Below are 52,359 nucleotides of genomic sequence, written 5' to 3'. Positions count from 1 at the left end.
CGATGAACTGGTCTTCGGCGCCGACATCAAGGAAAGCGACATCCAGGCGGTGCGCAGCGGCAACGACATGGTGTTCCGCCACATCAACGGCCGGGACAGCGTGACGGTGAAAGACTGGTTCGCCAACCAGCTGTACTGGATCGAGCAGATCACCTTCGCCAGCGGCGTGAAGTGGACGGCCGACCAGCTGATGAAGCAGGGCGTGCCGCTGGTGGGCACCGAGCTGGGCGACACGCTGCGCGGCGGCGACGTCGACGACTGGATCCAGGGCAACGGCGGCAACGACTCGCTGTACGGCGGGGTCGGCAACGACCTGCTGGAAGGCGGCGCGGGCGACGACGGCCTGTACGGCGAAGACGGCAACGACACGCTGCGCGGCGGCATCGGCAACGACACGCTGAACGGCGGCAACGGCGCGGACCTGCTGGAAGGCGGCGACGGCGACGATGTCATCATCGGCGGCCGGATCGACGGCAACGACTGGCGGGAAGAGCGCGACACGCTGCGCGGCGGCGCCGGCAACGATGTGCTGACGGCGGCCTGGGCCGGCTGGAACAACGTGTTCGAAGGCGGCACCGGCAACGACACGCTGACCGGCAGCTACGGCCGCGACGTCTACCTGTTCAATCTGGGCGATGGTCAGGACGTGATCATCGACAAGGCCTACCGCGTCAGCGCGGAAGACTCGTACCGCGATGAACTGGTCTTCGGCGCCGACATCAAGGAAAGCGACATCCAGGCGGTGCGCAGCGGCAACGACATGGTGTTCCGCCACATCAACGGCCGGGACAGCGTGACGGTGAAAGACTGGTTCGCCAACCAGCTGTACTGGATCGAGCAGATCACCTTCGCCAGCGGCGTGAAGTGGACGGCCGACCAGCTGATGAAGCAGGGCGTGCCGCTGGTGGGCACCGAGCTGGGCGACACGCTGCGCGGCGGCGACGTCGACGACTGGATCCAGGGCAACGGCGGCAACGACTCGCTGTACGGCGGGGTCGGCAACGACCTGCTGGAAGGCGGCGCGGGCGACGACGGCTTGTTCGGCGAAGACGGCAATGACACCCTGCGCGGTGGCATCGGCAACGATACGCTGAATGGCGGTAACGGCAACGACACCTACCGTTTCGGCCGCGGCGACGGCGCGGATCTGGTGCAGGACTCCGGCGGGCAGGACGCGCTGGAGTTCGACCCGGGCGTCAACGCCGACCAGCTGTGGTTCCGCAAGCAGAACAACAGCCTGGAAGTCAGCGTGATCGGCGGCGGGGACAAGGTGGTGGTGGACAACTGGTTCGGCAATGCCGCCAACCAGCTGGAAACCATCCGCTCCGGCGACGGCAAGGCGCTGGCGGCTTCGCAGGTGCAGGCGCTGGTGACCGCGATGGCGGCGTTCAACCCGCCGGCGGCGGGCCAGATGACGTTGCCGGCCGATTACCAAGCGGCGTTGCAGCCGGTGATGGCGTCCAGCTGGAAGTAAGCGCGTAGTCTCCGCCGCGCCTTGCGCGCGGCTGGGCCGCAAAAAACGACAGCCCCGTCGGCTCAGGCCGCGGGGCTGTTTTCATCGAGGAGCGACGGCGCGCTATTCGCGATGATAAGGGTGGTTGTTGAGTATCGAGTAGGCGCGGTAGATCTGCTCGGCCAGCATCACCCGCACCATGCCGTGGGGCAATGTCATCGCCGACAATTGAAGCAGCACGTCGGCGCGCTGCTTCAGCTCTTGCGACAGGCCATCGGCGCCGCCGATGACGAACACCACGTCGTCGCCGCCGGCCATCCACTCCTTCAAGCCCTCGGCCAGCTTGACCGAGGTCCAGTTCTTGCCGCGCTCGTCCATCACCACCAGCCGCGCGCGCGGCTGGATGGCGGCGATCAGCCGCTCGTGCTCGGCGGCGATGCCCTTTTCGGCGGTGACGCCGCCGCCGCGCTTCTCCGGCTTGATCTCTTTCAGTTCCAGCGCGATGTCGCGGCCGAAGCGCTTGGCGTAATCGGTATAGGCCTCGTCGACCCAGCGCGGCATCTTGGTGCCGACGGCGAGTATGGTGATTTTCATCGGGAAGGGCTTGTGCGGAGGGGGAAAAACGAAAGGGCGGGAAGAGCCCGCCCTTGTCCGGTCAGCTTATACCGCCGACCACGGCTTGGCGGCGCCCAGCGCGAAGCTCGGCTTCTGGCCGCCCCACAGCGCCTCGATGTCGTAGTAGTCGCGCACGGCGGGCAGCATCACATGCACCACCACGTCGCCGGCGTCCACCAGCACCCATTCGCCGCTTTCGTGGCCTTCGCTGCCGACGATGTCCACGCCGGCTTCCTTCAGTTTCACCTGCACGCTGTTGGCCAGCGCCTTCACCTGGCGGTTGGAGTCGCCGGTGGCGACGATCATGCGTTGGAACAGCGAGGTGAGCTCGCTGGTATCCAGTTCGATGATGTCCTTGCCCTTGACGTCTTCCAGAGCCTCTACGGCCAGTTTGCTGATTTCTTGAATTTCCATGATTCCTTTTCCTGTGCCGGTACATAGCAGGCACAGGCGCCGGCAAGAGGTACCAAAAAGAGCGGGTAGGGCGGTGCCCTACCGGTATAGCCGCTGCCGGCGGATGTAAGCCAGCACGGCGGGATCGATCAGACCTTCCACCGGCTCGTCGGCGGCCAGCTGGGCCCTCAGGCGGGTGGCGGACAGATCGAGCGGCGGGAGGGCCAGGGGGCGGATTGTACCGGAAGCCGTTCGATTTGAAAAATCAGATACTTGGCGGGCCTGCCATTCCTGGCGGACTTCGGGTGGGAGGGTGGCTGGATCGAAGCCGGGCCGCATCGCGACGGCGAGGTTAGCGAGGCGGAACAGCTCGCGCCAATCCTTCCACGAGGACAGCGCCGCCAGCGAGTCGCCGCCGACCAGAAACCACAGCTGGGCGGCGGCGCCCAATTCGGCGCGCAGTTCGCGCAGGGTGTCCACGGTATAGGCCGGGCGGTGGCGGCGGATTTCGCGCTCGTCCACCGTCAGCCTGGCGTCGGCGGCGATGGCCAGTCTCACCATGTCCAGGCGTTGCGCGGCGCTGGCGCGCGGACCTTCCACCCGGTGGTAGGGCTGGCCGGCGGGGATCAGCCTGACTTCGTCGAGCGCCAGCTCGTCGGCGAAGGCGCGCGCCATGCGCAGGTGGGCGTGGTGGACGGGGTCGAAAGTGCCGCCGAACACGCCGACGCGGGCGTTCATGCCGCCGGCGCTTCCTCGTCGCCGTAGCCGTTGATCACCACTTCCAGCCGGCCGGTGGACGGGTGGATCACCATGCCGTGCACCGGAACGTCCTTGGGCATCAACGGGTGGTTGCGAATGGTCTGCACGGTGTGGCGCACGCTGTCTGACACGTTGTCGAAGCCCTTCAGCCAGCCGTCCAGATCGATGCCGGCCGCGCGCAGGGTGGCGATGGTGTCTTCCGACACGCCGCGCTCCATCGCGTGGTTCAGCACGCGCTGCGGATCGACGGCGCGCATGCCGCAGTCGCGGTGGGCGACCACGCAGATCTCGTCGGCGCGCAATTCGTACACCGCCATGATCAGGCTGCGCATCACCGAGCCCCAGGGATGAGTGATCAGCGCGCCGGCATTCTTGATCAGCTTGGCGTCGCCGTTCTTCAGGCCCATCGCCTTGGGCAGCAGCTCCACCATGCGGGCATCCATGCAGGCCAGGATGGCCAGGCCCTTGCCGGGAAACTTGTCGGTCTTGTATTGCTCGTATTCGCGGTTTTCCACGAAGGCGCGGTTGTGCTCGAGCAGGGTATTCAGTCGGTCCATGGATACGGTTTCCTGTGCGGATAGCGGGACGGATTCACCTGTGCGTCCGGCGGGCGCATAGGTGAATTCGCTCTGGAGGCTTTGCTCTATTCCGGGCGGCATGCTACCACCAGTCGGCGGAGTCGGGACAGAAATTCGCGGCTGAACCGGTCTATGCAGGTGGGGGCGAAGGCGGCGATTACAAGCGGAGTTGGTCCTTATGCTAATTATACAAGGTTTGACGAATCTCCTTGCCGCGCCGGACCGGCTTGCCTAGAATCGCGCCTCCTTTAGAGCCTGTTCACGATCTTTTTTCGAGCAGCGCAGCCCAAGCAGAAGACCAGATGCAAGGCGGAGGGTGCAAGCCTTGGTCATTCCAAGGCTCAACCCGACAACGCGGCAGATGATCTTCTGCTTGGGCTGCCCTCCGGGACTGTTTTCTACCGGTGCATGGCTTTGTCAAACGCCCCTGGCAGTGAATGACACTGCGGCGGGCCGTTTTTCGCGCCCTGCATCCGGCAGACAACAGTCGCTGCCGGAAAAAGATCGTGAACAGGCTCTTATTACTGCTTGCTTATTCTGGAGCGTTTCGTGAACGAAAAACTGGCCAACCCGGCCCCGCTGGGCCTGATGGGCTTCGGCATGACCACCATTCTTCTCAATATCCACAACGCCGGCTTTTATCCGATCAGCGCGATGATCCTGGCGATGGGACTGTGCTACGGCGGCCTGGCGCAGATCGTCGCAGGCATCATGGAGTTCGGCCGCGGCAACACCTTCGGCGTCACCGCCTTTCTGTCCTATGGCTTGTTCTGGCTGAGCCTGGTGCTGCTGATCGTGCTGCCCAAGACCGGCCTGGCCGACCCGACGCCGGAAGGCTATATGGGCTGGTACCTGTTGATGTGGGGCGTGTTCACGCTGTTCATGCTGGCGGGCACCGTCAATTACCCTCGGGTCAAGCAGTTCGTGTTCGCCTCGCTGACCGTGCTGTTCTTCCTGCTGGCCGCCCGTGACTTCACCGGCAGCAAGCTGATCGGCGTCATCGCCGGCTTCGAGGGCATCGTCTGCGGCGCCAGCGCCATCTATCTGGCGATGGCCACCGTGCTGAACGAGCAATACGGCCGCACCGTATGGCCGGTGGGCGCGCGCTGAACGCGATCCGCTCCCGCATTCCGACGCCCCGCGTGGGGCGTTTTTTATTGCCGGCCGAGAGTGGCTAACAAAACTCGGTTTGACGGCTGAGGCAAGGCGCGCCGACGCAGACAGCGCAAGCAGTACGGCAAGTCGGCGCAACGCAGCATCATAGCCGCTCTCAGTGGCGATGCCGGCCCAGCCACATCACCGCCAGCTGCACCAATATCGCCAGGCTCAGCGCCAGCAGAAAAGCGGCGGCCGGCCGCAGCGCATCCAGCGCGCCGGCCAGCGCCAGGCAGAAGGCGATGAAGGCGTAGAAGCCGCGCACCATGCCGCGCAGCAGGCGGATGGCGGCGGCGGGGCCGGCATTGGCGTGGGTGAAGACGCCCAGCACGCTGGCCAGCACCGGAAACACCGCCAGCACGCCGCTGAGCGCCGGCCCCAGCCGTTGCGACAGGCTGGTGATGATCAACACCAGCAGCGCGCCGGCCGCCATGCGCGGCGCCATGCCGGCTTCGCGGGAAAGGAGGTTCGCGGTGGCGGGCGGAGCGGGAAACAGGAAGCCGGCCAAGGGCAGGAAGGCCAGGCCCAGCAACGCCGCGTGCCACGGCGGCAGCGCCGCGGCCTGGCTGGCGGCGACGGCGAGCGCGTAGCCGGACACCCCCAGCGCCAGGCACTGCGGCCAGCGCCAGCGCAGGGTGGCCCAACTGTAGGCGATGCCGAACACCACGTTGGCGGCGGCGCCCAGCGCCGAGGCCAGCGCCGCCTGGCGGGCGAAGTCCGGCCCTTGCTCCAGCGTCAGGATCAGCAGGATGGAGCCGGTGATCACCGGAAAGCCAGCCAGCGCGCCGGCCACGCCCGGCCCCCATTTTCTGGCGGCGGCGCTGATCAGCCAGATCAGCGCCGGCACCAGCAGCAGTTTCAACAGCAGCATTTCAAGAGCCTGTTCCAAAGTCTTTCGGTGAGCCGCGCAGCCTTACCAGCGCGAGACGTGGTCCTCGGTGACGCCGGCCAGCGCGCGCACCGCGTGGCGCGCGCCGTCGGGGTCGATCAGTTCGCCGTCGAAGCGGCCTACCGGCTGCACGTAGCGGCTGGCGGCGATGATCAGATTCTTGTCTTCCCGCCGCGCGCCTTCCGGCGTGAAGACCAGGTCCACCATGCCGTCGTCGCTGCGGATGCGCCATGGCGCGAGCGGGTTTTCCGCCTGGTAGTCGAACGTCGCCGCGCCGACGCGCCACAGCCGCCCGTCCCGCCACACCGCGTTTTCCTCGCTGCCCATATAGCCTTGCTGCAGATTGAAGCCGACGCCGGCGCCGTGCGCGCTGGCCCAACGCCAGCGGGTTTCGCGGGCCAACAGGCCGTTGGAGTAGTCGAGCGAGGCGGTGGCGGCGGACAGATCGTAGCGCCCGGCCGCGCAGCGCGCCTCGCCGCGCGCCGGCAAGCCGCCGCTTTTGTGGGTGCTGTGGGCCAGGTAATTGGCCGGCGCCACCACCGCCAGCACCGGCGGCATCGCGGAGAGGTCGATTTCCGCGTCCAGGCTCAGTTCGCGGCTGGCCACGCTCAGGCGCAGTGCGTCGCCGGCGCGCGCGAAAGCGAAGCGCTTGCCGGGGAAGCGGAAACGGGCGTCGCCGAAGGCGCGGTCGGCGATGCTGACGCCGACGCCGGGCAGGCCGTTGGCGCTGGCGGCGGCCACCACTTTCCCCTGCTTGCGATCGAACAGGTAGGCGAACGCGGTGCCGTTCCAGCCCACGTCCACCACGGCGGCGGCGATCAGGAAATCGTCGTGGGCGAGGGCAGCGTACTGCCAGCGTTTGTGGTGCAGCTTGCGCGACAAGCGCTGCAGCGGCGTCAGCGCCAGCGCCTGCCAGCTCAGCTCGGGCACGATGCCCTGATAGACGCCGAAGGCGGCGCGGCCATCCGGAGCGGTGAGGCGGATCGGGGCGGAGGGCAGTGTGGGCATGGCGGGGCACCGGTAGGGGGATGCGATCGAGTCTAGCGGAATCCGATCGTCATGGCTGCGCGCTACAATTGTTTAACATTGCGCACAATTGCGCGCATGCCATTTCGCATCGTTCGCGGCTATCATAAGCCCTATGATGAAAAGCCGCCCGCTGTCCGCGTTGCAGAAACCGCCCCGTGCGGAAAGCCCGAATGAACCCCTCCATCATGGCGAGTGGGTGCAATTGCTCAACGTTGCGCGCGGCTTCGCCGATGCCGGCCTGATCCGCGCGCGGCTGCCATGAGCTTCGCGAAGAAACGCCTGCTGTGCGCGCTGCTGGCCTCGACTCTGGCCCAGCCGCTGACCGTCCGCGCCGATCTGCCCGATCTGGGCGAGATTTCCGACGCCTCGCTGTCATTGTCCGACGAGGCGCGCATCGGCCGCGACGCGCTGCGCGCGATGCGGGAAGCCGGAGACGTGGTGGACGACCCCGAAGTCAACGCCTATCTGAACGGCATCGGCGGCCGGCTGGCCGCGGCGGCCGCGGTGCCGGGCGTCCGCTTCACTTATTTTTGCGTCGCCGATCCCGGCATCAACGCTTTCGCCATGCCCGGCGGCTATGTCGGCATCAATATCGGCCTGATGCTGGCCTCCCAGAGCGAAGGCGAGCTGGCCGCCGTGCTCGGCCACGAAACCGCCCACGTCGCCCAGCGCCACATCGCGCGGATGCAGGCGGCCAACAGCGCCACCAGTCCCTTGCTGCTGCTGGGCACCATCGTCGCCGCCGCGCTGGCGGCCAAGGCCGGCAGCGGCGAGGGCGCGATGGGCGCGGTGTCGGCCGGCATGGGCCTGTCCATTTCCCGGCAGCTGGCGTTCTCGCGCGATTTCGAGCGCGAGGCGGACCGCGTCGGCATGCAATACATGGGCGCCGCCGGCTTCGACGTGCGCTACATGGCGTCGTTCTTCCAGCGGCTGGAGCAGGCCAGCCGCTACAGCGACAACACCGCCTACGCCTTTTTGCGCACCCACCCGGTGACACTGGAGCGGATCAGCGAGGCGCAGAACCGCGCGCTGGACTACCCGGTGCGGATGCGCGCCGACAGCGTCGACTACCTGCTGGTGCGCGAGAAGCTGCGCACGCTGACCATGTCGCCGGAAGAGGCGGTGGCCCATTACGACAGCGCGCTGCAGCGCGGCTTGTTCCTCAGCGAAGGCGCAAATTGGTATGGCCTGGCGCGCGCCAAGTTGCTGCAGCATGACCGCAAGGGCGCCAGCGAGGCCTTGGCCAAGGCCCGCGCCAAGCTGCCGGACAATCCGATGCTGTACGGGCTGGAGGTGGAGATCGCCCGCGACGGCCGCGACTGGGCCGCCGCCACCCGCGCCGCCAGCGAGGGCCTGTCGGTTTTCCCGCGCAGCGAGTCGCTGCAACTGGCCCTGCTGGACGCCGCGCTGGATGGCGGCGACCGCAAGGCGGCCCAGGGGCAGCTGCGCCAGTTGCTGGACAACCGGCGCGACGATCCGGCGCTGTATCGGCGCGAGGCCAAGCTGTACGCCGACAAGGACCCGCTGCGCTACCACGCCGCCTTGGGCAATGCGTTCTATTACGAACAACGCTACGGCGCGGCGCTGGAGCAGTACCAGCTGGCCGGCAAGGCCAAGGGCGACGACTTCTACTTGAGATCCATGCTGGAAGCCCGTCTGCGCGAGGTGGAGAAGCTGGCCAAGGAGGAGCGCAAGGCTGCGCGAAATTGAAACAATTGTTTCAGGATCGCGTTGTTTATCGCAAAAAAACAACATGATGCGGCGCAGCATCCGTTTTTTTCGCGACTTCCAGCTGTCTTAGCTGTCGACGGCTATTCCTTTGCGAATCCATCCAGTCGTACACTGGCGTGGTCGCACGATGCTCATTCGAAAATGAACATTTTTATTTGCGAAACTGTTCGTTTATAATCGCAAATCAAATCATTGGCTCGCTTCCGAGCCGATAGCATAAACGCGGGGCCGGCCGCTTCGAGACTCGGTCCCCGAAGTCACCCGCTGTGAGGACCAGAGATGGCTGCAACTTTCCCTGACGATATCGATCCGTTGGAAACCCAGGAGTGGACTGAAGCGCTGGAATCGGTGCTGGACAACGAAGGCGCAGAACGCGCGCACTTCCTGCTGGAGACCATGGTCGAGCGCACCCGCCGCCGCGGCGCCCACCTGCCGTTCGATGCCACCACCGCGTACCAGAACACCATCCCGGTTGGCAAAGAAGCCAAGTCCCCGGGCAACCACGAGATGGAGCATCGCATCCGCTCGATCAACCGCTGGAACGCGGCCGCCATGGTGCTGCGCGCCGGCAAGAAGGATCTGGAGCTGGGCGGCCACATCGCGTCCTTCCAGTCCTCCGCCACGTTGTACGACGTCGGTTTCAACCATTTCTGGCGCGCCCAGAATGAAAACCAGGACGGCGACCTGATCTACTTCCAGGGCCACATCGCCCCGGGCGTGTATTCCCGCGCCTTCATGGAAGGCCGCCTGACCGCCGACCAGATGGACAACTTCCGACAGGAAGTGGACGGCAAGGGCCTGTCCTCCTATCCGCACCCGTGGCTGATGAAGGACTTCTGGCAGTTCCCGACCGTCTCCATGGGCCTGGGCCCGCTGATGGCCATCTACCAAGCCCGCTTCCTGAAGTACCTGGAAAGCCGCGGTCTGGCCAAGACCATGGGCCGCAAGGTGTGGTGTTTCTGCGGCGACGGCGAGATGGACGAGCCGGAATCGCTGGGCGCGATCGCCATGGCCGCCCGCGAAGGCCTGGACAACCTGGTGTTCGTGATCAACTGCAACCTGCAGCGCCTGGACGGTCCGGTGCGCGGCAACGGCAAGATCATCCAGGAACTGGAAGGCGACTTCCGCGGTTCGGGCTGGAACGTGCTGAAAGTGATCTGGGGCTCCCGATGGGACCCGCTGCTGGCCATGGACACCAAGGGCCTGTTGAAGAAGCGCATGGACGAGTGCGTGGACGGCGACTACCAGACCTTCAAGTCCAAGGACGGCGGCTACGTGCGCGAACACTTCTTCGGCAAGTACCCGGAGCTGCGCGAAATGGTGGCCAACATGTCCGACGAAGAGATCTGGAATCTCAATCGCGGCGGCCATGACCCGCACAAGGTGTACGCTGCCTACCACGAGGCCACCCACAACGCCAACGGCCGTCCGACCGTGATCCTGGCCAAGACCATCAAGGGTTACGGCATGGGCGCGTCCGGCGAAGCCAAGAACATCGCCCACCAGGCCAAGAAGATGGACCTGGACAGCCTGCGTAATTTCCGCGACCGCTTCGGCATCCCGGTGTCCGACGAGGACCTGCCGAACGTGCCGTACTACCTGCCGGCCGAAGACAGCCCGGAAATGAAGTACATGCGCGAACGCCGCGCGGCGCTGGGCGGCTACCTGCCGGCCCGCAATCCGGTCAACCAGCCGCTGGCGGTGCCGGAACTGTCCGCCTTCGACGCGCAGCTGCAGTCGTCGGGCGACCGCGAGTTCTCCACCACGATGGCCTTCGTCCGCATGCTGGGCACCATCATGAAGGACAAGAACATCGGCAAGCGCGTGGTTCCGATCGTGCCGGACGAGTCCCGCACCTTCGGCATGGAAGGCATGTTCCGCCAATACGGCATCTGGTCCACCCAGGGTCAGAACTATGTGCCGCAGGACCATGACCAGCTGATGTTCTACAAGGAATCCAAGGACGGCCAGATCCTGCAGGAAGGCATCAACGAGCCGGGCGCGATGGCCGACTGGATCGCCGCGGCGACCAGCTACGCCAACAGCAGCCAGCCGATGATTCCGTTCTACATCTATTACTCGATGTTCGGCTTCCAGCGCATCGGCGACCTGGCCTGGGCCGCCGGCGACATGCGCGCCCGCGGCTTCCTGCTGGGCGGCACCGCCGGCCGCACCACGCTGAACGGCGAAGGCCTGCAGCACGAAGACGGCCACAGCCACATCCAGGCCGGCCTGATCCCGAACTGCATCAGCTACGACCCGACCTTCGCCTACGAGCTGGCCGTGATCGTGCAGGACGGCATGCGCCGCATGTACGCCGAGCAGGAAGACGTCTTCTACTACCTGACCCTGATGAACGAAAACTACGTTCACCCGGCGATGCCGGCAGGCGCGGAAGAGGGCATCCTGAAGGGCATGTACCTGCTGCAGGACGGCGGCGACGCCAAGGTCAAGGTGCAGCTGATGGGCTCCGGCACCATCCTGCGCGAAGTGATGGCCGCGGCCGATCTGCTGAAGGCCGATTTCGGCATCGGCGCCGACATCTGGAGCGTGACCTCCTTCAACCAGCTGCGCCGCGACGGCATGGAAGCCGAGCGCCACAACCTGCTGAACCCGACCGCCGAGGCCCGCTCCTCCTACGTCGAGCAGCAGCTGGCCGGCCGCAACGGCCCGGTGATCGCCGCGACCGACTACATCCGCAATTACGCCGATCAGATCCGCGCCTACGTGCCGGGCCGCTATGTCGTGCTGGGCACCGACGGCTTCGGCCGCTCGGACAGCCGCGCCAACCTGCGCTCCTTCTTCGAGGTGGATCGCTACCACGTGGCGCTGGCGGCCCTGTCCGCCCTGGCCCGCGACGGCAAGATCGAAGGCGCCAAGGTGGCCGAAGCCATCGCCAAGTACGGCATCAAGACTGACAAGCTGCCGAGCTGGAAGGTGTAACTCCTGAACGGAAGCCCCGGCCCAGGCCGGGAGCTTCCGTTTTGGCAAGGCAAGCGAATCTGTAGCGGATATCCGGCGGAACGCCCCGACAGGGGCTTCCGCCTTACGAATGGAAAGCTCATGAGCAATCTGATCGAACTGAAAGTGCCCGACATCGGCGGTCACAGCAACGTAGACATCATCGAAGTATTCATCGCCCCGGGCCAGACCGTGTCCGTGGACGACTCCCTGATCACCCTGGAAACCGACAAGGCCACCATGGAAGTGCCGGCCACCGCCGCCGGCAAGGTGGTGGAAGTGAAGATCAAGGTGGGCGACAAGGTCAGTATCGAAGTGCGTCAGGGCAGACGCCGTGACGACCCTGATCACGCTGGAAACCGACAAGGCCACCATGGAAGTGCCGGCCACCGCCGCCGGCAAGGTGGTGGAAGTGAAGATCAAGGTGGGCGACAAGGTCAGCGAAGGCGACCTGATCGTGGTGGTGGAAGGCGCTGTCGCCGCTTCCGCCCCGGCCGCCGCTGCGCCGGCTCCGGCAGCAGCCCCGGCCGCTCCGGCCCCGGTTGCGGCCGCGCCTGCCGCTGCTCCGGCCGTAGCGCCGGTAGCCGCCGCCGTGTCCGCCGCCATCGACGAAATCGCCTTCTCCAAGGCTCACGCCGGTCCGTCCGTGCGCCGTCTGGCGCGCGAGCTGGGCGTGGACCTGGGCAAGGTGAAGGGCAACGGCCGCAAGGGCCGCGTCACCGAAGACGACGTCAAGGCCTTCGTCAAGGGCGTGATGCAGAACCCGGCTATTCTGGCCCCGGCCGCCGCGCCGGCGGGCTCCGGCGCGGGTCTGGACCTGCTGCCGTGGCCGAAGGTGGACTTCGCCAAGTTCGGCCCGATCGAAACCAAGCCGCTGTCCCGCATCCAGAAGATTTCCGGCGCCAACCTGTCGCGCAACTGGGTGATGATCCCGCACGTCACGTTCAACGACGAGTGCGACATCACCGAGCTGGAAGACTTCCGCAAGACCGTGGGCAAGGAATGGGAAAAGTCCGGCCTGAAGATCAGCCCGCTGGCCTTCATCATCAAGGCCGCCGCCGAAGCGCTGAAGGCCTTCCCGACCTTCAACAGCTCGCTGGACGGCGACAACCTGGTGCTGAAGCAGTACTACCACATCGGCTTCGCCGCCGACACGCCTAACGGCTTGGTGGTGCCGGTGATCAAGGACGCGGACAAGAAGGGCCTGCGCCAGATCGCCCAGGAACTGACCGACCTGTCCAAGCTGGCCCGCGAAGGCAAGCTGAAGCCGACCGACATGCAAGGCGCGACCTTCACCATCTCGTCGCTGGGCGGCATCGGCGGCACCAGCTTCACGCCTATCGTCAACGCGCCGGAAGTGGCCATCCTCGGCGTCTGCAAGTCGCAGATCAAGCCGGTGTGGAACGGCAAGGAGTTCGCGCCGCGCCTGATGTGCCCGCTGTCCCTGTCCTTCGATCACCGCGTGATCGACGGCGCGGCCGCCGCGCGCTTCACCGTGCACTTGGGCAAGCTGCTGTCGGACGTGCGCCGTCTGATCCTGTAATGGTAGGGCGGAAGCCTCGGCTTGCCGGGGCGTTCCGCCTTCTCCTTGCCGCACGCAATACGGCGGAACCCCCCCGGTAAAGCAGGGGGCTTCCGCCCTACGGATGGAAAGCCATGAGCAATCTGATCGAATTGAAAGTCCCGGACATCGGCGGCCACAGCAACGTGGACGTGATCGAAGTGTTCGTCAAGCCGGGCGACGTGATTGAAAAAGAAGCCAGCCTGATCACGCTGGAAACCGATAAAGCCACCATGGAAGTGCCGGCCGAAGCCGCCGGCATCGTCAAGGAAGTGCGCGTCGCCGTGGGCGGCAAAGTCTCCGAAGGCGACGTGGTCGTCATCCTGGAAGCCGCCGGCGCAGCCGCCGCGGCTCCGGCTGAAGTGAAGCCGGTGGAAACCACCGGCGTCGCTTCCGCCACCACCCAGGCCGGCTTCGCGCCGCAAGCCGCCCCGGTCGCCGCCAGCCATAGCGGCGGCGCGGACGTGGAATGCGACGTGATGGTGCTGGGCGGCGGCCCCGGCGGTTACTCCGCCGCCTTCCGCGCGGCCGACCTGGGCCTGAAAGTGGTCATCGTCGAGCGTTACGCCACCCTGGGCGGCGTGTGCCTGAACGTGGGCTGCATCCCGTCCAAGGCGCTGCTGCACAACGCCGCGGTGATCGACGAAGTGAGCCACCTGGCCGCCAACGGCATCAAGTTCGGCAAGCCGGAAGTGGACATCGACATGCTGCGCGGCTACAAGGAAAAGGTCATCGCCAAGCTGACCGGCGGCCTGGGCGGCATGGCCAAGGCGCGCAAGGTGGAGATCGTGCGCGGCAACGGCCACTTCATCGACCCGCACCACATCGAAGTCTCGCTGACCACCGGCAAAGGCCGCGAAGAGTCCGGCGAGAAGAAGATCGTCAAGTTCAAGAACGCCATCATCGCCGCCGGTTCCCGCGTGGTGAAGCTGCCGTTCATCCCGAACGACCCGCGCGTGGTGGACTCCACCGGCGCGCTGGAGCTGAAGGGCGTGACCAAGCGCATGCTGATCATCGGCGGCGGCATCATCGGCCTGGAAATGGGCACCGTCTACTCCACGCTGGGCGCGCGCCTGGACGTGGTGGAAATGCTGGACGGCCTGATGCAGGGCGCCGACCGCGACCTGGTCAAGGTATGGCAGAAGTGGAACGCCCACCGCTTCGACAACATCATGCTGAACACCAAGACCGTGGCCGTGGAGCCGAAGGAAGACGGCGTGTGGGTGACTTTCGAGGGCGAGCAAGCCCCGAAAGAACCGCAACGCTACGACTTGGTGCTGTACGCCACCGGCCGCGCGCCGAACGGCAAGCTGATCGGCGCGGAAAACGCCGGCATCGCCGTGACCGACCGCGGCTTCATCCAGGTGGACAAGCAGCAGCGCACCAACGTGCCGCACATCTTCGCCATCGGCGACATCGTCGGCCAGCCGATGCTGGCGCACAAGGGCGTGCATGAAGGCCACGTGGCGGCGGAAAACTGCGCCGGCCAGAAGGCCTACTTCGACGCCCGCGTGATTCCGGGCGTGGCCTACACCGACCCGGAAGTGGCCTGGGTGGGCGTGACCGAAGACGAAGCCAAGAAGCAAGGCCTGAAGATCGAGAAGGGCGTGTTCCCGTGGGCCGCCTCCGGCCGCGCCATCGCCAACGGCCGCGACGAAGGCTTCACCAAGCTGATCTTCGACGCCGAGAGCCACCAGATCATCGGCGGCGGCATCGTGGGCCCGCACGCAGGCGACATGATCGGCGAGGTGTGCCTGGCGATCGAGATGGGTTGCGACGCGACCGACATCGGCAAGACCATCCACCCGCACCCGACGATGGGCGAGTCCATCGGCATGGCCGCGGAAGTGGCGCACGGCACCTGCACGGACCTGCCGCCGCAACGCAAGAAGTAAGGTTGGATCGGCGGTCATTTGGTCGCCATCAGACTAAGAAAGGGCAAGCCTTGGGGCTTGCCCTTTTTGTCTACAATAAATATCATGACAAATGCATTCGTGGGTGGCGCTGATTTAATGGGCAGTGCTGTTTTATCTATTGCTATGACTGATAAATTCCTACGAATTGGGTCAGTCATTTTTTATAAAAAATGACTGATTATATTTGATTGATGTTCCTTCTATATGTTTGGACTTTAATCAATTTTAATCTAAAAATATGCCTGCTTTCTGTATGCCTCATTTGAGGTATTAAAATGGTGGTAGGCTTTAATAAGCGTGATGAGCCATGAAGAAAATTATTTGGATGACAGTGTTGTCATTTTTTTTAGTTGGATGTGCTTCAACTCAGAAATTGACAGATATGGATAGGAAAGGGATTAAAACGGTACAGATAAACCCGGATATGCCCAAGGCTGCTCAGTTTTATTATATGGGGCCAGGTATGGCTATGGCAGGTGGCCTTCTTGGTCCAATAGGTGTTTTCCTTAGCGCGGATGATAATAAGTCGGAAGCTGTAAGAATTGCAACGGCGATCGATAAAAGCAAGTTGGATGTATACAAAATTATTTATGAGGAATTGTCCTCTGCACTTGAAAAGTCTGGAAAGTTGCCTTTGTCAAAGGAGTCTAGCCCTGATGCAACTAAGCTAAATATTTATGTTTTCCAGATGGGCTTTAGTATTCCTAATGGATTTAGCTCTAAGCTGGTCCCGCTTTTGGGCGTTAGAGCAAGCTTGGTGGATTCCTCTAATCGCATACTTTGGACCGATGTTGAAAGAACGATGACATTGGGGAATCCGTCAGATGGACATACTCTTGATGAGTTGCTTGGCGATCCAAATCTGTTGGAACAGGAAATGCGGCTTGCAGCCAAAGATGTTGCCGCTGGTTTAGTCAAAGACCTGTAATTTTTGATCCAACAGGAAAATGGAGTTGACTTGGCTATGCATAGATAAAAGCACATTGAGAGCCATGGCTTGATTTTGGGTGGCTCTGTGGCTTTGTGTCCATTCCACGGATGATTGATTTTTATGGCAGGGTTGTGAGCTGCGAGTAGGGTGCGTCACCCCGTAGGGGCGATACACCGGTTGTGGTATTGTGGTTTTGTGTTCGCTTCGCGGACGATGGATTTTGATGGCGGGGCTGCCCGCCGGGCAGGTCGGGGAACTGTCTCGCCAGCTCCCCGACACCCCTAGGCGACCCCAGCAGTGCGGAGAAACCCCGTCTCCAAAGCCATTCCCAAGGAGCCGCCGGAACTAGCGGGGCGCTAACGTCGCCCCGCGTCGAACAACCGGCGTCTTAAAACCGTGGAAATAGCTTCGGAGCCGGCTTGCGCTGATGGGGAGTCGTCGCGTGTCGGCTCGGTTTACACGTTGTAGGATGTGTTATCTATAAAAACGACACCGCCTACTTTGCTGTAATTGAGTACTCCAATGAAGCTATTGTGGAGAATACACATGATGGAAATTATTAAAGATATAGCAAATATTATATTTTGGGGAGTGGCTTCTATTATTGCCATTTTGTCTTATTTGCAAGCGCGTAAAACTATTTTTTCTCCGATTCGGACAGAGACATTCAAATTTCAATTAAAGGTATTTGAGGAAGTGTTATTGTATTTTCAGAATAAATCCGAAGCTGACTTTGTGGATTTGTTTGATAGTCGTCGGATTGTTGCATTGAATTCTTTGAAGATGGCCAACGCATATGCGATGAATTTTTTTGCTGAGGATTTTGAGTTGAATTGGGAGGGTAGTGCTAAGATTTTTGAGCCGCTAATTGGGTGTGTTGTTTCTAGTAAGTATGCAGAGCATTATTTTGATAGAATTGATGCGCCTATGTCATTAAGCAAGAACATTGTTGATAAGCGGAATGTGGAGAGCCCAGCTTTAATTCTTGCTAATTGGCAGAAGTATCGGCATGGCATGGTTGAGTATACGCGGGAGTATCAAGATCAGTTGCAAGAGTTGCAGCGTTTGTCTGCATCTCCTTTTTTGCCGGAAGAGTTAAGGGGTTATATTAATGATTTCCAGAAGATTGTTAGAAGTGATCTTCTCTTGGTGGGTGAAGTGTTAACTGAGTGTGCACGGAAAATGCCTGATAGCTTCAAGCTGGCAGAGGATTTAGAAGGCTTTAGCTCGGAATGGGTATGGAATGAATTTAATGCTGCTAGATGTGATTATGAGCCAGCATCCAAGAAAATAATTGATTACATGAATACTTATCTTAAGATAGAAAATCTGATGCGATAATTTTACTAAGGAAATTTTGTTGGAGTATGATGGTGTTTAAGTTATTCATTAAGACGTATTAATTTTCTTGATGTGGGGCAGATGTAGTAATGTCGATGCAAGGTGATAAACGGTTTTTAATTTTTTTAGCTTGATGTAGGGAGTATTGTCAGCGGGTTGATTCTCCTTCTCCTTCTCCTTCTCCTTCTCCTTCTCCTTCTCCTTCTCCTTCTCCTTCTCCTTCTCCTTCTCCTTCTCCTCCTGCATGCGCCGCTCCAGATCGCCCGGCCAGGTTTTAAGCCGCCGTCTGCTTGAGCGGCGCGACAGTAGGGCACCGCGAGTTCGGCGGTGCCTGGCCAGGCGGTTTTTGAGCGGAGTTTAGCGTGCTGCAGGGGCGCCTGGGGGCTGGCCGCGCAGCCCACTGACCCGCCTCCTGGCGGAGCACTACGATATGAAGAGCCACTTTGATCAAAGCAAACCCTGGCTATTAGGCTTAGTTCCGTTGTTCCAACTACTCCCCGCTGATAGAATTTCCCTCGGTGCTGAACACACCTGACACACTAGCGGTTGCCTCGCCCGACAGACGGGGTTTTTTGCGTCCATAGGTTTCTTAGTCGCGCCATAGTCTTGGTGCGTCCGCAGCTTATGGCCGGGTAGCGCGTCTGTCGAAAAATAGCCCGCAAGGGCTAAGGCAGCGGGCCGTCTAGTGTCGGTGTTCAAGTACCTGGCCGCCCCTCTGAACAGGGGGCTTCCGTTTGGATAAAACACTAGGAGCTTCACCATGGACGCTCGTTTTGTTGTATTCGTCTCTCTTCATCTATCCCTCCATCTCGACAATTCGACACTGCGTTTGAACACTGGGCATAGCTACAGCTCACATGAGGAGGCCCAGCCATGAACTACCACCTCGACCTCTCCGTAAACCTCCCCCTCCGCCTCGACTACGCCAAAAACTTCCCGCTGCGCGTCATCCGCCGCGAGGAGGGCTTCTGGTTCGTCGCCGCCGAAATCGCCGCTTCGATGAAACAGGAAGTGGAGGACCTGCTGCACACGCTGGAACAACCCGCCGGCCGCTTGCTGTTGCTGGCAGGCGAGGACGAGCCGGTGCTGTGCCTGTCCGAAGGCGAGCTGGACGAGGTGGTCAGAAGAATCAAGAAACCGGGCGCGCGGCGCTTGCGGCGCTGGTGGCAGGAGGAAACCCGGCCGGCTTTGCTGCATGAAGGCGGGCCGGCCACCACGGCGGAGAGCCTGCATCTGGCGCTGGCTTTGGCCGCCGAGGCGGCGCAGCAGGTGGGGCGGGCGGTGATGGAGGCGGTGCTGCGCGGCCCGGGGCCTTGGCAGCATTCGCGCTGGGTGGTGGCGCTGGATTACGAGCGCCACAACAAACAGCGCTGGCCGCATGGCAAGCTGATCGGCCTCTCCAGCTCCGTCGCCACGCTGGAGGGTTTGGCGGAGCTGATCGCCGAGCCGGGCCGGATGCCGGTCAACAATACCGACCTGGTCAAACTGGCCGCGGCCTGCCATTTGCGGCTGGCGGAACGGATGGGACGGATCGCCGGCTAATGGCTGTGGAACAGGCAATGTCGGCCCGCTTGGCGGGCCTTTGCTTTGCATGGTGGCGGCTGTTTGTTTGGTGGGGATTTGAGTCAAGCCCAGTCACACGCCTGCCGATCATCCGGAGCGGTCAAAGAGCTGTCTCTCCTGACAGCGTATCTGATGCCTCCTACAATGGCGTTGTTCTATCCCAAAAGGATCCACCGTGAGCACGATCAAAGTACTGGGTATTTGCGGCAGCCTGCGCCGCGCCTCCGCCAATATGGGTCTGCTGCGCCATGCAGCCAGCCGCCTTCCGGCTGGTATGGAACTGCAGATCGCCGATCTGTCCGAGGTGCCGTTTTACAATGCCGACCTGACCAGCAAACCGGCGGCGGTTGCGCGTCTGCTGGAGCAGATCGGCGAGGCCGACGCTTTGCTGCTGGCCTGCCCGGAATATAACTATTCCATGGCGCCGGCACTGAAAAACGCGCTGGATTGGGCGTCGCGCGAGCCGGAAAACAAGCTGCTGGCGGGCAAACCGGTCGCCATCATGGGGGCTGGCGGCGGCATGGGCACTTCTCGCGCGCAGTACCATCTTCGGCAAACCTGCGTGTTTCTCGACCTGCTTCCGCTGAACAAGCCTGAGGTCTTTGCCAACGCTTTTGCTGGTGGTTTTGATGGCGATGGCAATCTGACCGATGAGCGCCTGCAGGGCTTGGTGGCGCAACAGTTGGAAGCGCTGCGCGCTTGGACGTTGCGACTGAAGGTCTGACGCGCTGCGTTAAAACCAGTGAAATCGCCTTGCTGCGGGTATCCCGGCAAGGCGTTTTTTTATGCAGCACCGCGCAGCAAACTACACAATGAATGGTTAGCCGGCGCTAATCCGCCGCCTCCTGCCGCTGCCCCGGCACCGGCGGCTCCACGCTCACCACCCGGTCCCGCCCGCCGTTCTTGGCCAGGTACAGCGCCTTGTCCGCCCGCGCCAGCGTGCTGTGTATCCGCTCGCCTTCCAGCCACACGGTGACGCCGACCGAGAAGGTCTGGTTGTCCGGCAGGTTGCGGCGCAGCGAGTCGATGCGGATCACGGCCTGGGGCAGGTCGCAGTCCATCAGCGCCAGCACGAATTCCTCGCCGCCGAAGCGGGCGAACAGGTCCGATTGCCGCATCCGCGATTTGATCAGCACCGCTACCTCGCGCAGCAGCCTGTCGCCTTCGGGGTGGCCGTAGCTGTCGTTGAAATGCTTGAAATGATCCAGATCGAACAGCGCCACCGCGATGGGCTGGCGGTAGCGGCGGGCGGTGGCCAGCATCATTTCAATCTGGATGTCCCAGGTGCGGCGGTTGGGCAGCTGGGTCAGCTCGTCGGTGCCGGCCAGGGCTTCCAGCTTTTCCATCAGGCTGCGCATCTGCCCCAGCCATTTGTGCAGCAGCCTCACCAGCAGGATGGCCATCGCGCTGGCGACGATCCACATCACCAGCATGATCCAGCGTGCGACGATGCCGTAAGAGTTGGACTGCGCCACTTTTCTCATCAGGTCCAGCGTGATGGAGACGGCCAGCGCGTTGGTGTTCTGCGAGATGTGGTTGAAGATCTGGATTTCCTCGCCCATCACCAGGCTGGAGGCCTTGTCGCGCAAGGCGGGAGTGTGGGAGCGGTACATGGCGATGATGTCGCGGTCCCGCTCCATGAAGGCGTTGAAGTCTCGCTGCACGCTGTCCAGCAGGCTGCGTTGATCGGCGGCCAGCGGCATGTCGCGCAGGGACTGGATGTCGCGGCGGAAATTGTCGGCGGAGCGCAGGAATTCCGACCGGGAGATGGCGTTGTCGCGGCTGGCGCCGTCCACGTTGCGCACGATGTCGAAGGCGTAGCCGGTTTGCCAGCCGTTCAGGTCGGCGGCGTCGAACTTCACTTCCATCGCCGCCTGGGCGATCGAGATGTATTCGACGATTTCGGTTCTGCCCCGCTCCTGCAGCTTTTCGATATAGAAGGACAAGACCGGCAGCAAGCCCATGCACAGCAAGATGGGAGCGGCCACCACGATGGCCTTCAGCATGATGCCTTTGTCGCTTCTATCGAACATGGTCGCCTCGCCAGGATTCTGAGGGTTGATCGCAAGCGCGGCGAGCGGGAGCGACCCTGCTTCAAGATAGATGGTTTTTGTACGAACAAATACGTAGCCGCGGCGAAGCTGGTTTGTTTTAAGCGGAAATATCAATGGCATAATGCGGTTTTGGCCGAGGCTTCCGCTTTCATCCGCCGCCAGCCGCGGAGCGAGAGGCCGGCCGACAATGGCTACAGAAAGGCTTGCCGCATGCAGATCCGACAGATTCGACCCAGCGACTTCGCGTTCATCTCCTCGGTGATGGACGATTGGTGGGGCGGGCGTCAGGTGAGGCACCTGTTGCACCGCATGTTCTTCGATCATTTCGCCGATACCGGTTTCGCGGCGGTGGAGGGGGAGGAGATCGTCGGTTTCCTGGTGGGCTTCCAGTCCCAGTCGCGGCCGGAGGTCGGCTACATCCATTTTGTCGGCGTCGCGCCGGCGGCGCGCGGCAGGGAGCTGGGCCGCGGCCTGTACCGCCGCTTTTTCGCGGCGGCGCGCGAGCGGGGGTGTTCGGATGTGCAAGCCATCACCTCGCCCGGCAATGCCGCTTCCATCGCGTTTCACCGGCGGATGGGCTTCACGCTGCTGGAGGGCGATGGCGTGGAAGCGGGCGTGCCGGTCGCGCTCGATTACAGCGGCCCCGGCCAGCACCGCGTGCGTTTCCGCCTGCCGTTGGCGCAGGCTGTTCTCTAAGCGGCGGCGCCGCCCGGTTTCCGGCTGATCTTGCTTATCAATTCAAGGTTGAGCCTCCGGCAGCGGCAGCCGCTCAGCCGGCAGCCAGGCGAAGCGTCCGCCGTCGTCGCGCAGGCGGCCGATGCCGGGGAAGGGCGCGTGGGCGGCGGCGATCCAGTCGTGGCTGGCGGCGATGCGGGAGAAGGTCTGTCGCCGGGTGGCCACTGCCTGTCCGCTGTCGGTGTCGAAGCTGGCATAGATTTCTGGTTGGGACGATTGGGCGGCCAGGTTGTGGATCATGTCGCCCACCGCCCACAGCGTTTCGCCATGATTGCTGACTTTCACGCCGGTATGGCCGGCGGTGTGGCCGGGCAGCGGCACGGCGGTGATGCCGGGCGCGATCTCTGTCTGGCCATCAAGGGTATGCCAGCGTCCCGTCGCGCGGTAGGCCGCGTAGACGGTTTCCACGATGCCGTGCAGTTTGCGCTTGGCGGGGTCTGTCGACAGGGCCGTCTGCTGGCTGGTCCAGAGCGCCAAGTCGGCCGCGTGGCTGTAGATGGCGGCGTTGGGAAAGGCCGGCTGGCCGTCGGGGCGCAGCAGGCCGCCGATATGGTCGGCATGCAGGTGGGTGAGGATGATCTTGCTGACCTGTTCCGGCTGGTAGCCGGCTGCGCGCAGATTATCCAGCAGCGAGCCATCGCCTTCGCCGTAGAAGCGCCCGGCGCCGGCATCGATCAGCACCAGTTCCCGGCCGGTGTGGATCAGGAAGGCGTTGTCGGAAACCGGAAAAGAGGACAGGGGGCGGTCGCCGGCATCGAGCAGCGTCTGGACCTGGCCGGGGGCGGCGCCTAGCAGCACGGATGTCGGCAGTTGCAGGCTCTTGTCGAACAAGGTGGTGACGGTGAAGTCGCCCAGTTGCATCCGGAAGAAGCCGGGCGCCTGATTGCGCAGCTGGGGGGGCGCGGAGGAGGCGGGCAGTTCCGCCGCCTGGGCGAGAGAGAGGAATTGCAAGCCGGCGAACAGAGCGGCGGCAAGGCTTCGAATGGGGAGGGCGGGCAACGATGGTGGTTTCATGGCGATCGCTTCGATTCAGGTCGGTGTTAAAGAGTTAAATATGAATATTAAATGTTTTGATTGATAATAATATTATAATGGTATTTACGGGGCGGGCGGGAACGATATCAGGCTGGGCGTAGATGGGGAAAATATTCGCGGATGCGGCCTTTCTCCGATTTGATGCCTTGCGCATGCGCAAGGCCGGAGTGAACTTGAGCGGGGCGAACGGGGTCAGATATCCCTTGTTTGACAATCGTTTGCCGGTCGCCAGCCCCGCTGACTTCCGTTACCATGCGACATCCCCTTTTGAATCGAACCATGCCACGTTTTCCCATCCTACCGCCGCGCTTTCTCGCATGCCGCCCTGGCCGGCTGTTGGCGCTGGCCGCCTGCCTGGCGGTGGCGCAGGCGCAGGCCGGCATTGAATACAGCGTGGAAATCGACGCGCCGTCCGATCTGGCGCAATTGCTGCGCGACAACCTGGATCTGGTGGAAAACCAGAAGGACCCGGACGTCGACCAGAGCTGGCTGGAGGCGCTGGTGAAGAGCACGCCGGACGAGGCGAAGAAGCTGCTGGAGACCGAGGGCTATTTCGGCGCCCGCGTGGACGCGGCGCTGGAGGCCGGCAACCGGGTGCGGGTCAAGGTCAGCCCGGGCGAGCCGGTGCTGATCGACGACGTCACCATCCGGCTGGACGGCGACATCCGCCAACAGAGCGACTACCAGCAGCGGCTGGCCCAGGTGCTGGAAGCCTGGACGCTGCCGATGGGCGCGCCTTACCGCCAGGCGGACTGGGATGCCGGCAAGCGCGCGGTGCTGCGCCGGCTGCAGGCCGACCGCTTCCCCCGGGCGCGCATCGTGTCCAGCGAAGCCAGGATCGATCCCGCCACCCGCCGCGCCACGCTGGAAGTCAAGCTGGACAGCGGCCCGCTGATCGCGTTCGGCAAGATCACCGTCAACGGCATCAAGCGCTATCCGGAAAAAGTGGCGCTGGGCATGGCCGACTTCAATCCCGGCTCGCCGTACAGCCAGGACAAGGTGCTGGCCTATCAGTCGGCGCTGGAGCAGGACCCGCATTTTTCGTCGGTGATCGTCAGCGCCGATTTCGACCGCATCGCCGACAACCGGGTGCCGGTGACGGTGGACGTGGTGGAGATGCCGCGGCAGAAGGTGGAGCTCGGCCTCACCTATGACTCGGTCGAGGGGCCCGGCGTGCGGGTGGGTTACGACCATTACAATATCTTCCGCCGCGGCTATACCGGCTCGCTGTTGCTGGACTGGAAGCGCGATCAGCAGGCGGTCAGCTTCGGCCTGGGCTTTCCGCGCCAGTCCGACGGCTATTCCCACTCCATCACCAGCTCGTTCAAGTCGGAAACCGTGCAGGGCCTGAAGACCAATACCGTCGACGCCGGCGTGTGGCGCATCCGCAGCCGCGGCAATATCGAGGCGCGGATGGGGGTGGAGTTCCTGAAGGAAAGCGCCGAGGCCGGCGGCGAGCTGACCAGCGACACCCACGTCACCCAGCTGGTGTACGGCTGGACCCAGCGCGCGGTGGACGATCTGATGCGGCCGCGCAGCGGCTATCTGCTGGATGGCCGACTGTCAGGCTCGGTGGGCCAGTTCGGCTCCACCACCTCGATGGTGCGCGCTTATGGCCGCGCGGTCGGCTACTGGTCGCCGTTCCCCAAGTACGGCACGCTGGTTGTCCGGGCGGAGCTGGGCCAGGTGTGGGCGCGCGACGGCGCCCAGGTGCCGTCCACGCTGCTGTTCCGCGCCGGCGGCGCCAACAGCGTGCGCGGCTACGACTACCAGAGCCTGGGCCTGTCCGGCCCCAACGGCTCGGTGCTGGGCGGCCGCGTGGTGGCCACCGGCAGCCTCGAATACCAGATTCCGATCAAGCCGGACTGGTACCTGGCGCTGTTCACCGACGCCGGCAACGCCGCCGACAGCTGGAAGGGCTTCCAGCCCGAGCACGCCAACGGCGTGGGCGTGCGCTGGATGAGCCCGGTGGCGCCGCTGTCCTTCGACATCGCCAAGGCTGAGCGCGACGGCAAGATCCGTTGGAATCTCAGCCTGGGCCTGGCTTTCTGATCCCATGAGCGACAAGCAGACACCCCACACCGAGGCGCCGGAGCAGGCGCCCACCCCCCCGCGCCGGCCGCGCCGCTGGCGCGCCTTCTTCGGCGCGCTGGCGCTGATGTTCGCGCTGCTGCTGGCCCTGCTGGGCTGGATCAGCGCCAGCCCGGCCGGCTTCGCCTGGGCCTTGCAGGGCGCCAGCCGCCTCAGCGGCGGCGTGTTCAGCGTCGGCGCGGTGGACGGCGCGCTATGGCAGGGCTTCGCGCTGCGCGACATCCGCGTGCGCAGCGCCGGCGACGACGTGGACATCGAATCGCTGAAGCTGGACTGGCATCCGCTGGAGCTATGGCGCGGCCGGCTGGACATCGACCGGCTGGCGCTGGGCCACGTGCGCGTGCTGAGCCGGGCCAAGCCGGAAGAAAAACCGGCGCCGCCGCAGGCGCCGCAATCGCTGGCGCTGCCGCTTAAGGTCCGCGTCGGAGAGTTGTCGCTGGCCAGCCTGACGCTGGAGCCGGCCCACGTCAGCCTGTATCGCCTGCAGGCCGGCTACGACTACGACGGCGCCCGCCATCGCCTGAAATTGAAGCGGCTGGACACGCCGTGGGGCGGCGTCGACGCCGGCCTCGATCTGGCGGCCGCGTCGCCGTTCGCGCTGTCCGGCCAATTGGCCGCGCGCGGCGAGCTGGAGCAGGTGGCGGTAAAGGCCAAATTGGACCTGTCCGGCGATCTGCTCAAGCCGGCCTTCTCCGGCCAGATGGACGGCAAGGGCGTCAGCGTGGAGCTGTCCGGCGCGCTGCGGCCGTTCGACGCCAACCCGTTCAACCGGCTGGCGCGGCTGGACGCCCGCGTCGGCAACATCAATCCGCAATCGCTGCTGCCATCCTGGCCCAAGGGCCGGCTCAGTTTCGCGGTGTTCGCCGAACCGGACGCCGGCCAGCGGGTCAAGGGCGGCCTGACCCTGGTCAACACCGAGCCGGGCGCGTTGTCGGCGCACAAGTTGCCTCTGTCGCTGCTGGTGGGCGAATTCCGCGCCGACGAGAAGGCGCTGGAGCTGTACAACAGCCATGTCGAGGCGGCGGGGGGCCGGGTGGATCTGTCGGGCGAATTCAAGCCGGGCGCGATCAAGCTGGCGGCCGATCTGAGCAAGGTGGCGCTGCGCCAGCTGCATGAGGCCGCGCCGGATGAAACGATAGGCGGCCGCGTCACGGTGGAGGGCGCGCCGGCCGAGCTGCGCGTCGCCGCCCAGCTGAAAGGCGGCCAGTTGCGCGCCGACGCGCTGTTGGAGCTGGCGGGCGGCAAGCAGCCGGCCTTGTTGCTTAAGAAGCTGGAGCTGGGAACCGGCGGCGGCATGGTCAGCGTCAACGGCAAGCTGGGCTTGTCCGGCCGCCAGTTGTTCGAACTGAACGGCGCGCTAAGCCGCGCCGATCCGTCCAGGCTGCAGCCCAGCCTGCCCAAGGGCGATCTGAACGCTACGCTGAAGATGGCCGGCCAGCTGGCTGAGCCGATGGAGATGGGCGCCAAGCTGCAGTTCGCGCCCAGCAAGCTATCCGGCGCGCCGTTGTCCGGCAGCGCCAACGTGTTGCTGGACCCACGCCGTCTCAAGCAATTGCTGCTGGATATCCGTCTGGCGGACAATCGGCTGCAAGCCAATGGCAGCTATGGCGTGGCCGGCGACAAGCTGAAGCTGGCGATCAACGCGCCCAATCTGTCGCTGCTGGGGCCCGGCTTCGCCGGCACGATACAGGGGCAGGGCGAACTGGCCGGCGTGCCCAAGGCGCCGCTGCTCAACGCCAAGCTGCAGGCCGACCGGCTGAAGCTGCCGGGCGGGGTGGCGCTGCAATCGCTGCAGTTCTCCGGCAACGTCAAGGCCGACCAGGCCAGCCCCTTCCAGCTCAGCCTGGACGTGGCGGCGCTGCAGGCCGGCACGCTGCGCGCCGAGCAGCTGCATGCCCGCGCGTCCGGCACCCGCGCCCGCCACGGCCTGCAGTTGGACGGACGCTTCCGCGAAGGCGACTTGAACTACGGCTTGCAACTGGCGGCCAGCGGCGGCTTGACCGCGGCCGGCGGCTGGCAGGGCAGCGTGCAGAAGCTCGATCTGGCCGGCAAGCCCGGCCTCAGCCTGCTGGCGCCGGCCTCGCTCTTCATCGGCGGCGACGGCCAGGTGAAGCTGGGCGCGGCGCGGCTGGCCTTGCTGGGCGGCAATCTCAATCTGGCCGACTTCACCCGCCAGGCGAACGGCGCGCTCAGCAGCCACGGCAGCGCGCGCGGCATCAAGCTGGCCGAGCTGGGGCCGCTCTTGAAGCTGCCGGTGGAGCAAAACCTGCAGTTCGACGCCGACTGGGGGCTGGCGCCGTCCGGCCAGGGCCAGCTGGCGGTATGGCGCAGCGGCGGCGACGTGCAGCTGCCGCAAGGCAAGGGCCGGCCGGTGCCGCTGGGCCTGAAGACCGCGCGGGTGGACCTGGATCTGGACGGGCGCCGGCTGGCGTTCAAGCTCAACCTGGACAGCCGCTTCGCCCAGGCGCAAGGCCAGGGCAGCTTGCCGTGGAACGGCGGCCACATCGACGGACGCACGCCGGTGTCCGGCACTTTGCGGGCCAGCCTGCCGGCCTTGTCGACGCTGGCCGAGCTGTCCGGCCCCGGCCTGGAGCTGGCCGGGCAGTTGCAGGCCAGCCTGGATCTGAGCGGCCCGCTGGCCGCGCCGCAGGCCTTGGGCCAGATCCGCGGCGACCAGCTGAAATTCGCCGACCGCCGCACCGGCATCGCGCTGGCCGACGGCAATCTCTTGGCCCGCATCGACGGCCGCAAGCTGACCTTGCAACAGCTGCGCTTCGTCAGCGGCAAGGGCGAGGTCACCGCCAGCGGCACGCTGGACCTCAGCGACGATCTGCCCGACGCAAGGGTCAAGGTGGCGCTGCAGCGCTTCAGCGTGTTCGACCGCCCGGGCCGCCGGCTGGTGGTGTCCGGCCAGAGCGAGCTGGCCTTCGTCGGCGGCAAGCTGTCGCTGAGCGGCCGCATCCGCGCCGATCAGGGCCGCATCGGCCTGCCCAAGCTGGGCGCGCCGGACCTGGGCGGCGACGTGGTGGTGGTGGGCAGGCCGCCGGCGGAGCCGTCGGCCTTCGCCACCATGCCGCTGACGGTGGCGCTGGACCTGGATCTGGGCGACCGCTTCCGCTTCACCGGCCAGGGGCTGGACGTGGAGCTGTCCGGCATGGTGCATGTCAGCGCCAATCCGGGCGAGGCGCCGGCGGCCAAGGGCCAGGTCAAGGTGGTCAAGGGGCGCTACAAGGCTTATGGCCAAGATCTGGACATCACCTTCGGCGCCATCACCTTCAACGGTCCGCTGGACAATCCGCTGCTCAACGTCCAGGCCAAGCGCCGGCTGTCGCCGGTGGGCGCGGGCGTGGAGGTCAGCGGTTCGGTGGCCCTGCCCAAGGTGAGGCTGATCAGCGACGAGCCGATGGCGGAGAAGGACCGGCTGGCCTGGCTGGTGCTGGGCCGCCCCGCCAGCGGCGACCGCGACAACAACGACCTGGCCGCGTCGGCCGGCATGATGCTGGCGGGCTCGATCAACGACCGCATCGGCCTGTTCGACGATCTGGGCGTCTCCAGCCGCAAGGAAAAGACGCTGGCCAACGGCACGGTCAGCCCGGCCGAGCAGGTGGTGACCGTGGGCCGCCAGCTGACGCGCGAACTCTACCTGGGTTACGAGTACGGCATCAGCAGCGCCGACCAGGCGGTGAAGCTGGCCTACCAGCTGTCCAAGGGCTGGTCGGTGATTCTGCGCGCGGGCACGGCGATGTCGGCGGAATCGCGCTACACGCTGCGATTCGACTAGGCGCGCTTGGCGCCGCCATCGAAAGCCCGGCTCAACCGCCGGGCTTTTTTTCGCCTGCCGGCAAGATTGCTATATTTAAATAGCTATGTAAAAATAGGCAAATGAGCGAAATCAATTTTCTGCCTACCGCCGAAGCCAGCCTGCTGCGCCGGCAATTGATGTCCATGGTGCGCAGGCTGCGCCGCCAGGGCAGCCTGGATGTCCTGCCTTTCGGCTTGCTGACCATCCTGGGCGCGATAGACCGCGCCGGCGGCGACATCACGCCGACCGAGCTGGCGCGCCGCGAGAACCTGCGCTCGTCCAACCTGGCCAGCGCGCTGCGCGAGCTGGACGCTTCCGGCCTGATCCGCCGCACCCAGGACCCGGACGACGGCCGCCGGGTGCGCGTCGGGCTGTCCGAGGCCGGCGAGGCCGCGCTGCGGCGCAACCGCCAGCTGCGGGACGGCTGGCTGCAGCAAGCGCTGCAGGGGCTGAGCGCCGAGGAGCGCGGCATCCTGCTGCGGGCCGGCGAACTGCTGGAGCGGCTGGCCGCGTCCGAACCCACATTGAACAAGGAGCAAGCATGAAAACCGCGCTGCTGACGCTGGACTACATCATCGACATCATGCATCCGCAGGGCCGGGTGGCGCGCTGCGCCGGCCATGCCGCCGAGCGCGGCGTGATCGCCGAGGCCAACCGCGCGATCGCGCTGGCGCGCGCGCGGGACTGGCTGGTGATTCACGTCAAGGTGGGCTTCTCGCCGTCCTATGTCGAAATGCCGCAGGGCTCGGCCATTTTCAGCCGCGCGGCCGAATTGCAGGCGCTGAACCTGCAGGGCGAGGGCACCGCCTTCCATCCGGAGCTGGACGTGCGTCCGGAGGACGCGGTGGTCGCCAAGCACCGGGTCAGCCCCTTCTACGCCACCGGCCTGGAAGCGGTATTGCGCGCGCAGCGCATCGAGCGCTTGGTGGTGGCCGGCGTCAGCAGCACTTGGGCGGTGCAGGCCGCCGCGCGCGACGCGCACGACCGCGACTACCGCGTGCTGGTGTTGGAGCCCGCCTGCGCGGCGGCCTGCGAGGAAGAGCACCAGATGTCGATGCGGCAGCTGGCGGCGATCGCCGGCATCGTCACGCAGGAGCAGCTGGAGGCCTTGTGATCGCCGCGCTGGCCCGGCACTGCGACGGCTACCTGGCGTCGCGGACGGCGGCGCTGCTGCTGCCGGCGCTGGGCATGGCGCTGGCCGCCGGCGACGCGCGCTGGCTGAGCGGCGGCATGCTGGCGGTGTGCTGCCTGATCGCGATGGAGCGGGGGCGGCTGGGCGCGGCGGCTAGCCTGCTGCAGGCTTCGCTCGCCTTGGGCGGCGCTTTGCTCCTGGCCTGGCTATGGCGCTGGCCCGCGTGGTTCGCGCTGGCCTGCGGGCTGGCCGCCGAGCTGGGATGCCGGCTGGGCCGCCGCCGCGCCGCCTGGCGCTCGGTCGCCAATTTCACTTTCATTCCGGCGCTGTACCTGGGTTATGAGATGGCGGAGCGGGGCGCGCCCGCGTCGGCCGAGTTGCCCTGGCTGGCCGGCGGCGCGCTGGCGGCCTGGACGCTGCATTTGTTGGCCGGCCGTCTGGACGGCGCGGAGAGCAAGCGGGGAGAATCGCCCGCGTTCGGGCTGGCTTTTGTCTGCGTCGGCCTGCTGGCCTGGTGGGCGGCGGCCAGCCGTTTGCCCTGCGGCCAGTGGCTGGTGTGGTCGGCCGCCAGCGTCTGCGTCGGCGGCTGGACCGCGGTGCGGAGCAAGAGCTGGCAGCGCGTCAGCGCCGCCCTGATCGGCGTGCCTTGCGGCGTGGCGCTGGGACTGGCCTTGAGCGACAGTGCGGCGCAGGCCTGGGCGCTGGCCGCGGCGGGCATGCTCAGCCTGACGCTGTTCCGCGCCTACCGCCCCGCCTTCGCCGCCCGCAGCGCATTGGCCGCCACGCACCTGACGCTGGTTGGCGGCCTGGGCCTGGCGCGCTTGCTGGATGTCGGCGCGGCCGCGGCGCTGGTGCTGCTGGTATTGGCTGTCGGCGGCTGGCTGGCATCGCCGCGCTGAGCCGGCGCGCTTAGGCCGGCTGCATCGGGCGCGGTTGTTGCTGTTCCAGCCGGCGCGTCATCATTTCCTCGGCCAGCGGGCTGCCCAGCAGATAGCCCTGCATCGCTTCGCAACCCAGCGTCTGCAGGAAGCGCTGCTGGTTTTCGTTTTCCACGCCTTCGGCCAGCGTTTCCATGCTCAGCGCGCGGGCCAGATTGACGATAGCGCTGACGATGGCGGCGTTTTCCTCGTCGCCGGGCAGGTCGCTGATGAAGGAGCGGTCTATCTTCACCACGTCCGGCGCGAAGCGCTTCAGGTAGGCGAGGCTGGAGTAGCCGGTGCCGAAGTCGTCTATCGCCAGCCGCACGCCCATCGCCTTGATCACCGCCAGCTGGCGCGAGGCCAGGTCGGCGTCGGCCATCAGGGTGCTCTCGGTGACTTCCAGCTCCAGGCAATGGCCGGGCAGCGCGTGCCGCTGCAGCGCCTCGCGCACGTCGTCGATGAAGTCGTGCCGCATCAGCTGGTGGGCGGACACGTTGACCGCCACCCGCATCGGCGCCAGTCCGGCATGCAGCCACTGGCTGGCCTGGCGGCAGGCCTGGTCCAGCACCCAGCGCCCCAGCGGCACGATCAGGCCGGTGTCCTCGGCCACCGGAATGAAGCGGCCGGGCATGATCAGGCCCTCGTCCGGATCGCGCCAGCGCAGCAGCGCCTCGCAGCCCAGCAGCCGTTGTCCGGCCATGTCGTATTGCGGCTGGTAGACCAGGTACAGTTCCTCGTGCTCCATCGCCCGCCGCAGCCGGTTTTCCATCAGCAGCCGCTCGGCCACCTGGGTGTTCATCTCGCGGGTGTAGAAGCGGAAAGTGTTCCGGCCGTGGGCCTTGGCGTGGTACATCGCCAGGTCGGCGTTCATCAGCAGGGTCTGGATGTCGCTGCCGTCGTCCGGCATCAGGCTGATGCCTATGCTGCAGCCGACCACCAGCGAATGCTCGCCGATCTGGAACGGCTGCTGGATGGTGCGCAGGATGCGCTCGGCGATCTGCGCCGCCTCACCGGGCTGGTTGATGGACGGCAGGATCAGCACGAACTCGTCGCCGCCGGTGCGGCCGACGGTGTCCAGACCGCGCACCGCGCCGGCTAGCCGCCGCGCCACCTCCTTCAGCAGCTCGTCGCCGGCGCAGTGACCCAGCGTGTCGTTGATGTTCTTGAAGTGGTCGAGGTCGACGAACAGCACCGCCAGCTGATTGTGCTGCAGCTCGGCCTGGCGTATCGCCTGGTGCAGCCGGTCGTTGACCAGCACGCGGTTGGGCAGGTCGGTCAGCGCGTCGTATTCGGCCATGTGCTGAACCCGCGCTTCCTGTTCCTTGCGCTCGGAGATGTCGGTGAACAGCGCGACGAAGTGGCTGATCTCGCCCTGCGCGTCCAGAAGCACGCTGATGTTGACCCAGCAGGGGAAGTGCTCGCCGCTCTTGCGCCGGTTCCAGATCTCGCCGGACCACTGGCCGCGCTGCTGCAGCGTCTGCCACATCTGCTGGAAGAAGGCCGGCTCATGGCGGTCGGAGAACAGCATCGAGGCCTTGAGGCCGCGGACCTCGGCCTCGCCGTAGCCGGTGATGTGGCCGAAGGCGCGGTTGACGGTAAGGATGCGGTTGTCCGGATCGGAGATCAGGATGGCCTCGTTGCTGGATTCGAACACCTGGGCCGCCAGCCTGAGCTGGCGTTCGGCCTGGCGGCGGCCGCTGATGTCGCGCGCGGTGGCGCATAGATAGACGTCGCCCTGGTAGTTGAGCTGGTTGACGGTGACTTCCAGGCAGCGCTCGGACTCGCCCGCGCCCTCCATCGTTTCGAAGGTCAGCGGGTAGCCGCCGCCGGGGTGGCGGAACAGCGCGTCCGCCAGTTGCGGCGCTTGCCGCAGGGCCTGGTTGCAGTACACCACTTCGCCGCGGCTGTTGCGCAGCGCCACCAGCTCGGTGGCGTTGTCGATCATGAAATGGCTGAGCTTCAACTCCCGCGCCTGTTCCTTCAGCGACAAATGGCTCTGCGCCAGGTCCTGCTGGTAGCGCCGCACCAGCGCGCCGACCCAGCGCACGAAGTACCAGCACAGCAGGCTGGCGAACAGCATCGCCACCAGGGTCATGCCCAGTGTGGCGAGGATGCGTTCGGCCAGCCGGCCCTTCAGCCGCTGGGCGGCGCGCAGGCTGTCGTCGCGTATCGTCTGCACTTTGACGCTGGTGACCAGGGTCCAGTCCCAGCCCGGCAGCTGCCGGACATAGGCCAGATAGCGCTCGGCGGCCAGGCCGGCGTCGTCCTGCTGGCTGTATTCGACGAAGCCGCCATGCTTGCCCAGCTGCACCAGCTGTTCGACGCGGGCGCGCTCGGCGGCCGGCAGCTGGAGGTAGGGTTTGCCGACCAAGGCCGGCCGGGTCGGGTACAAGCGGACGATGCCGGCGCCGTCTATGATCATCAGCTCGCCGCCGGACTGGCCGGCGCGCATCCGCGCCAGCGTGTCCAGGCCCTGCTGCTGCAACGCGGCCTCGACATTGCTGATGTATTCGCCGCTGCCGATCAGCCAGTTGTAGCGGGGAAAGCGGCGGGCGTAGGTGATTTTGTCGTCCATGCGGCCGGCGCCGGGCAGATACCAGCGGTAGGCGGAGAAGCCGCGGCCGGCGGCGTTGTCCACCGAGTCCAGCAGGCCTTGCATGATGCGGCGGCCGTGGTCGTCGCGGCTGTCCAGCAGCGAGCGGCCCTCGCGCCCGGGCGCGGTGGGCAGCAGCACGCAGCGGCCGTTCAGGGTGTCGATGAAGAAATAGCCGCGGCCGTCGAAGTAGCGCAGCGGCCGCAACGCCTCGACGATCAGCTGCTGCACCTGCCGCGGGCTCTGGCGGGCATGCTCGCGGCGCCAGATCGCGTCGGCCAGGCTCCAGGCCAAGTCCACCTGCTCGCGCAACTGGTGGCGCATGGTGTCGTTGGTGCGCTCCCGCAGCGCCGACAGCAGCAGCGCGGCGTGGTCGGCGTAGGCTTGCAGGCCGTCGCGCGCGCGCGCGGTCGCTTCCTGTTCGATGTTTTGCCGCCCGGATTGGAAATCGCGCCAGCTCATCATCAGGAAATAGCTGGCCAGGGTCAGCGCCAGCGCGAACACGATGGCCAGGGTGCCGGACAGCTGCAGGCGCGACAGCCGGGCGGGATTCCATTCCATCACGATCTCTGGACTTCGAAAAGGGATGGTCAGTATACGGGATTATCCTGAATGTCATGAAAAATTGTCCGGCGGCGATATTCAATTTCCGTTAAAATCGCGCTCGGGAGTTGGCCAGGCAATCGCCGCGTTCGAAAGGACGGGGAGGAAAGTCCGGGCTCCATAGAGCAGGATGCCGGTTAACGACCGGGCGCCGCGAGGCGACGGAAAGTGGAACAGAGAGCTGAACCGCCGATGGCTTTGGCAACAGAGCACAGGCAAGGGTGAAAAGGTGTACCGGGAGGCGCAAGCCGGCCCGGACGGGCGGGGCAACCCGCTTGCGGTAAGAGCGCACCGCGGACGTGGCGACACGGACGGCAGGCTAAACCCCATCCGGAGCAAGACCAAATAGGGGGGCGCTAACGTGGCTCGCGTTGTCCCCGGGTAGGTTGCTTGAGCCTGTCGGCAACGGCAGGCCTAGAGGAATGATTGTCCAACGACAGAACCCGGCTTATCGGCCGACTCCCACCTCATCCCTTTCGGCCGCGATTATCCGCGGCTATCGAATCTGCTTAAAAAATAAGCAAAAATTTTTCCCGTCCGGCGAAAATCGCTATACAATACCGACCCTTCCCAGCCATTACCCGTAATTTATTCGTCATGCAGATAGGACCGTACCAACTGAAAAACCGGCTGATCGTGGCGCCGATGGCCGGGGTGACGGACAGGCCTTTCCGCATGCTGTGCAAACGGCTGGGGGCGGGGATGGCCGTTTCCGAGATGATCACCGCCAACAAGGCCTTGTGGACCACGCCCAAGACGCTGCGCCGCGCCAACCATGAAGGCGAGGTCGAGCCGATCGTGGTGCAGATCGCCGGCGGCGAGCCGCGGATGCTGGCCGACGCGGCCCGGCTGAATGTGGAGCACGGCGCGCAGATCATCGACATCAATATGGGCTGCCCGGCGAAGAAAGTGTGCAATGTGGCGGCCGGTTCGGCGCTGCTGCGCGATCTGGACAACGTCGGCCGCATCCTGGAGGCGGTGGTGAAGGCGGTGGACGTGCCGGTGACGCTGAAGACCCGCACCGGCTGGAGCCGGGAGGTGAAGACGGCGCTGGCGGTGGCGAAGATGGCCGAGGATGCCGGCATCGCCGCGCTGGCGCTGCATGGCCGCACCCGCGAGGACATGTACCGCGGCGACGCCGAGTACGACACGATACGCGCGGTCAAGCAGGCGGTATCCATCCCGGTGGTGGCCAACGGCGACATCGACTCGCCGGAGAAGGCCCGCCAGGTGCTGGACTACACCGGCGCCGACGCGATCATGATCGGCCGCGCGGCGCAGGGACGGCCGTGGATCTTCCGCGAGATCCAGCATTACCTGGAGACCGGCGAGACGCTGCCGCCGCCGACGGTGGGCGAGATCCGCGCGCTGATGCTGGAGCATCTGGACGAGCTTTACGGTTTTTACGGCGAGTACTCGGGCTGCCGCATCGCCCGCAAGCACATCGCCTGGTACATCAAGGGCCTGGCCGGCGGCAACGCCTTCCGCCAGCAGATGTACAAGCTGGAGAGCACCGACGAGCAGCGGCTGGCGGTGGGTGAGTATTTCTCCAGGCTGGGCGACGCCGGCGATCGTCTAAGCTATGTAGTCGAGGATGAGGACAAGTTGGACCGCGACGGCGACGCCGTGGCGGAGGGAGAGGCATGCGGCGCTTGACGCCGCGGCCTGGTGGGGACCCGACTTCTGGATACCAATAACAAGATGCAAAACAACGATCACATATCGCAGTCGGTGCGGCTGGCGATGGAGCAGTACTTTCGCGACCTGGACGGCGAGGCGCCGTCGGCCATCTACGACATGGTGCTCGCCTGTGTCGAGAAGCCGCTGCTGGAGGTGGTGCTGATACACACCCAGGGCAACCAGACGCGAGCGGCGGAGTTGCTGGGATTGAACCGCAACACGCTGCGCAAGAAGATGAAGTCGTATGATTTGATTTGAAGATAACCGGCCACACCGTAACAGGGTGGCCGGTTTTTTTTGCCCCTTCCGCGCGGCGGGAGGGCGGGGATTCGATGGGCAGGCTGCCGATCATGAGAAGTTGAATCGCGCCGACGCGCGGCGTCGGCGGCCTGGGCCGGTTTTTTATTGTGTTCATCCATAGCCAAAGCGGTAGAGAAACATGACCAAGATCGAACGAGCGCTGATCAGCGTGTCCGACAAGAGCGGCGTGCTGGAATTCGCCAGGGAGCTGTCCGCCCTGGGCGTGCACATCCTGTCCACCGGCGGCACCGCCAAGTTGCTGCAGGATGCCGGCCTGCCGGTGACCGAGGTGTCGGACTACACCGGCTTTCCGGAAATGCTGGACGGCCGCGTCAAGACGCTGCATCCCAAGGTGCACGGCGGCATCCTGGGCCGCCGCGATCTGCCCGAGCACGTGTCCACCATGGCCGAGCACGGCATCGGCAACATCGACCTGGTGTGCGTCAACCTCTACCCGTTCGAAGCTACCATCGCCGATCCGGACTGTTCGCTGGAAGACGCGATCGAGAACATCGACATCGGCGGCCCGACCATGGTGCGCTCGGCCGCCAAGAACTGGGCCCATGTCGCCATCGTCACCGACAGCAGCGATTACCCGGCGCTGGCGGCCGAACTGAAGGCCAACGGCGGCCGGCTTGCCAAGGCCACCCGCTTCGAGCTGGCCAAGAAGGCCTTCACCCACACCGCGGCCTACGACGGTGCCATCTCCAACTACCTGACCAGCCTGGCCGACGGCGTGGTGGCGGGCAAGCCGGAGCGCGTCGCCTTCCCGAATCGTCTGAACGCCCAGTTCATCAAGGTGCAGGACATGCGCTACGGCGAGAACCCGCACCAGGCCGCCGCCTTCTACCGCGACCTGGACCCGGCGGCCGGCAGCATCGCCCACTACCAGCAGCTGCAGGGCAAGGAACTGTCGTACAACAACATCGCCGACGCCGACGCGGCCTGGGAGGCGGTGAAGACCTTCGACGACACCGCCTGCGTCATCGTCAAGCACGCCAACCCGTGCGGCGTGGCGGTCGGCCCGGACACGCTGTCCGCCTACAAGCTGGCTTTCGCCACCGACACCACCAGCGCTTTTGGCGGCATCATCGCCTTCAACCGCCCGGTGGACGCGGCGACGGTGGAGGCCGTGACCGGCCAGTTCCTGGAAGTGCTGATCGCGCCGTCCTTCACCGAGGAGGCCAAGGCCATCATCGCCGCCAAGAAGAACGTGCGCGTGCTGGAGATTCCGCTGCAGGCCGGCGCCAACCGCTTCGAGCTGAAGCGCGTCGGCGGCGGCGTGCTGGTGCAGACGCCCGACATCCGTAACGTGGGCCTGGACGAATTGCGCGTGGCCAGCAAGCGCCAGCCGACGCCGAAGGAAATGTCGGACCTGCTGTTCGCCTGGCGCGTGGCCAAGTTCGTCAAGTCCAACGCCATCGTGTTCTGCAAGGATGGCCAGACCGCCGGCATCGGCGCCGGCCAGATGAGCCGCGTCGACTCCACCCGCATCGCCGCGCGCAAGGCGCAGGACGCCGGCTTGAGCCTGGCCGGCGCGGTGGCGGCGTCTGACGCCTTCTTCCCGTTCCGCGACGGCATCGACGTCATCGCCGAGCAGGGCATCAAGGCCATCATCCAGCCGGGCGGCTCGATGCGCGACGAGGAAGTTTTCGCCGCCGCCGACGAGCACGGCATCGCGCTGGTGCTGACCGGCGTGCGCCATTTCCGCCACTGACAACAGCCGGCAAGCCGCCGTGTCCCGACGGAAACGGCGGTAATGAAACCGACTTGGCGCTATGCTATTCAGGTAGGCGCCAACAGGCGGCGGCGAAGAGCCGCCGCCGCACACAATAGGATGAAAACCCGATGAAAGTTCTCGTGATCGGCTCCGGCGGCCGCGAGCACGCGCTGGCCTGGCGCATTGGCAAGTCCAAGCGCGTGTCCAAGGTCTTCGTCGCGCCGGGCAACGCCGGCACCGCGCAGGACGCGAATCTGACCAATATTCCGGCTAACGGGGTGGCCGAGTGGCTGGCCTTCGCCAAGGAAGAAAAGGTCGACTTGACCGTGGTCGGCCCCGAAGCGCCGTTGGCCGCCGGCGTGGTGGACGCCTTCCGCAACGAGGGGCTGAAGGTGTTCGGCCCGACGCAGTACTGCGCGCAGCTGGAAAGCTCCAAGGACTTCGCCAAGGCCTTCATGCAGAGCCACGGCATTCCCACCGCCGGCTACCAGACCTTCACCGACGCCGCCGCGGCGCATGGCTACGTAGATGGCAAGGGCGCGCCCATCGTGATCAAGGCCGACGGCCTGGCCGCCGGCAAGGGCGTGGTGGTGGCGATGACGCTGGACGAGGCGCACGCGGCCATCGACGACATGCTGCTGGGCAACAAGATGGGCGATGCCGGCAGCCGCGTGGTGATTGAGGATTTCCTCGTCGGCGAGGAGGCCAGCTTCATCGTGATGGTGGACGGCGAGCACGTGCTGCCGATGGCCACCAGCCAGGACCACAAGCGGCTGCTGGACAATGACCAGGGGCCGAACACCGGCGGCATGGGCGCTTACAGCCCGGCGCCGGTGGTGACGCCGGAGGTGCACAACCGGGTGATGCGCGAAATCATCCAGCCGGTGGTGCAGGGCATGAAGAAGGACGGCCATCCGTATACCGGCTTCCTGTACGCCGGGCTGATGATAGACGACGAGGGCCACCCCAGGGTGATCGAGTTCAATTGCCGCTTCGGCGACCCGGAAACCCAGCCCATCATGGCGCGCCTGAAGACCGATTTCACCGTGCTGCTGGATGCCGGCGTCAACGGCAGGCTGGACAAGGTGGAAGCCGAGTGGGACCGCCGCGTCGCCTTGGGCGTGGTGCTGGCCGCCGCCGGCTATCCTGACGCGCCGCGCAAGGGCGACGCCATCCACGGCATTCCCGCCGAGAGCGAGGACGGCATCGTGTTCCATGCCGGCACCGCGTTCGACGAGCAGCATCAGCTGCGCGCCAGCGGCGGCCGCGTGCTGTGCGCGGTGGGCTTGGGCGACAGCGTCAAGATGGCGCAGGGCAGGGCCTACCAGCTGGCCGACGCCATCGAGTTCGCTGGCAAGCAGTACCGCCGCGACATCGGCGCGCGGGCGATCGGACGCAAGCACTGAGCTTTACTTTCTGGAATAAGAAAACAGCGCCTTCCGGCGCTGTTTTCTTATGGCGAGTGTACAGGCTCAGAAATCATAGCGGGCGTTGAATGTCAGCACGTGGTTCACGTTTTCCTTGTGCTTGTGGTGACCCAGCTTGGAATCGCCGTAACCGACCTCGAACGACAGTTTCTTGTAGCCTACCGATACGAAGGGCAGGGCGGCGAAACCGTTGTGATCGGAGCCGTTCAGATAACCGCCGTATAGGCCCACTCCCATTTTGAAATCGCCAGCGACGTTGAAGTCCTTGCGCCATCCGGCGGCGGCGTAATAGGCGGTTTTCTTGGAAGAGTCGCGGTAAACGGCGCCGCGAATAATGGGGCGGCCCCATGGATATTCCTGTAGCGACCATTCCGCGCCCAGACCGGGATTGAACTGCTCGAAGTCGCAGTTGTGCTTGCGGCTATTGCAGCCGTAGTGCTTGGAGGCGAAAGGCACCAGCAGCGACACGTCGGCCAATGCAGGAAGCGCGGGGAGCAACAGGGCGGCGAACAACGCGGAACGGACGGACATATGGATACTCCATTATTGTGGCTTATGATGTTGGACAGTAATCATATCCACTATTTATGTAAATAATTGGCATGTAATTTTAATTTTACATACATTTTTGGATTTAGGCGCTGGCATTGCTTGTTGCTGACGGCAAGCGTTGCGGCAAAAGCTTGCGAAGCCTGCGTGTTTTCCGTCGTTGTATTTAAACAGGCCATAGATTGCCCAGCCACTCCCACAGCGTGGCCAACTCGACGGTTTCGTCTGCCTCCGCAAGAAGCAGAGTCGCGAGAGATAACAAGAGGGAAGCAAGCGCAGGTCTGAGCGGACGCGGGCTTGGCTGGCAAGGCAGCCAGTGCGATTCGCCGAAGAAGGCGCCGTTGAGCTGGGTGTGTTTGATCAGGTAGGAGCGCAGCTTGCCGTACAGCTCCCGCTGCGGGGGCTGGTTCTCGCGCCAGAAACGGTCCAGCACGCCTTGGAAGGTCAGCCCTTCCATGTCGTACAGAGCACGTCCAGTGACGACTAGAGGCTTGCCGTGGTGCAGCGCCGACAAGCCGACAGTACTGTTGATTGTGACTACGCCCAGGCTCTGTTTCAACAAGGAAGGCAGATGCGTATCGTGAAGATAGTGCACCCTGTCTGCGATGCCTGCCTTCTGCGACAACCGTCGGATGATTTGCCGGTAATTGCGGTGGCCGCGATCCATCGGATGGTGTTTCAGCACCAGATGCCGGCCCGCAGGCGCCCAGCGAGCGAAGGATGAGATGACTTCATCGATGAAGTCGGCTACGTCTTCGTAATGGCTGTGATGCAAAACCTGGCTGTCGTTGAAGACTTGCAGCGCGACCAAGTAATAGCCTTGACCCACGCTCATGCCGGATAGCACGCGTCGAGCGGTGGCGCGCTCGCTGAGCTTGTACCATTGCTTGCGCCAGCCGGAACGCAACCACCGCGCGCACTCGCGGAACGGCGAGAAATCCTTGTGGTGGCGGTAATGAGGATAGCGCCGCCGCCATAGCCAGCCGGCGGCGTAATAACTGATGGCGGTGCAAGCCATCCGTCGGAACGATGGTCGGGTGGGGCGGGGGGGGCGAGGCGTGCTGGACTCATGCGCCAGGATGGCTGCGGGGTCGTTGGCCAGTGTTGAGTGAGCGTTTACGCCGCCGGATTCCAGAGTCACGTAGTCCGGGCGCAGGTAGCCTTCTTCGAAGGCATAGAACGCCAGGCGCTGGTTTCGGCAAAGCTCGGCGGCGATGCGATGGTAGCGGCGGCAGTCGCCGAAGCAGATCACGCCGTCGATCCGCTCGCTCCGCAGAAACAAGGCTAGCCAGGGCGCGAAATCCTCCAGCCGCCCGTTGTAATCGGTGCTTGGCAGGCACCGATGGTAGAGCCTGTCGCCGCCATTGAAGTTAATCTTGTGAACGGCGACGCCGTTGTCGCGAAGCCAATTGGCCAGAATGTTGAAAAATGGCCCCATCGGTCCCTGCAACAGCAGCAGCCGGCGGTGTTTGAGCAAAGGTTGGGCGGCAAGCATGATTCTTTTAAGGTTCGATGTTCAGCGCAGGGTGCGCAGCAAGCCGCGCGCTTTGCGCCACTGACGGGCCGGCCAGTGGGTTGCCGCACAGTTTGCATGGCCGCCGGCCTTTTGCCGACGCAAATATTCCACAACCGCCTCGACGCGGGCGAAGCCATCGCTGCCGGGAAGCGCGTAGCGGGGATAGGCGATCAAGGCGCCATAGACCAATTCGTCCAATGCCAGCCGGTGCCGGCGTTGCGGCATCGGCTGGCGATCGATGGTCAGACCCCAGCCGGCGTAGAACGGCATGCCGTAGCAGTACACCGTCTTGCCCTGAAGCAGGGCTTCGAAGCCCGCCTGGGAGGTCATGGTGTGGATCTCATCCGCCACAGCAAGACAATCGGCGATATCCGCTTCCGCGGCGACCTGGTCGGCCAATGCCGTCAGTTCGCTGACCGGGACCTCGCCCCGGCGGTTTCCGGACATGACGTCGGGATGGGGCTTGTAGACCAGCCAGGCATCCGGGCGCTGGCGGCGAGCCTCGCGCAGCAGCGCGAGATTGCCGCGGATTTCTGGCGATGCTTCGAGGATTGAAGCGTCGTCTTCCACCTGTCCCGGCACCAGCACTACGGTTTTGCCCGCGGCTTCCGCGGGAAGCTGGAAACTGCCCCCCACGTTGTATTTGCTGAGCTTCAACTCGACCAACTGCTGCCTGAGACGCGCCGAGCGCGAGATTTGCCAATCATCAAGCTGCAGCGTGTTGAGCAAGCGCTCCAGGTCGGAACCGGAATGCGGCGAGTAGTACAGACCGCCGCGGTCCACCACCAGCGACATCGGGGGCATCAGGTTGGAGCCGAGACCTACCGAGCGCAGGAAGCCATCCTCCATTCTGAGCAAAGGCAGGCCGCGCTGCACCGCCCATTCGGCGATATCCGGCCGCATGCCCCAAACCACCAGCTTGCTGTCCGGCGGCAAGGCGGCGGGCAGCTTGTCTAGTCTGGAAATGAAACGCAGGCGGTTGTCCGGCGTCTTGAGAAAAGGCCAGACAGCTGCCCGCTTCCACAAGCTCATGCCCACGCACCAGAGCGTCCCGCTGGTCTGCTCCCGTAGTTCCCGGTTCTGTCGAATCCATTCCGCAACGTCAAAGAAGGTGCCTGGCTGGCCGGTCTCCGGATGAATGTAACGGGCGTATTGCAGATAGGCTGCGTGGAACAGCTCTTCCAGCGTGCAGCGCCGTTGGCGCCGCTCGCTCAGCTTGGGCATGTCGGGATGGCGGTCGTCGGTCAATCCCCAGCCGGCATACCAGGGCATGCCGAAGCACACTACCTCGCAGCCGGCGATCAGCGCTTCGAAACCCATGTGAGAGGTGGCGGTATAGACGATGTCCACCTGGGACAACAGCGACTGCGGGCAGATGTCTTCAGCCAGCAGGCGCGCGTCCTCAGGAGCTTGCGGCAGGTAGCCGCGCTTCTTACCTGCCACTACATCGGGGTGGGTTTTGATCCAGATTTCGGCATCAGGGTGTTCGCGGCAGGCTGATTCCAGCATGGAGCTGAACGTATGCATGTCTGTGCCACCACGCTTTACGGAAACATCTCCCTCCGTCTGGTCCAGTACCAGAATGCGCATCTTGCCGTTTCTGGGAGGCAGGCTCTGTGCAGGAGCGTGGTTGTATTTGGAAAGTCTGTCGCCTCGCATCCGTGCCAGGCCCCGAACCGCTTCATCCCGTTCTTGTCGGGAGAATGGCTGATTGGCGATCAGCCATTCCAGCCGAGATGGTTGGTTGGCGTCGTAATACATTCCCAGATCGTCCACCACGAGGGAGAGTGGAGCGGCGTTGGAGACTCCGAGCCCAAGCGAGCGTAGGAATCCATCCTCCAGTCGCAGGATGGGGAGTCGCCGACGGGCGGCGAGGCGCTCGCCATTGCGCGCGCTGGGTCGATGGCCCCAGACGGCGACTGCCGAGAAAGCATGTTGGGCAAACCTGGGACGGCATAGGACCGCATCGCATCCCAGCATGCTGCTCAATGAAGGAATCCGGGCGATTCCGGGAGAGGTTAGGGCGATCAAATCAATGCCTGCGTCGTCGTTTTTTGTCGGCAGCCGGCCCCGTAGACGGCATTGTCCGCGGGGCTCCGGTGCGCTTGCTCAGCGCTTGCTGGTTTGCAGGCTGCCTATGACAGGTTTTCTATTGAAATCGCGATAGAAGAAGCGCAACGGTCGTACGAAAATATTGCGTGAATCGTTGAAGAACGAGTATGGATCACGCTTGAACTTCAGGTATTTCCGTAGTGCGATCGGAATGTCTTCGTAGCGCGGCTTGGCTGAAGCCAAGGGTTGCGGAGCTGCGATGGCGGCGGGGGGGGCCGGGCGTTGCGTGGAGGCGGAAACCGGGGGCGCCGGATGAGGCCGGGCGCCGTACAGGGCCAGAGCGGCGGACTTCCATTGGGACTTGCCCAGCACGTAGTTGCGCTCTGCGTTGGTCAGCGCAGCCACTTTATCTTGGTCGACGTGATATAGCAGAACGGCGTCTCCGCCGCCAAAACCGTTTTCCACGCCCAAGCCGGTGAAGAGGCGAGCGTCCTTGGCAGAGGGGTGCTCTGCCAGATGCAGGAAGAGCTTTTCGCCGAATTCGCGGCCGATTTGCACTTCCGAGCAGAATCGGCCCAGGCTGCCGACGAAGTCGTCTATGAAGGCTTGAACGCCAGCATGCACTTGGCGCATGAAGTGCAACCTCACGTCATTTTGCTCTTCTTCGACCCATTCGATGATGTTGGTGCCGTTTTCGTCGACCAAATGCGCCCGAACCGAGTTTTCTTCCGACGACAGCAACGTCTCGAACAGGAATACATGGTCGTTGAGCTTGTGGTAGTCGGCGGACCGTTGCTCGTCGAAGCTAGCTAGCCAACCCTCGAAAGTAACGCCGTCGAACCACTGCCGCGCCGCTTCGTGGGTCAGCATGTAGTAACCTGCGACCTTGCTGTCCAGCATTTTGTTGATATAGCGCTGGATCGAGCCGGAATAACCGATGTCGACCATGCAAACGCGGTCGGCTTCTGCCGGTATGTTTTTACTGCCGAGATAGGACAGCGCGCCTTCCCGCTCGCGACGGGCCCGTTCGAGTATGGGCTCTTGCAGGTCATGGATCAACGAGCCCAGCATGGCGAGATCGTGCTGGTGAGTCACCTCGTCTTTGAGACGCAGCGCATGCCGTTTCAGCACCATCGGCGGCACCGCGTCGGCTTCGAGACCGAAACGATGCAGCAGCAGATCTCCCAGCTTGCGATTGGCGAAGGACAGATGCAGCAGCTCAATCAGGTCGTCCGTGTTGTAGCACGAAGCGAGAGCGGCGGAGCGCCGCGAAAAATACAAGTAGTCGGATGGCGGCAGGTCCGCATAGTCCGGGGCTTGGCGCAGCCGGTCGTAGATCAGTCGCAGCATGTAGCCGTCGCGGGCCATGAAGCAGACGCGTTTGAAGCCGCGTGCCCGGACGCGATGGGCCAGCCATTGGACGAAGGCGGTCAGCATCGGCGCACCGGCCATGTAGCCGAACGCGTATAGCGATCCGCCGAACAGATTGTCGCGATGGGCATGCTGCAAGTGGCTGCCGAAGCGGTTGGCGATCAGGCCCATCACCACCGAGTCGCTGGTCCAGCGGCGAGCCAGATTGCGGGCGAATGGCGCAGCCAGGGCGCTTTTCCTCAGACATTCGGCGTGGCGCGGGATCCAATGCACGCGCAGGTTGTGTTCGCGGGCTTTTTCTACATCCGCGCGCGGGTTGTCGCCGACGTGGAGCATCGCGTGCCAGTCAGGACTTTGTTCGATGCCATGCTGCTCTTTCAACTCGGCCAGGTAGTGGGGAAAGATCGTCCCATCGTGTTTGCGCAGGTCCAGCTCTGCAGATACGTAAAGATGACTGAAGCCTCGGATGCCGACCCGTTCCAGCAGACGTTCGATCGCAGGCTGTTCCAGGTAAATATCGGTGATGATGCTGACTACCTTGCCCATCCGGCGGGCCCAGACGAATTGCTGGTAAATGGGTTCCCGGCGAGTCAGCACCTCGGTTTCCGCCTCAAATTCGATGGTGGCGATTTGCTCGCATATCTCGTGAGAGTAGCCAGTCAGATTGGCGAATTCTCGGTAGATATGGGTAATCGTCACCTCTTTCCAGTTACGCTTCTTGCGGGCTTCCTCTTCCGCGCGACGGCGCCAGCGGGCGTAGTGCAGGCTGGCGTTGCCGGTGATCCGGCGGACTCTGCCCTCGATCATCTGGAACAAGTCGTGCGGCTCCATGAACGGACGCTGCACCAGGGTATCAAACAGGTCGAAGCTGACTGCCTTGGCCTGGGTGATCTTGACCAATAGTTCGTTCGGCTGGCTGTCTACCTGTCGAGCGTCCAGCAATTTCTGCAACCTGTCGATCCGGGACCACTTGCTGAACAGTTCAAGCAACTGCTCGGTGTCGTAGCGGCGAGGCCATTCCAGTGGATTCTGATCGCCGCCGCGTTGCCCCATCAGCAGCAAGGCGGCGAAGTGGGCGACCGCATTGGCGCTGGATGACATGCTTTCGTCAAGGAATACGTTGTAACGCGTCAGCATCCACCACATCGCCGAATCGATTTCCGGAGAAGGGTCTATCTCCGACCGGACAAGCGCTTCGGTTTCGGCCAGCGTGCCGGAAGCCACTAGGTTGATATGGCTGTGGCCAAGGGCGATGACCGGCACACCCATGATTGCTGCTTGGAAGGCCAAGCCGGAAGATACGGTGGCTATCGCGTTAACATGCAGCAGCCACCACTGCGACAGCATCGGTACTTGCTCCAGCTCCTGGATGTAAACGAAGTTGGGGTGGCTGTCTTGCAGCGCGGCGATCGCCGCCTGATCGAGTACGGGCTGGTGGTCTGGATGCTGGGTCACGATCAGGCCGAAGTCCTGTGGCAGCGTGGTCAAAATCTCTTCCACCATGTGGTGGTGATTGTCCCAGGCCGCGCAGCCGGTAAAGCTGTCATGGCCGTCCAGTTGCAACGGCAATAGCACCAGTTTGGAGAAGCTGGTCTGCAATTCTCCTACCATGCGGTACACCGGGTCGGTTGCCGCCAGCGCTGCGACCATGCTTGCTCTCACCGCCTGCAGAGCGCGGCGCTCATCATCGCTGATGCGATGGGTTCGAATTGCGTCGACGTGGCGAGCCAGAACGGATTCCTGGTAGATGCCATTGGAATCGTAGGAGCACAGTGCCGGGAACGGCATCCGCGTCAGCGCACCCCAAGATTCGTTGATGACGACCGCGGAGGGGAAAAGCTCATGCAGCCACGGGGCATGTGTTTCGTAAGCGATGACCAGGTCGGGCTGGAAGTTTCCAACTGCCTTTAGCACGGTTTGACGGATTGCAGCCTGGCGAGCGGCTCCTTCCGGCATCGCCCGGATTTTTTCGACCCGTGTAATGGTTTGAACGGGTACTTGCAGCACATCCGGCTCCGCTTGGCTCAGGCTCTGGGAGTCAGTCAGTACCATGATGGAGACTGAGCTGTTGCCCGACAGCGACCGGAAAAGAGGTTCTATATGCCAGCGCAGTGTCGGCGCACGCGAACCGGGAGGCATGGTGAATGGGTCCAGCCAATAGAGAATATTCATTTTTTTGAAGCTCCAATAAGGTTTTTAAATTACAGATCCAGTATGACTTTTGCGGCCACTGCTATCTGGTAGAGGATTTGGGATATGCCGCGAACGACTTCGATGTTCTTGCTTTCTATCTTGGGCAGCACGACGACTTCGTCGCCGGGGTTCAGCCGGTTGCGTATCGAGGCGGCTTGCGCCTCGCCGTTTTGCTTGAGCACGATCAGACGGGCGTGGTCGGCTCCCTGGCTAAAGCCGCCGACCCGCTCGATGTAGTCGTTGACGCGATAGCCTTGCTGCCAGCTGACTGCATTGGGGAATAGCACTTCGCCGTGGACCATGACCAGGCTGGTTTTTTCCGGGATGACGATGCGGTCGCCGTCTTCCAGCAGAGTGGTTTGCAGGCTTTTCTCATCCAGAACCACCTGCCCGCGCGGCTCGATCTTGCTCGCCTTGGCCACGAAGCGTTCTATCAATTCCGCCTCACGTGTCCGCAACTCAGCCTCTTCCTTGGTGGATGATCGGGCGGACAGCGCGGCTTCCTGCAGTTTTTGCAGTGAGAGGTCGAGCATGGTCTTCTGACGTTCCGCTACCGTTTTGCGGAACAGTTGAATGGCGTCGGTTCGCGACATGCTGTTGCCGCGGATCTGCTTGAGCACGTCAGCCATGGTGGCGCCGTAGGGCAGCACGATGGCATGCTCGCCTGAGTGCGCGCCTTCCACTCGGACCTGGATGGTGCCGGCGTAACGATCGGCGGTGACGGTGAGCTGGTCGCCGTCGTTCAATTGCACATCGCTGGCTTGCGCCAGCGGGTAGTATTCGCTGGTTTTTTCGCTGCCTTGGCGGCGGGCAATGCTGACATGGGTGGCGCCGGGTTTGGGGCGGGCCATCGCCAGCGCGTCGCTGACGCTGATGCGGGACTGGCCGAATTCGAAGTCGTAGGCGTTGTACACCTCGCCCGAGATGGCGAACGTGTGCTGGCGCGGCCCGACCACGATCACGTCGCCGTCGGAGAACTGCGCCAGATCCAGCCGGCCCTTCAGCAGAAAGTCGTACAGGCTGAGGCGTTTTCGCACGTGGTCGCCGCGGCGGATCGATATGTCCACGTAGCTACCGCGGTCCGGGTCGACGCCGCCGGCCTTGTCCAGATAGCTGAGCACGCTGTCGGCGGCGATGCCGCCATAGAGGCCGGGTTGCTTGACGAAGCCGGTGACGAACACCTTGACCGGCTGCGCGACGTCCAGCGCCGCGTAGACATTGACGTTGGCCTTGTACACCCTGCGAACATGGTTGCCGACCAGTTGGTTCAATTCGCCGTTGCGCGCGCCGGCCACTGTCACCGGGCCGACATTGGGCACGAATATATTGCCCTGGGGATCCACCATCAGTTGGCCGTCGAACATGAAGGCGCCCCATAGGCGCAGCGAGACTCGGTCGCCGATGCTGATCTGGTAATCGGGGTTGAAGCCGCTGCCGGCGCTGTGGCGGAAGGCGCCGCCGAACAGCTGGGAGCCAAACATCCTGCCGGGAGCCTGCACCGGTACCTGAGGTTCGGCCGCCGCCGCGGGCGGAGGCATTTCCGCGGCGGGCTTGCTCGATTTCATTACGGCCGCTGGGGCAGGATCGGCAGGGCCGCCGCCCAGGCCGGCGTGGGCGGCCGGCATGGCCAGCGCCATGCTTGAGGCGAACATCAAGGCGATTGAGGTCGGGCGCATATCAAATCTTGTGGTCTTCAATGATGGAGAGGGCAAGGCGAGCGATGCCGTACAGCAGCGAGGCGGTCAGCAGCAGCGAGGCCAGCGTGTAGAGGCGGCGGGGGTATTCCGCCAGTTCCGGCAATTGTGGCGAACTGATCACCGCCAGGCTTTTCTGTTTGTGCGCGGCCGCCACCTTGGCTTTTTCCAGGGCGGTCAGCGCCAATCGATAAAGGTCGGTGCGGAACTCCACCCAGGCGCGCATTTCCTGGAACTGGGATGCCTTGCGGTTGAGCTTGCCGTCGTCCGGCGAGGCGAGCTTGGCTTTCTCGTGGGCGATCTGGGTTTTCAGCGCGTCCAGCGCGTTGCGGGCGGACGCCACTTGAGGGGAGTCGCTTTGCAAGTAGCTTTGCAGATTGCGCAGCTCCGCCTCCATTTGCGCCTGCTTGCCCTCCAGCTCGGCGACCAGTTGGCCGGCGGCCTGGGCCTGGGCGTGTGGATCGATCAAGCCGTTGCGGTTCTGGTAGGCCAACAGCTTTTCGCGGGCTTGGCTGAGCTCGGTGTAGGCGTTGTTGACTTCGCGCTGGGCGAAGGCCATGTCCTCGCGGCTGATCTTGTGCGACAGCTCGTTGATGAAGCGCTCGCTCTCGGCCAGGATGGCGCGGTTCAGCTTCTGGGCGAATTCGGGCGTGAAGCCCTGGCTGCGGATGACCAGCAGCGAGGTCTTGTCGTCGAACTGGACCTCCACGCGGTTGCGGTAATAGTCCAGGACATCCTCGCGGACGGCGCCGGCGGGCAGTCGGTAGAACCAGTCCCAGCCTGCCGGCTGGCCGAAAGCTTGTTTCAGATTCAGGGCCTGGTCCAGCCGGGCCAGCATGTCGGGCGAGTGGATGTATTGCTGCAGCAGCATCGCGTCTTCGCGCAGCGTCGATGCGCTGCCGCCTAGCAGCGCGCCCAGATCCAGGCTGCCAGCCTTGTCGTCCGCGCCGCGTTTGACCACGACCTTGGATTCGCTGACGTAGCGGTCCTGGGACAGCGTCGCGAAATACAGGCTGGTCAGCAGCAGGGGCAGCGCAATCAGCAGGACGGCCAGTTTGTCGCGCTGGAAAAGGCGCAGCCACGGCAAGGCCGATACTGCGGACATGGCGGCCGAGCCATCGGCCTGGCGTTTTTCAAACCACTTGAACATCTTCATCTTTCCGGTAAGCCGCGATGGCTTCGTCTATCTGGGGGAAGTAGCGGACGCCATGGCGACCCAACAGCAGGGCCGAGTCGCAGAAGCGTTTGATCTCGGCCAAGTTGTGGGAAACCATCAGAAACTGGCTGCGCTCCCGCTTTTGCTCGATCATCCGGGCGCTTTTCTCCTTGAAGCTGGCGTCGCCGACGGCGGTGACTTCATCGATCAGGTAGTAGTCGAAATCGAAGGCCATCGACAAACCGAAACCCAGCCGCGACCGCATGCCGGAGGAGTAGGTCTTGATCGGCATGTCGAAATGCTTGCCCAGCTGGGCAAAGCTTTCGACGAAGGCGACTTTCTCTGCCAATTCGTGCCTGGCGGCGTACAGGCGGGCCACGAACTTGACGTTCTCGCGGCCGGTCATGCTGCCCTGGAAGCCGCTGGCCAGGCCCACCGGCCAGGAGATGCGTCCGGTGGAGCGGACCTGGCCGCAATCGGGCCGGTCCATGCCCCCCAGGATATGGAGCAGCGTCGATTTGCCGGCGCCGTTGCGGCCGATCAAGCCGACGCTGACGCCGGATGGAATGTCCAGGTTCAGGTCGCGGAATACGAAGTGCCGGCCTGCCGGCGTGCGGTAGGACTTGCTGAGATTGCGGATCTGTATCATGAGCGCAGGATTGCGGGTTCGCGGGCTTTGTAGAGCAAGAGGCCGAAGAAAAGCATGAGCAGCGCGCACAGCCAGAGATAGACGAGGCTGACGCCATATAGCGGATACGCGGGGAAAACCGCGTGGCGCATCAGCTCGAAGGCATGCAGCAGCGGGTTCCAGTCCACCAGCCAGCGGTACTCTGCCGGGATGATGTGCAGGGAGAACATCACGCCGCTGGCGAAGTACAAGGGTTTGATCAGGATGGGCAGAATCTTGTCCGCCGCCTTGAACACATGGCCCAGCACCATGAAGGCGAAGCCTATGCCCTGCGACAACAACGCCAGCGCCAGCCAAACCGAGAGCAGCGCGGGCAGATTGTGCAAGCTCATCGGCTCGTCCAGCAGCCACAAGCCTGCCAGCAGGATGGAGAAGCAGGCGGCCTGGATCAGGCATTCCAGCAGGCTGCGCGCCAGCACCGCGTCCACCGGATGGACGGGACGGTAGCTGAACAAACCGCGGTTGGCCTCTATCGCGTTCAGGGAGCGGAGGGAGATATTGGAGAACAGCGAATACGGCACGATGCCGCACAGCAGGAAAACCGGGAAGGAAATATCCGGCATCGTGCGATGCAGCAGATAGCCGATGATCGCCAGCATCACCATCATGTGGGCCACCGGCTCCAGCAAGGCCCACAGGTAGCCCAGCCGGTATTCGCCGAATCGGGTTTTGAGTTCTCTCAGGAACAGCGCATGCACTGAATTGCGCATCACGTTCCAGCCGCCGCGCGCCGTCACAGGTCGAAATACTTGATGATGCCGGCCGGGCGATTGTGTTGGTCCACCGCGATCAGGGAGGTGATCTTGCGTTTGAGCATCAGCTCTTCCGCATCGGCGAACATCGCATCGCAGGAGATGGTGAGCGGCGAGGGGGTCATCAACTGTCGGGCGCTCAGCGAGTGGGGCGCGTCGCTGCGCTCCATGCCGCGGCGCAGGTCGCCGTCGGTGATGATGCCCAGCAGGCTGCCATCGGCGTCCAGCACCACGGTCAGGCCCAGGCAGCCTTTGGTCATGTGATTGACCACTTGCTTGAAATCGTCGCCAGGGCGGTTGCTGGGGACGGTCGGCGTCATCACGTCTCGGACGCGGGTCAGCAATTTTCTGCCCAGGGAGCCGCCGGGGTGGAAGCGGGCGAAGTCGGTGGGCTGGAACTGGCGCAGCTCCATCAAAGCCACTGCCAGCGCGTCGCCCATCACCAGCGTCAGGGTGGTTGATGTGGTGGGGGCCAGATTATGGGGGCAGGCTTCGCGCTCGATCGGAACCAGCAAGACGCAGTCCGCCTCGCGGGCCAGCGTCGAATCGCTTCCGCCGGTGATGGCCAATACCGGCGCGCCGATGTGCTTCAGATAGGGCAGCAGGCGCAGCACTTCCTCGGTCTCGCCGCTGTTGGACAGCAGCAGCACGCTGTCCTGCGGGCTGATCATGCCCAGGTCGCCATGGAAGGCCTCGCCGGGATGGACGAAGAAGCTGGAGGTGCCGGTGGACGCGAAAGTGGCGGCGATCTTGCGGCCGATGATGCCGGATTTGCCCATGCCGCAGACGATCAGTTTGCCTTGCGTGGCGTGAATCAGCTCCACCGCATGGTTGAAGTCGTCCGACAGTCTGTCCGCCTGAACCTGGAGCGCTCGGGCCTGCTCCGCGAAGACTGCCGATCCTGTGTGCGCATGCTGGGTCATGTTTATTGTTTAAAGTGCGTGCTTGGTATCAAAATTGTATCGGAATGTATAATTCTGCCATGACTGTGAACGTTTGTTGCAGTTTTTTTAAGAAATAGCCATTTTCATTCTGTTTACAATATGATTATCGGGCATTTCAATCCATTCAATGACAAATGGCTGTTCTTTTTGTAACAAAATAGAATGTGTACAGACTCTAGCCTAATTTCAAGATTCCAATAGCAGTAGCGGGATTTGCCGCGTATTTATGAAAATTTGATGCGGCGCGCGGCCGTTTCTGCGGGAATTTGACACCCCGGCCGCTACAGTTGGCTTGAGAGTGCACCCATACCTCAATCCTGGAGCGAGCCATCATGTCCGCACTGATTACCGAACACGGTCTGCCGGTTGATCCGGAGCCTGGAAGTCGCAGCCGGTTATTGCGTTTCCTGACCCACGAAAAGCGCTGCTGGCGTCGCGTGGCTTACTGGCTGAAGCAGTTCAACTCGGATGCCGGCG

39 protein-coding genes, 1 other RNA gene and 1 pseudogene are annotated in these 52,359 nt (G+C 63.9%); 22 read left to right on the top strand and 19 right to left on the bottom strand.

The features are described 5' to 3' along the window. On the top strand, positions 1-1,474 hold a 1,474-nt coding region (locus tag ACY3GB_RS12625; RefSeq protein ID WP_463089046.1), incomplete at its 5' end, for a calcium-binding protein. A 102-nt stretch (positions 1,475-1,576) separates the two neighbouring features. On the opposite strand, the gene rlmH is transcribed toward ACY3GB_RS12625, so the two are convergent. From rlmH to ACY3GB_RS12605, 4 genes are all read right to left on the bottom strand, one after another. Further along, positions 1,577-2,047 (bottom strand): 23S rRNA (pseudouridine(1915)-N(3))-methyltransferase RlmH, encoded by a 471-nt coding sequence (gene rlmH, locus ACY3GB_RS12620; protein ID WP_463089045.1) that lies wholly within the window; start codon positions 2,045-2,047, stop codon positions 1,577-1,579. A 66-nt stretch (positions 2,048-2,113) separates the two neighbouring features. Next, positions 2,114-2,482, bottom strand: a complete 369-nt coding sequence (gene rsfS / locus ACY3GB_RS12615) for a ribosome silencing factor (RefSeq protein WP_021475654.1) — start codon at positions 2,480-2,482, stop codon at positions 2,114-2,116. 78 nt (positions 2,483-2,560) lie between these two features. Then, positions 2,561-3,199: a nicotinate-nucleotide adenylyltransferase gene (gene nadD, locus ACY3GB_RS12610; RefSeq protein WP_463089044.1), complete on the bottom strand. Its 639-nt coding sequence runs from the start codon at positions 3,197-3,199 to the stop codon at positions 2,561-2,563. Then, positions 3,196-3,777, bottom strand: a complete 582-nt coding sequence (locus tag ACY3GB_RS12605) for a beta-class carbonic anhydrase (RefSeq protein WP_463089043.1) — start codon at positions 3,775-3,777, stop codon at positions 3,196-3,198. The genes nadD and ACY3GB_RS12605 overlap by 4 nt, the downstream gene beginning before the upstream one ends. 570 nt (positions 3,778-4,347) lie before the next feature. On the opposite strand from ACY3GB_RS12605, the gene ACY3GB_RS12600 reads away from it, so the two are divergent. Then, entirely contained in the window at positions 4,348-4,908 is a 561-nt protein-coding gene (locus tag ACY3GB_RS12600) for an acetate uptake transporter (protein ID WP_463089042.1), read from the top strand. Between the two features lie 160 nt (positions 4,909-5,068). Here the strand turns inward: ACY3GB_RS12600 and ACY3GB_RS12595 are convergent, their stop codons facing one another. Both ACY3GB_RS12595 and ACY3GB_RS12590 read right to left on the bottom strand, forming a co-directional pair. Then, positions 5,069-5,824, bottom strand: a complete 756-nt coding sequence (locus tag ACY3GB_RS12595; protein WP_463089041.1) for a hypothetical protein — start codon at positions 5,822-5,824, stop codon at positions 5,069-5,071. A 42-nt stretch (positions 5,825-5,866) separates the two neighbouring features. After that, positions 5,867-6,850, bottom strand: coding sequence for a DUF2804 domain-containing protein (locus ACY3GB_RS12590; protein WP_463089040.1), 984 nt, complete (start codon positions 6,848-6,850; stop codon positions 5,867-5,869). Positions 6,851-6,983: 133 nt separating this feature from the next. On the opposite strand from ACY3GB_RS12590, the gene ACY3GB_RS12585 reads away from it, so the two are divergent. The 7 genes and pseudogenes from ACY3GB_RS12585 to ACY3GB_RS12555 all read left to right on the top strand — a co-directional run bounded on the left by ACY3GB_RS12585 (position 6,984) and on the right by ACY3GB_RS12555 (position 17,312). After that, on the top strand, positions 6,984-7,133 hold the full coding sequence (locus tag ACY3GB_RS12585; protein WP_463089039.1) for a hypothetical protein: 150 nt from the start codon (positions 6,984-6,986) through the stop codon (positions 7,131-7,133). Continuing rightward, on the top strand, positions 7,130-8,581 hold the full coding sequence (locus tag ACY3GB_RS12580) for a beta-barrel assembly-enhancing protease (RefSeq protein ID WP_463089038.1): 1,452 nt from the start codon (positions 7,130-7,132) through the stop codon (positions 8,579-8,581). The genes ACY3GB_RS12585 and ACY3GB_RS12580 overlap by 4 nt, the downstream gene beginning before the upstream one ends. A gap of 300 nt (positions 8,582-8,881) precedes the next feature. Further along, positions 8,882-11,545, top strand: a complete 2,664-nt coding sequence (gene aceE / locus ACY3GB_RS12575) for a pyruvate dehydrogenase (acetyl-transferring), homodimeric type (protein WP_463089037.1) — start codon at positions 8,882-8,884, stop codon at positions 11,543-11,545. Between the two features lie 120 nt (positions 11,546-11,665). After that, positions 11,666-13,106 (top strand): annotated as a pseudogene (gene aceF, locus ACY3GB_RS12570) (dihydrolipoyllysine-residue acetyltransferase). Positions 13,107-13,219: 113 nt separating this feature from the next. Next, positions 13,220-15,019 carry a dihydrolipoyl dehydrogenase gene (gene lpdA / locus ACY3GB_RS12565; protein ID WP_463089036.1) on the top strand — a complete coding sequence of 600 codons (1,800 nt, stop codon included), beginning with the start codon at positions 13,220-13,222 and terminating at the stop codon, positions 15,017-15,019. Positions 15,020-15,347: 328 nt separating this feature from the next. Continuing rightward, positions 15,348-15,968 (top strand): hypothetical protein, encoded by a 621-nt coding sequence (locus ACY3GB_RS12560; RefSeq protein WP_463089035.1) that lies wholly within the window; start codon positions 15,348-15,350, stop codon positions 15,966-15,968. 549 nt (positions 15,969-16,517) lie between these two features. Next, complete coding sequence (locus tag ACY3GB_RS12555) at positions 16,518-17,312, top strand: hypothetical protein (protein ID WP_463089034.1); 795 nt, start codon at positions 16,518-16,520, stop codon at positions 17,310-17,312. Between the two features lie 48 nt (positions 17,313-17,360). Here the strand turns inward: ACY3GB_RS12555 and ACY3GB_RS12550 are convergent, their stop codons facing one another. Then, complete coding sequence (locus ACY3GB_RS12550; protein ID WP_463089033.1) at positions 17,361-17,558, bottom strand: hypothetical protein; 198 nt, start codon at positions 17,556-17,558, stop codon at positions 17,361-17,363. A 627-nt stretch (positions 17,559-18,185) separates the two neighbouring features. Between ACY3GB_RS12550 and ACY3GB_RS12545 the strand changes: the two genes are divergently transcribed. Both ACY3GB_RS12545 and ACY3GB_RS12540 read left to right on the top strand, forming a co-directional pair. Then, the gene (locus ACY3GB_RS12545) at positions 18,186-18,854 is read left to right on the top strand and encodes a BRO-N domain-containing protein (RefSeq protein ID WP_463089032.1); all 669 of its coding nucleotides are present in this window, start codon (positions 18,186-18,188) and stop codon (positions 18,852-18,854) included. 196 nt (positions 18,855-19,050) lie between these two features. Further along, positions 19,051-19,599, top strand: a complete 549-nt coding sequence (locus tag ACY3GB_RS12540) for an NADPH-dependent FMN reductase (RefSeq protein ID WP_463089031.1) — start codon at positions 19,051-19,053, stop codon at positions 19,597-19,599. 106 nt (positions 19,600-19,705) lie between these two features. Here the strand turns inward: ACY3GB_RS12540 and ACY3GB_RS12535 are convergent, their stop codons facing one another. Further along, the gene (locus ACY3GB_RS12535) at positions 19,706-20,908 is read right to left on the bottom strand and encodes a GGDEF domain-containing protein (protein WP_463089030.1); all 1,203 of its coding nucleotides are present in this window, start codon (positions 20,906-20,908) and stop codon (positions 19,706-19,708) included. 231 nt (positions 20,909-21,139) lie between these two features. Here ACY3GB_RS12535 and ACY3GB_RS12530 point away from each other — a divergent pair, with 231 nt between their 5' ends. Then, on the top strand, positions 21,140-21,625 hold the full coding sequence (locus ACY3GB_RS12530) for an N-acetyltransferase family protein (RefSeq protein WP_463089029.1): 486 nt from the start codon (positions 21,140-21,142) through the stop codon (positions 21,623-21,625). 42 nt (positions 21,626-21,667) lie between these two features. Here ACY3GB_RS12530 and ACY3GB_RS12525 read toward each other — a convergent pair whose 3' ends face one another. Beyond that, a complete protein-coding gene (locus ACY3GB_RS12525) occupies positions 21,668-22,678 on the bottom strand; it encodes an MBL fold metallo-hydrolase (RefSeq protein ID WP_463089028.1) in 1,011 nt (336 codons plus the stop codon). Between the two features lie 300 nt (positions 22,679-22,978). On the opposite strand from ACY3GB_RS12525, the gene ACY3GB_RS12520 reads away from it, so the two are divergent. From ACY3GB_RS12520 to ACY3GB_RS12500, 5 genes are all read left to right on the top strand, one after another. Continuing rightward, the gene (locus ACY3GB_RS12520) at positions 22,979-24,751 is read left to right on the top strand and encodes an autotransporter assembly complex protein TamA (RefSeq protein ID WP_463089027.1); all 1,773 of its coding nucleotides are present in this window, start codon (positions 22,979-22,981) and stop codon (positions 24,749-24,751) included. Positions 24,752-24,755: 4 nt separating this feature from the next. Next, positions 24,756-28,571, top strand: a complete 3,816-nt coding sequence (locus ACY3GB_RS12515; protein WP_463089026.1) for a translocation/assembly module TamB domain-containing protein — start codon at positions 24,756-24,758, stop codon at positions 28,569-28,571. A gap of 101 nt (positions 28,572-28,672) precedes the next feature. Continuing rightward, positions 28,673-29,137: a MarR family winged helix-turn-helix transcriptional regulator gene (locus tag ACY3GB_RS12510; RefSeq protein ID WP_463089025.1), complete on the top strand. Its 465-nt coding sequence runs from the start codon at positions 28,673-28,675 to the stop codon at positions 29,135-29,137. Beyond that, entirely contained in the window at positions 29,134-29,706 is a 573-nt protein-coding gene (locus ACY3GB_RS12505; protein ID WP_463089024.1) for a cysteine hydrolase family protein, read from the top strand. The genes ACY3GB_RS12510 and ACY3GB_RS12505 overlap by 4 nt, the downstream gene beginning before the upstream one ends. Then, positions 29,703-30,623: a hypothetical protein gene (locus tag ACY3GB_RS12500; protein ID WP_463089023.1), complete on the top strand. Its 921-nt coding sequence runs from the start codon at positions 29,703-29,705 to the stop codon at positions 30,621-30,623. The genes ACY3GB_RS12505 and ACY3GB_RS12500 overlap by 4 nt, the downstream gene beginning before the upstream one ends. Before the next feature lie 10 nt (positions 30,624-30,633). On the opposite strand, the gene ACY3GB_RS12495 is transcribed toward ACY3GB_RS12500, so the two are convergent. After that, on the bottom strand, positions 30,634-33,798 hold the full coding sequence (locus ACY3GB_RS12495) for a bifunctional diguanylate cyclase/phosphodiesterase (protein WP_463089022.1): 3,165 nt from the start codon (positions 33,796-33,798) through the stop codon (positions 30,634-30,636). 106 nt (positions 33,799-33,904) lie between these two features. Here ACY3GB_RS12495 and rnpB point away from each other — a divergent pair. The 5 genes from rnpB to purD all read left to right on the top strand — a co-directional run bounded on the left by rnpB (position 33,905) and on the right by purD (position 38,946). Continuing rightward, an RNA gene (gene rnpB, locus ACY3GB_RS12490) (RNase P RNA component class A) lies at positions 33,905-34,307 on the top strand. A gap of 130 nt (positions 34,308-34,437) precedes the next feature. Next, positions 34,438-35,496 (top strand): tRNA dihydrouridine synthase DusB, encoded by a 1,059-nt coding sequence (gene dusB, locus ACY3GB_RS12485; RefSeq protein ID WP_463089021.1) that lies wholly within the window; start codon positions 34,438-34,440, stop codon positions 35,494-35,496. A gap of 45 nt (positions 35,497-35,541) precedes the next feature. Further along, entirely contained in the window at positions 35,542-35,778 is a 237-nt protein-coding gene (locus ACY3GB_RS12480; protein ID WP_011134100.1) for a helix-turn-helix domain-containing protein, read from the top strand. Between the two features lie 181 nt (positions 35,779-35,959). Next, entirely contained in the window at positions 35,960-37,537 is a 1,578-nt protein-coding gene (gene purH, locus ACY3GB_RS12475; RefSeq protein ID WP_463089020.1) for a bifunctional phosphoribosylaminoimidazolecarboxamide formyltransferase/IMP cyclohydrolase, read from the top strand. Between the two features lie 131 nt (positions 37,538-37,668). After that, positions 37,669-38,946, top strand: a complete 1,278-nt coding sequence (gene purD / locus ACY3GB_RS12470) for a phosphoribosylamine--glycine ligase (protein ID WP_463089019.1) — start codon at positions 37,669-37,671, stop codon at positions 38,944-38,946. 66 nt (positions 38,947-39,012) lie between these two features. On the opposite strand, the gene ACY3GB_RS12465 is transcribed toward purD, so the two are convergent. The 9 genes from ACY3GB_RS12465 to ACY3GB_RS12425 all read right to left on the bottom strand — a co-directional run bounded on the left by ACY3GB_RS12465 (position 39,013) and on the right by ACY3GB_RS12425 (position 51,861). Further along, on the bottom strand, positions 39,013-39,498 hold the full coding sequence (locus ACY3GB_RS12465; protein ID WP_463089018.1) for a hypothetical protein: 486 nt from the start codon (positions 39,496-39,498) through the stop codon (positions 39,013-39,015). A 184-nt stretch (positions 39,499-39,682) separates the two neighbouring features. Beyond that, positions 39,683-41,011, bottom strand: a complete 1,329-nt coding sequence (locus tag ACY3GB_RS12460) for a capsule biosynthesis protein (protein ID WP_463089017.1) — start codon at positions 41,009-41,011, stop codon at positions 39,683-39,685. Positions 41,012-41,032: 21 nt separating this feature from the next. After that, the gene (locus ACY3GB_RS12455; RefSeq protein ID WP_463090938.1) at positions 41,033-43,012 is read right to left on the bottom strand and encodes a capsular polysaccharide biosynthesis protein; all 1,980 of its coding nucleotides are present in this window, start codon (positions 43,010-43,012) and stop codon (positions 41,033-41,035) included. Between the two features lie 129 nt (positions 43,013-43,141). Next, positions 43,142-46,627 (bottom strand): capsular polysaccharide export protein, LipB/KpsS family, encoded by a 3,486-nt coding sequence (locus ACY3GB_RS12450; protein WP_463089016.1) that lies wholly within the window; start codon positions 46,625-46,627, stop codon positions 43,142-43,144. 29 nt (positions 46,628-46,656) lie between these two features. Further along, complete coding sequence (locus ACY3GB_RS12445; protein WP_463089015.1) at positions 46,657-48,129, bottom strand: polysaccharide biosynthesis/export family protein; 1,473 nt, start codon at positions 48,127-48,129, stop codon at positions 46,657-46,659. Between the two features lie 196 nt (positions 48,130-48,325). Next, a complete protein-coding gene (locus ACY3GB_RS12440; protein ID WP_463089014.1) occupies positions 48,326-49,492 on the bottom strand; it encodes a hypothetical protein in 1,167 nt (388 codons plus the stop codon). Next, a complete protein-coding gene (locus tag ACY3GB_RS12435) occupies positions 49,476-50,147 on the bottom strand; it encodes an ABC transporter ATP-binding protein (RefSeq protein WP_463089013.1) in 672 nt (223 codons plus the stop codon). Before ACY3GB_RS12435 ends, ACY3GB_RS12440 begins: the two co-directional genes overlap by 17 nt. Next, a complete protein-coding gene (locus tag ACY3GB_RS12430) occupies positions 50,144-50,896 on the bottom strand; it encodes an ABC transporter permease (protein ID WP_463089012.1) in 753 nt (250 codons plus the stop codon). The genes ACY3GB_RS12435 and ACY3GB_RS12430 overlap by 4 nt, the downstream gene beginning before the upstream one ends. 23 nt (positions 50,897-50,919) lie before the next feature. Next, entirely contained in the window at positions 50,920-51,861 is a 942-nt protein-coding gene (locus ACY3GB_RS12425; protein ID WP_463089011.1) for a KpsF/GutQ family sugar-phosphate isomerase, read from the bottom strand. Positions 51,862-52,359 lie beyond the last annotated feature (498 nt).

It is taken from the genome of Chromobacterium sp. Ag138 (assembly GCF_055181315.1).
Note: the sequence above shows the minus strand (reverse complement) of the source record. Positions and strands in the feature narration are given on the sequence as shown.

Bases quoted from the DNA above. Each gene is read 5' to 3' on its own strand.
- rlmH (WP_463089045.1), bottom strand. From the start codon at position 2,047: ATGAAAATCACCATACTCGCCGTCGGCACCAAGATGCCGCGCTGGGTC.
- rsfS (WP_021475654.1), bottom strand. From the start codon at position 2,482: ATGGAAATTCAAGAAATCAGCAAACTGGCCGTAGAGGCTCTGGAAGAC.
- nadD (WP_463089044.1), bottom strand. From the start codon at position 3,199: ATGAACGCCCGCGTCGGCGTGTTCGGCGGCACTTTCGACCCCGTCCAC.
- ACY3GB_RS12605 (WP_463089043.1), bottom strand. From the start codon at position 3,777: ATGGACCGACTGAATACCCTGCTCGAGCACAACCGCGCCTTCGTGGAA.
- ACY3GB_RS12595 (WP_463089041.1), bottom strand. From the start codon at position 5,824: ATGCTGCTGTTGAAACTGCTGCTGGTGCCGGCGCTGATCTGGCTGATC.
- ACY3GB_RS12590 (WP_463089040.1), bottom strand. From the start codon at position 6,850: ATGCCCACACTGCCCTCCGCCCCGATCCGCCTCACCGCTCCGGATGGC.
- ACY3GB_RS12585 (WP_463089039.1), top strand. From the start codon at position 6,984: ATGATGAAAAGCCGCCCGCTGTCCGCGTTGCAGAAACCGCCCCGTGCG.
- ACY3GB_RS12580 (WP_463089038.1), top strand. From the start codon at position 7,130: ATGAGCTTCGCGAAGAAACGCCTGCTGTGCGCGCTGCTGGCCTCGACT.
- aceE (WP_463089037.1), top strand. From the start codon at position 8,882: ATGGCTGCAACTTTCCCTGACGATATCGATCCGTTGGAAACCCAGGAG.
- lpdA (WP_463089036.1), top strand. From the start codon at position 13,220: ATGAGCAATCTGATCGAATTGAAAGTCCCGGACATCGGCGGCCACAGC.
- ACY3GB_RS12560 (WP_463089035.1), top strand. From the start codon at position 15,348: ATGAAGAAAATTATTTGGATGACAGTGTTGTCATTTTTTTTAGTTGGA.
- ACY3GB_RS12555 (WP_463089034.1), top strand. From the start codon at position 16,518: ATGATGGAAATTATTAAAGATATAGCAAATATTATATTTTGGGGAGTG.
- ACY3GB_RS12550 (WP_463089033.1), bottom strand. From the start codon at position 17,558: ATGCAGGAGGAGAAGGAGAAGGAGAAGGAGAAGGAGAAGGAGAAGGAG.
- ACY3GB_RS12545 (WP_463089032.1), top strand. From the start codon at position 18,186: ATGAACTACCACCTCGACCTCTCCGTAAACCTCCCCCTCCGCCTCGAC.
- ACY3GB_RS12535 (WP_463089030.1), bottom strand. From the start codon at position 20,908: ATGTTCGATAGAAGCGACAAAGGCATCATGCTGAAGGCCATCGTGGTG.
- ACY3GB_RS12530 (WP_463089029.1), top strand. From the start codon at position 21,140: ATGCAGATCCGACAGATTCGACCCAGCGACTTCGCGTTCATCTCCTCG.
- ACY3GB_RS12525 (WP_463089028.1), bottom strand. From the start codon at position 22,678: ATGAAACCACCATCGTTGCCCGCCCTCCCCATTCGAAGCCTTGCCGCC.
- ACY3GB_RS12520 (WP_463089027.1), top strand. From the start codon at position 22,979: ATGCCACGTTTTCCCATCCTACCGCCGCGCTTTCTCGCATGCCGCCCT.
- ACY3GB_RS12515 (WP_463089026.1), top strand. From the start codon at position 24,756: ATGAGCGACAAGCAGACACCCCACACCGAGGCGCCGGAGCAGGCGCCC.
- ACY3GB_RS12510 (WP_463089025.1), top strand. From the start codon at position 28,673: ATGAGCGAAATCAATTTTCTGCCTACCGCCGAAGCCAGCCTGCTGCGC.
- ACY3GB_RS12505 (WP_463089024.1), top strand. From the start codon at position 29,134: ATGAAAACCGCGCTGCTGACGCTGGACTACATCATCGACATCATGCAT.
- ACY3GB_RS12495 (WP_463089022.1), bottom strand. From the start codon at position 33,798: ATGGAATGGAATCCCGCCCGGCTGTCGCGCCTGCAGCTGTCCGGCACC.
- dusB (WP_463089021.1), top strand. From the start codon at position 34,438: ATGCAGATAGGACCGTACCAACTGAAAAACCGGCTGATCGTGGCGCCG.
- ACY3GB_RS12480 (WP_011134100.1), top strand. From the start codon at position 35,542: ATGCAAAACAACGATCACATATCGCAGTCGGTGCGGCTGGCGATGGAG.
- purH (WP_463089020.1), top strand. From the start codon at position 35,960: ATGACCAAGATCGAACGAGCGCTGATCAGCGTGTCCGACAAGAGCGGC.
- purD (WP_463089019.1), top strand. From the start codon at position 37,669: ATGAAAGTTCTCGTGATCGGCTCCGGCGGCCGCGAGCACGCGCTGGCC.
- ACY3GB_RS12465 (WP_463089018.1), bottom strand. From the start codon at position 39,498: ATGTCCGTCCGTTCCGCGTTGTTCGCCGCCCTGTTGCTCCCCGCGCTT.
- ACY3GB_RS12460 (WP_463089017.1), bottom strand. From the start codon at position 41,011: ATGCTTGCCGCCCAACCTTTGCTCAAACACCGCCGGCTGCTGCTGTTG.
- ACY3GB_RS12455 (WP_463090938.1), bottom strand. From the start codon at position 43,012: ATGCTGGGATGCGATGCGGTCCTATGCCGTCCCAGGTTTGCCCAACAT.
- ACY3GB_RS12450 (WP_463089016.1), bottom strand. From the start codon at position 46,627: ATGAATATTCTCTATTGGCTGGACCCATTCACCATGCCTCCCGGTTCG.
- ACY3GB_RS12445 (WP_463089015.1), bottom strand. From the start codon at position 48,129: ATGTTTGGCTCCCAGCTGTTCGGCGGCGCCTTCCGCCACAGCGCCGGC.
- ACY3GB_RS12440 (WP_463089014.1), bottom strand. From the start codon at position 49,492: ATGTTCAAGTGGTTTGAAAAACGCCAGGCCGATGGCTCGGCCGCCATG.
- ACY3GB_RS12435 (WP_463089013.1), bottom strand. From the start codon at position 50,147: ATGATACAGATCCGCAATCTCAGCAAGTCCTACCGCACGCCGGCAGGC.
- ACY3GB_RS12430 (WP_463089012.1), bottom strand. From the start codon at position 50,896: ATGCGCAATTCAGTGCATGCGCTGTTCCTGAGAGAACTCAAAACCCGA.
- ACY3GB_RS12425 (WP_463089011.1), bottom strand. From the start codon at position 51,861: ATGACCCAGCATGCGCACACAGGATCGGCAGTCTTCGCGGAGCAGGCC.